Annotated in this window: 41 protein-coding genes and 1 pseudogene (1 of these 42 running past the window's edge); 15 read left to right on the plus strand and 27 right to left on the minus strand. The window is 69.5% G+C overall.

Translation table 11 applies throughout. The annotated features are described in order from the left end of the window. The first annotated feature begins 160 nt into the window (after nt 1–160). The 4 genes from IEY86_RS27930 to IEY86_RS27945 all read left to right on the plus strand — a co-directional run bounded on the left by IEY86_RS27930 (nt 161) and on the right by IEY86_RS27945 (nt 4,230). Complete coding sequence (locus IEY86_RS27930; protein ID WP_189134658.1) at nt 161–643, plus strand: poly-gamma-glutamate biosynthesis protein PgsC/CapC; 483 nt, start codon at nt 161–163, stop codon at nt 641–643. Between the two features lie 52 nt (nt 644–695). Then, nucleotides 696–1,781, plus strand: a complete 1,086-nt coding sequence (locus IEY86_RS27935; RefSeq protein WP_189134659.1) for an NlpC/P60 family protein — start codon at nt 696–698, stop codon at nt 1,779–1,781. A gap of 290 nt (nt 1,782–2,071) precedes the next feature. Further along, entirely contained in the window at nt 2,072–2,278 is a 207-nt protein-coding gene (locus IEY86_RS27940) for a hypothetical protein (RefSeq protein ID WP_189134660.1), read from the plus strand. Between the two features lie 389 nt (nt 2,279–2,667). Next, on the plus strand, nt 2,668–4,230 hold the full coding sequence (locus IEY86_RS27945; RefSeq protein ID WP_189134661.1) for an acyl-CoA synthetase: 1,563 nt from the start codon (nt 2,668–2,670) through the stop codon (nt 4,228–4,230). Between the two features lie 128 nt (nt 4,231–4,358). On the opposite strand, the gene IEY86_RS27950 is transcribed toward IEY86_RS27945, so the two are convergent. The 8 genes from IEY86_RS27950 to IEY86_RS27985 all read right to left on the minus strand — a co-directional run bounded on the left by IEY86_RS27950 (nt 4,359) and on the right by IEY86_RS27985 (nt 15,005). After that, a complete protein-coding gene (locus IEY86_RS27950) occupies nt 4,359–5,603 on the minus strand; it encodes a peptide synthetase (protein WP_189134662.1) in 1,245 nt (414 codons plus the stop codon). Nucleotides 5,604–5,605: 2 nt separating this feature from the next. Continuing rightward, the gene (locus IEY86_RS27955) at nt 5,606–5,830 is read right to left on the minus strand and encodes a hypothetical protein (RefSeq protein ID WP_189134663.1); all 225 of its coding nucleotides are present in this window, start codon (nt 5,828–5,830) and stop codon (nt 5,606–5,608) included. 89 nt (nt 5,831–5,919) lie between these two features. Beyond that, the gene (locus tag IEY86_RS27960) at nt 5,920–6,369 is read right to left on the minus strand and encodes an SRPBCC family protein (RefSeq protein ID WP_189134664.1); all 450 of its coding nucleotides are present in this window, start codon (nt 6,367–6,369) and stop codon (nt 5,920–5,922) included. 127 nt (nt 6,370–6,496) lie between these two features. Further along, on the minus strand, nt 6,497–7,483 hold the full coding sequence (locus tag IEY86_RS27965; protein ID WP_189134665.1) for a TauD/TfdA family dioxygenase: 987 nt from the start codon (nt 7,481–7,483) through the stop codon (nt 6,497–6,499). Nucleotides 7,484–7,532: 49 nt separating this feature from the next. Continuing rightward, entirely contained in the window at nt 7,533–11,897 is a 4,365-nt protein-coding gene (locus tag IEY86_RS27970) for a non-ribosomal peptide synthetase (RefSeq protein ID WP_189134666.1), read from the minus strand. Nucleotides 11,898–12,806: 909 nt separating this feature from the next. Then, entirely contained in the window at nt 12,807–13,355 is a 549-nt protein-coding gene (locus tag IEY86_RS27975; protein ID WP_189134667.1) for a DUF1062 domain-containing protein, read from the minus strand. Nucleotides 13,356–13,724: 369 nt separating this feature from the next. Continuing rightward, a complete protein-coding gene (locus IEY86_RS27980; protein ID WP_189134668.1) occupies nt 13,725–13,952 on the minus strand; it encodes a hypothetical protein in 228 nt (75 codons plus the stop codon). Between the two features lie 30 nt (nt 13,953–13,982). Beyond that, nucleotides 13,983–15,005: a trypsin-like serine peptidase gene (locus tag IEY86_RS27985; protein WP_189134669.1), complete on the minus strand. Its 1,023-nt coding sequence runs from the start codon at nt 15,003–15,005 to the stop codon at nt 13,983–13,985. Nucleotides 15,006–15,660: 655 nt separating this feature from the next. Here IEY86_RS27985 and IEY86_RS27990 point away from each other — a divergent pair. Further along, nucleotides 15,661–15,798 carry a hypothetical protein gene (locus IEY86_RS27990; RefSeq protein ID WP_189134725.1) on the plus strand — a complete coding sequence of 46 codons (138 nt, stop codon included), beginning with the start codon at nt 15,661–15,663 and terminating at the stop codon, nt 15,796–15,798. Nucleotides 15,799–15,953: 155 nt separating this feature from the next. On the opposite strand, the gene IEY86_RS27995 is transcribed toward IEY86_RS27990, so the two are convergent. From IEY86_RS27995 to IEY86_RS28010, 4 genes are all read right to left on the minus strand, one after another. Further along, the gene (locus IEY86_RS27995) at nt 15,954–16,520 is read right to left on the minus strand and encodes a DinB family protein (RefSeq protein ID WP_189134670.1); all 567 of its coding nucleotides are present in this window, start codon (nt 16,518–16,520) and stop codon (nt 15,954–15,956) included. Between the two features lie 297 nt (nt 16,521–16,817). After that, nucleotides 16,818–17,243 (minus strand): DUF1003 domain-containing protein, encoded by a 426-nt coding sequence (locus IEY86_RS28000; protein WP_229698818.1) that lies wholly within the window; start codon nt 17,241–17,243, stop codon nt 16,818–16,820. A 373-nt stretch (nt 17,244–17,616) separates the two neighbouring features. Beyond that, nucleotides 17,617–18,645, minus strand: a complete 1,029-nt coding sequence (gene gap / locus IEY86_RS28005; RefSeq protein ID WP_189134672.1) for a type I glyceraldehyde-3-phosphate dehydrogenase — start codon at nt 18,643–18,645, stop codon at nt 17,617–17,619. A gap of 134 nt (nt 18,646–18,779) precedes the next feature. Next, nucleotides 18,780–19,472, minus strand: a complete 693-nt coding sequence (locus IEY86_RS28010) for a response regulator (protein WP_189134673.1) — start codon at nt 19,470–19,472, stop codon at nt 18,780–18,782. A 217-nt stretch (nt 19,473–19,689) separates the two neighbouring features. Between IEY86_RS28010 and IEY86_RS28015 the strand changes: the two genes are divergently transcribed. The 5 genes and pseudogenes from IEY86_RS28015 to adhE all read left to right on the plus strand — a co-directional run bounded on the left by IEY86_RS28015 (nt 19,690) and on the right by adhE (nt 27,025). Next, nucleotides 19,690–19,890 carry a hypothetical protein gene (locus tag IEY86_RS28015; RefSeq protein ID WP_189134674.1) on the plus strand — a complete coding sequence of 67 codons (201 nt, stop codon included), beginning with the start codon at nt 19,690–19,692 and terminating at the stop codon, nt 19,888–19,890. Nucleotides 19,891–20,071: 181 nt separating this feature from the next. Then, nucleotides 20,072–22,759, plus strand: a complete 2,688-nt coding sequence (gene ppdK / locus IEY86_RS28020) for a pyruvate, phosphate dikinase (protein WP_189134675.1) — start codon at nt 20,072–20,074, stop codon at nt 22,757–22,759. 57 nt (nt 22,760–22,816) lie between these two features. Continuing rightward, nucleotides 22,817–23,407: pseudogene (locus tag IEY86_RS28025) on the plus strand (putative PEP-binding protein); the annotation flags it as partial. A 203-nt stretch (nt 23,408–23,610) separates the two neighbouring features. Further along, a complete protein-coding gene (locus IEY86_RS28030) occupies nt 23,611–24,039 on the plus strand; it encodes a hypothetical protein (protein ID WP_189134676.1) in 429 nt (142 codons plus the stop codon). A gap of 250 nt (nt 24,040–24,289) precedes the next feature. Further along, complete coding sequence (adhE, locus tag IEY86_RS28035) at nt 24,290–27,025, plus strand: bifunctional acetaldehyde-CoA/alcohol dehydrogenase (protein ID WP_189134677.1); 2,736 nt, start codon at nt 24,290–24,292, stop codon at nt 27,023–27,025. Nucleotides 27,026–27,233: 208 nt separating this feature from the next. Here adhE and pflA read toward each other — a convergent pair whose 3' ends face one another. Further along, nucleotides 27,234–27,980 (minus strand): pyruvate formate-lyase-activating protein, encoded by a 747-nt coding sequence (pflA, locus tag IEY86_RS28040; protein ID WP_189134678.1) that lies wholly within the window; start codon nt 27,978–27,980, stop codon nt 27,234–27,236. Next, nucleotides 27,977–30,235, minus strand: a complete 2,259-nt coding sequence (gene pflB / locus IEY86_RS28045; RefSeq protein WP_189134679.1) for a formate C-acetyltransferase — start codon at nt 30,233–30,235, stop codon at nt 27,977–27,979. The genes pflA and pflB overlap by 4 nt, the downstream gene beginning before the upstream one ends. Nucleotides 30,236–30,516: 281 nt before the next feature. On the opposite strand from pflB, the gene IEY86_RS28050 reads away from it, so the two are divergent. Together IEY86_RS28050 and IEY86_RS28055 are read left to right on the plus strand one after the other, a co-directional pair. Then, nucleotides 30,517–31,221: a CBS domain-containing protein gene (locus tag IEY86_RS28050; protein ID WP_189134716.1), complete on the plus strand. Its 705-nt coding sequence runs from the start codon at nt 30,517–30,519 to the stop codon at nt 31,219–31,221. A gap of 232 nt (nt 31,222–31,453) precedes the next feature. Continuing rightward, nucleotides 31,454–31,939, plus strand: a complete 486-nt coding sequence (locus IEY86_RS28055) for a carboxymuconolactone decarboxylase family protein (RefSeq protein ID WP_189134680.1) — start codon at nt 31,454–31,456, stop codon at nt 31,937–31,939. 97 nt (nt 31,940–32,036) lie between these two features. Here the strand turns inward: IEY86_RS28055 and IEY86_RS28060 are convergent, their stop codons facing one another. From IEY86_RS28060 to IEY86_RS28085, 6 genes are all read right to left on the minus strand, one after another. Then, the gene (locus IEY86_RS28060) at nt 32,037–32,879 is read right to left on the minus strand and encodes an aminotransferase class IV (protein ID WP_189134681.1); all 843 of its coding nucleotides are present in this window, start codon (nt 32,877–32,879) and stop codon (nt 32,037–32,039) included. A gap of 47 nt (nt 32,880–32,926) precedes the next feature. Continuing rightward, nucleotides 32,927–34,168, minus strand: coding sequence for an FAD-dependent monooxygenase (locus IEY86_RS28065; RefSeq protein ID WP_189134682.1), 1,242 nt, complete (start codon nt 34,166–34,168; stop codon nt 32,927–32,929). Between the two features lie 10 nt (nt 34,169–34,178). Next, nucleotides 34,179–35,813 carry a class I adenylate-forming enzyme family protein gene (locus IEY86_RS28070; RefSeq protein ID WP_189134683.1) on the minus strand — a complete coding sequence of 545 codons (1,635 nt, stop codon included), beginning with the start codon at nt 35,811–35,813 and terminating at the stop codon, nt 34,179–34,181. A 23-nt stretch (nt 35,814–35,836) separates the two neighbouring features. Further along, nucleotides 35,837–37,324 carry an AMP-binding protein gene (locus IEY86_RS28075; RefSeq protein WP_229698832.1) on the minus strand — a complete coding sequence of 496 codons (1,488 nt, stop codon included), beginning with the start codon at nt 37,322–37,324 and terminating at the stop codon, nt 35,837–35,839. 101 nt (nt 37,325–37,425) lie between these two features. Further along, nucleotides 37,426–39,603 (minus strand): aminodeoxychorismate synthase component I, encoded by a 2,178-nt coding sequence (pabB, locus tag IEY86_RS28080; protein ID WP_189134685.1) that lies wholly within the window; start codon nt 39,601–39,603, stop codon nt 37,426–37,428. A gap of 56 nt (nt 39,604–39,659) precedes the next feature. Continuing rightward, entirely contained in the window at nt 39,660–40,328 is a 669-nt protein-coding gene (locus IEY86_RS28085) for a putative antibiotic biosynthesis monooxygenase (protein ID WP_189134686.1), read from the minus strand. A gap of 363 nt (nt 40,329–40,691) precedes the next feature. Between IEY86_RS28085 and IEY86_RS28090 the strand changes: the two genes are divergently transcribed. Then, nucleotides 40,692–41,474 (plus strand): DUF3050 domain-containing protein, encoded by a 783-nt coding sequence (locus tag IEY86_RS28090; RefSeq protein ID WP_189134687.1) that lies wholly within the window; start codon nt 40,692–40,694, stop codon nt 41,472–41,474. A gap of 789 nt (nt 41,475–42,263) precedes the next feature. Here IEY86_RS28090 and IEY86_RS28095 read toward each other — a convergent pair. The 3 genes from IEY86_RS28095 to IEY86_RS28105 all read right to left on the minus strand — a co-directional run bounded on the left by IEY86_RS28095 (nt 42,264) and on the right by IEY86_RS28105 (nt 44,524). After that, entirely contained in the window at nt 42,264–43,655 is a 1,392-nt protein-coding gene (locus tag IEY86_RS28095) for a glycosyltransferase family 4 protein (RefSeq protein ID WP_189134688.1), read from the minus strand. Nucleotides 43,656–43,712: 57 nt separating this feature from the next. Further along, nucleotides 43,713–44,120 (minus strand): DUF4913 domain-containing protein, encoded by a 408-nt coding sequence (locus IEY86_RS28100; RefSeq protein WP_189134689.1) that lies wholly within the window; start codon nt 44,118–44,120, stop codon nt 43,713–43,715. A gap of 98 nt (nt 44,121–44,218) precedes the next feature. Further along, complete coding sequence (locus tag IEY86_RS28105) at nt 44,219–44,524, minus strand: hypothetical protein (RefSeq protein WP_189134690.1); 306 nt, start codon at nt 44,522–44,524, stop codon at nt 44,219–44,221. Nucleotides 44,525–45,215: 691 nt separating this feature from the next. Between IEY86_RS28105 and IEY86_RS28110 the strand changes: the two genes are divergently transcribed. Then, on the plus strand, nt 45,216–45,596 hold the full coding sequence (locus tag IEY86_RS28110) for a VOC family protein (protein WP_189134717.1): 381 nt from the start codon (nt 45,216–45,218) through the stop codon (nt 45,594–45,596). 632 nt (nt 45,597–46,228) lie between these two features. Here IEY86_RS28110 and IEY86_RS28115 read toward each other — a convergent pair. The 4 genes from IEY86_RS28115 to IEY86_RS28130 form a co-directional block, all read right to left on the minus strand. Continuing rightward, a complete protein-coding gene (locus IEY86_RS28115) occupies nt 46,229–49,339 on the minus strand; it encodes an alpha-N-acetylglucosaminidase TIM-barrel domain-containing protein (RefSeq protein ID WP_189134691.1) in 3,111 nt (1,036 codons plus the stop codon). Nucleotides 49,340–49,443: 104 nt separating this feature from the next. Then, nucleotides 49,444–51,303, minus strand: coding sequence for a DUF4091 domain-containing protein (locus tag IEY86_RS28120; RefSeq protein WP_189134692.1), 1,860 nt, complete (start codon nt 51,301–51,303; stop codon nt 49,444–49,446). 189 nt (nt 51,304–51,492) lie between these two features. Continuing rightward, nucleotides 51,493–54,486, minus strand: coding sequence for a TIM-barrel domain-containing protein (locus IEY86_RS28125; RefSeq protein ID WP_189134693.1), 2,994 nt, complete (start codon nt 54,484–54,486; stop codon nt 51,493–51,495). Between the two features lie 739 nt (nt 54,487–55,225). Further along, nucleotides 55,226–56,236 carry a zinc metalloprotease gene (locus IEY86_RS28130; RefSeq protein WP_189134694.1) on the minus strand — a complete coding sequence of 337 codons (1,011 nt, stop codon included), beginning with the start codon at nt 56,234–56,236 and terminating at the stop codon, nt 55,226–55,228. 593 nt (nt 56,237–56,829) lie between these two features. Here IEY86_RS28130 and IEY86_RS28135 point away from each other — a divergent pair. After that, nucleotides 56,830–57,671 carry the 5' portion of a carboxylesterase/lipase family protein gene (locus IEY86_RS28135; RefSeq protein ID WP_189134695.1) on the plus strand. The gene runs 697 nt beyond the window's last position, so the window shows 842 of its 1,539 coding nt (coding positions 1–842); its start codon is at nt 56,830–56,832; its stop codon lies off the right edge, out of view.

A 57,671-nucleotide genomic window follows, 5' to 3' on the forward strand; every position in this document is an offset into this window, starting at 1 on the left:
CGGACGCCTCCCTCGTGGCCGTCGGCAACATCCACGGCCAGGGCGAACTCCTACTCGAACACCTCGCCGAACTACCCCCCGACAACTCCGAGGAGCCCTCCGAGGAGGCAAGCCGGACCGCCCTGGCCGACGGCTCGTGGTCCGGCTCGGGAGGCGGTCTGTGATCCCCGCCGTCCTCACCCCCGAGATCGCCGCGATCGGTATCGCCCTCGGGCTGGTCCTGTCCCTCGTCTGCTACCTGACGACCAATCTCTCGCCGGGAGGGATGATCACCCCTGGGTGGCTCGCCCTCACCATGGCCGACGACATGGACCGAGCGGCGATCGTCCTCGCGGTGACCGTGCTGACCTACCTGGCCACGGCACTCATGAACAAGGTTGTGATCCTTTACGGCAAGCGGTTGTTCTGCGCCGTGGTGCTCACCGGTGTGGTGATCCAGGCCGGCGTCTACTTGATCCTCCAGCGCGAGTTCCCGCTGCTGTACGCGAACCAGACCCTCGGCTTCATCGTTCCGGGCCTGATCGCCTATCAGATGCAGCGCCAGCCCAAGGGCGCCACGCTGCTGTCCGTCACCACCGTCACCCTCATCAACTATGTCGTTCTGGCAGCGGGCCTGCTGCTCGGTGTCATGCCGACCGCCTGAAGACTTGTGGAGTTCTCTTATGGACCGGAGCCGACGCAGGACGATGCGCAGCGTGGTTCACGCTCTCGTGGTCATCGCCCTGGTGAGTACCAGCGGTGTTCTCACGCAGGAGATCCAGCGCAAGGAGGAGGACCAGCGGGCGCCGCTCCGTTCCGCCACCTGGCTGAGCGGGGCCCAGGAGAGGAGAGCCTCAGCAGGCCGTTACCGGTTCGAGCGGCTGACTGCCCCTGCCCGCACCATCGTGCGTGACAGCGACGGGTCCATCGTGGCCGCCTTCACCGATGGAGCGCGCACAGCGGTGCTGACGGGCCCCAGCCGGACGATCGCCGGGCAGTGCATCGCCCGTGCGCCGATCACCACCGACAGCTGGGTGCGGTTACTGCCCCGGACCTGGACCAGGCACTCCGAGAAGAGCCCGTGGTTCCAGGGGTGGTTCAGCAAGCACCTTGGCGACACCCGGGCGGATGTCATAGGAGCGGCGCTGGAGTACGCGAACAAGCCCTCGGCTCAGCAGCCCAGGGTGGCCTGGCCATGGCCGGGAGTCGACCGTCCGGGTGCGGGTGCCCTTTGCTTCAGCCCCGCATGGTCGGCGGTCGCGAAAATCCCCCGGCCGAGGCCACGGCATTCGGACTTCAACGACTTCCTCGGGGTGTCGTGGCGCTTTGCCGACGGGGTGGTGCGACAGTCGGCGTCCCCCGGGCCGCGCGCACTGGACTCGGCCGGACTGGTCCGGCTTGTGCTGGGGTACCGCAACAGGTACCCCCTGAACAGCACCGACCGCAGCAGCGGCGCGGCATTGCCCAGGACCGCTGACGCCATGGCCGCGAGAGGGCCCGGTGTGAGGATTCTGCCTCCGAAGCCCGCGCGGGACGCGGGTCCGGCTCGGCCCTCGGCCGGACAGGCCTTCATCGGCAAGATGCAACCCGGCGACCTCGCCTTCTTCAAGAGCGATCGCAAGAACGGCCGCCGCAGTGGCAGTGGTGTGGGCTGCGTCGCCATCTATCTCGGTCTCGACATCGAGGGCAACCCCCGCTTTCTGTCGAGCCGTGCCGAGACGGGCCCCTTCCTGGGAGGCCTCTCCCACGCTGAGGGCATCCGTTTCCGCGGTCGGCCGCTACGAGCCGTCGTTCGACTGTAGGCCCCGCCGGGCCCGTGACGCCCGGCGCCCGGCCCACCCGCAGGCCCCCGTCGTCGGGGACCGGGTCGGCTGATCATTTCAGGCGGCAGTCTGCGGTGGTCAGGGTCTTGCGATCGCCGGCGGCCTTGCCGCAGACGGGTGTGAACGAAGGGCTTGTACTGCGACTGTGCCCGGTGCTCCCACGGGTGCTCACTGAGCTCGCGCACCATGGAGATGGCGCAGGCGTAGGGATCCTCGCCGACTCCGCCCTCCAGTAACTTGGCCGGCAGTCGTCGTGGATAGTGCGCCTGGTGAACGAAGTCCACGATCGCCTTGACCTGCCGGTCCAGGGCGCCGGAATCGTCTGCTTCGGCCGCCTGCAGCACGACCACCGGCATCAGCGGCGGATTGTCGCCGAACCGGTTGATCAGCCGCTCCAACAGGTCGAAGACCGGGTCTGCCGCCTCGATCTCCGCCGTACCACGCCAGACCTCCGGTGCCATACGACCCCCCGATGACAAGAACTTGAGGAATATTCAATAACCGAGGCCCGAGGACAGGCGCAGCGGATTCGCGACATTGTCATGGAATCGAGCGGCGGCCCGGGCGGCCGTCAACCGGCATCAGGAGGCGGCCACCAGCGTTGCCCGAACTGCAATGACGGGCGTTGAGCGCAGTGCTCGACCCTGCTGTGCGAGAGGTGACCGCACAAGGGGGGACATCCGTATGCCTGCCGCCCAGGCAGGGGAGCGGGCCCACCTGACTGCTGGGACTGCCCGCGCTCTCCTTCGACCGCCCCGGCCACTACCGGGTCGGCCATGGTGGCCGTATGACGATGCTTCGGATCATCCTCCTGGCCCGGTGAATGATCTACTGATACGGACGGAGTCCGACGATTGGAGATGCCATGGGGAATCTGGGTTTCTGGACACTGGCACAGAACGAGCCCGACTGGGTTGCCCTGGTCGAGGCCGACGGCAAGGAGCACCGGGCGGGCGAACTGCGAGCCGCCGCCGATCGGCTGGTACACGGGTTACGCGCCCGAGGCCTGGTCCCAGGTGATGTGATAGCCACCGTGCTGCCGAACGGCCGCGCCTGGGTGGAGGTCTTCCTCGCCGTCAGCCAGGCCGGCTGGTATCTGACCCCGATCAATGCGCACCTCGCTGCGCCCGAGATCGCGCATATCGTGCGGGACTGCGAGGCCAGGGCGTTCGTGGTTCACGCACGCCACCGGGGGTCCGTCATGGGAGCCGCGGCTGACATTCCGGTGCCCGAGCAGATGCGGTTCGCCGTCGGCGGCGGCATACCCGGCTTCCGCCCCTACGCCGAACTGGGCGAGGGGCAGCCGGACTCGCAGCCGCGGGACCGCAGGTCCGGCACGACCATGCACTACACCTCGGGCACCACCGGACGGCCGAAGGGGGTGCGCCGCCAACTCCCCGCGTATGATCCGGACACCTACGGCGAGCTGCAGACGATGCTGCTCAACGGCCTGTTCGGCATCCCGCCGCGCGAGGGCAACGTGCACCTGGTCGCCGCACCGCTCAACCACACGGCGGTCGCCCAGTTCGGAGGCGCCGCGCTGCACAGCGGTCACACCCTGGTGCTCATGGACGCCTGGGATCCCGAGGAGGCGCTCGGCAAGATCGAGCGGTATCGATGCACGTACACCCATATGGTACCGACCATGTTCCGCCGACTGCTGGGACTGCCGGAGGATGTCAGGAAGGCCCATGACATCTCCTCGATGCGCTGGGCCATCCACGGTGCGGCGCCGTGTCCGACCGATGTCAAGCAGGCGATGCTCGACTGGTGGGGCCCTGTCGTCTACGAGTACTACGGGTCCACCGAGGGGGGCGGCGCCGTGGCCACACCCGAGGACTGGCTGGCCCGCCCGGGCACCGTCGGCAAACCGTGGCCGGTCACCGAGCTTCGCATCCTCGACGATGCGGGTGAACAGGTGCCCACCGGTGCCCCCGGCACGGTCTATATGCGGATGGCCACCGCTGACTTCGACTTCGAGTACAAGGACGACGCGGAGAAGACGCGGGCCGGTCGCCGGGACGGCTTCTTCACCGTGGGCGACATCGGTTACCTCGATGCCGACGGGTACCTGTACCTGTGCGACCGCAAGGCGGACGTGATCATCTCGGGTGGGGTGAACATCTACCCAGCCGAGATCGAAAGCGAGATCCTCCGCCACCCGGGGGTGAGCGACGTCGCGGTCTTCGGCGTCCCGGACGACGACTGGGGCGAGCAGATCAAAGCCGTGGTGGAGCCGGTGCCGGGCGCCGAGGCGGGCGAGGAGCTGGCTGAGGGGATTCTGGCCTCACTCGACGGGCGACTGGCCAAACTCAAGTGGCCCAAGGCCATCGACTTCATCGATGTGATTCCGCGTGATCCCTATGGCAAGCTGATCAAGCGTGAGCTCCGCGACCGGTACTGGGCGGGGCGGGATCGGGCCATCTAGGACGTCGGCGCCTGGTGCCGCTCCCCCTGCCCGGTTTCGGACGGGGGAGCGGCACCAGGCGCTGTTGAGTGCCTCGACCGCCCACTTCTGTGCGGAGTTTCAGTTCGGCGACGGCAAGGGCGAGACGGTCATCGGGTCCGGGTACGCCCACTGTGTGATGTCCTGGGGCCGGACCGGGGCGGGACGCGGCACAGCTCGTCGCTGATGCGGTTGAACAGCGCGTCGGCCCGCGCGCCCATCCCGGGCCCGTCCGGATACGACATGGTCAGCTCCGTGCGCCCTTGGGCCTGCACGGTGACGATCGAGGCGGGCGTGAGCGGTGCCCGCACGGCCAAGGAGTACACGGTGCTCGCCTTGAACCCCGCGGTGGACAAGCCGCAGAGATCGACCCGGCCGAGATTGGAGATGAGCGTCGAGCACACGTACCTGCGCCGTCTCGTGACGACCGCGTTCGCGGCTGCCAGAGCCGTGCCGAGGGCGCGCAACGGAAGGCGGGCGGCTGCCTGCTCCGTGCCGCGGCTGAGCTCCCGCCGTTCGTCCAGTGCCCTGCGCAGCCGCTTGTGGAAGTCTTCCGCCGCGTCGCAGGTCCGTCCATCGACGAACACGGGCAGGGTCAGGTTGGCGGTCGACGCCAGGCCCGCGTCGTGTCGGCGCAGGTCGACCGGCACCATGAACCGGACCTCCTCGGCGTCCTCAACGTTGGCGATCGCCGCGGCCACCCTGGCCACCAGGCCGGGGAAGTTGCCGTCGAGCGTGCGGCGCCTCCAGCGGAAGGAGGGGCGGGCCACCCGCTCGGCGGACACCCCGGCGCGGTCGAGCGGCGAGCGGAAGTTCAGGCCCAACCGCGGCCTCGCGCCCGTCGTGCCGAGTTCGGACAGCAGCGAGCGCTCGGTCGCCCCGGACCGCGCACCCACTGGCTCCTCGCCGCGCAGAGCACGGAAGACCTCGGCCATCCAGGTCAGCACGCCCCTGCCGTCCATGACGCCGTGGAACGCCCGGAAGACGACGGTGCAGGGCTCTCCCGCCAGTACCAGCACCTCGCAGGTGGGCCCGTTCACCGGATCGAGCGGGCTGCGGAGCGGTTCGGCGTTCTCGAAACGCGTGCGGTCGATCGCCGTACCGTCGACCACCCGCACCGCGGGTGCCTGGCCGCTGTCCACCCAGATCCGGCCCCTTCTCACCAGTCGCGCACCTGGACAGGCGGCTGATGCCACGGCCACGGCGCGGCTGAGCTCCGAGCGATCCATCCGGCCGTGCCCCTCGACGACGAGCTGGATGGCGAACGGCGGCGCCAGGCCCATTGCGCCGAGATAGAACCACTCGGTCGGTGAGATCGGCCGCTGGTAGGGGCCGCCGGTCTTGGAAGCGCCCATGGTCACCGCACCCTCCGGAGGTACTCGCCGACGCCGTGGATCTCGTCCGCCCACCGCTGCCACCGGCCAGGACCGGTGGCCCGGCCGACCGCATGCCGGGAGCCGAGGTCCCTCCGGGGGCTGGACGCCGAGATGATGACGTCGGGTTGATCCGCGCAGCATTGGGAGCGTCCCAGGCTGTCCTTTGCGGCGCGCAGGCCGATGGACTCGGATCGGGTATGGGGCATGGCTTCTCCTCATCGAACAAGGTGCATCGGCTCCGGGTTCGATGAACCAGCGGAGGTGATCGGTGGAGCACGCACGATGAGAAGTCCTGTTACCGAGCGGCCGCGTACTCCGACAGGCCCTTTATGCATTTCTCGACGAAGTTGCCGAGAAGTCGGCGGGCCAGCCGACCGGTCCAGGGCACCGTGGGAAGGAAGGAGCAGCGCCAACGGATGACCGTACCGTCGTCGGTCGCTTCCAGTTCGATCTCGCCCCGGTAATCGCGGACCGCGGGGAGCCCGGACAGCGTCCGGTAGCCGAGACGGCGGTCGGGCACGAGTTCTGCGATCTGCACCCTGCTGGCGACCTCGCCCGTCGGGAAATCACTGCGGAAGACACGAATGGCTCCCACGCCTTCCTTCTCCTCGTCACCCGGCCGCTCCAGTTCGAACGATCCGACAGGGGACCAGGTCGGCCAGCTCGCGCCGTCCCGCAGCAGTTCGTACACAGCGGCTGGCGCCGCGCTTGTCCGTGCCTCGTGGTAGATGAGTTGACGACCCATGACCAAGTCCTCCGGTGGGGGTAGCGAGCGCCGTTGATGCTTTTCGAAGGGCGGGCGACAGGAGGCGGGAAAAGCTGGTCCTGTCGATCCCAGGAATCCGCAGAGCCGAATGTGCGCTGTTCTTGGCTCAGCTCAGGACGCAGCCGTTGCCCGGCCGCGAAGGCCGGGACCTGCGATGGTCCCGGTGTGTGAAAGTGCGGTGCAGCCACCGGTCACGGCCGTCGTAGCGGGGTGTGAAGTGCGTCCGGCCGTGGATGGCGATTCGATTGTCCAGCACGGCGAGGTCGCCGGAGTGCAGCACGACGTTTCTCTTCACCTCGGAGAAAGCGTTCTTGAGGTGTTCAAGGGCCTGCCGGGCTTCGTCGTCACACGGTTGTGTCGTGTGGAAGTCCACACGCACGTCCGGATCTTCGATGTCTCCTTCGAGCACGCGGCACAAGGCGGCCTGACCGTTCCCACGGCCGAAAGAAGGCGGCGCCTTTGTGGTGAATCTTGATTCGAACAGCACTCGCTTGGCCGATTCGGGCAGCAGCGGGAGAGCGCGACGGATGGATGACACCACAGTGCCCGCGCTCCCCTCGTGATCACCGCGCAGGCAAAGCAGCGCAACGTAGTCGGGCCGGTGCGGGTGGAAGGCGTTCTCCGTGTGCATTTCCAGATTTCGCGAACCCATGTTGCTCTGTGCTCTCTCCCTGCCCCGGACCGGTACCACGTCCTGGACCAGGGCGCCCTGCTTCTCGCTGCGGAAGGCCAGCATCTCCCCCAATTGCAGGGAGACGAGCGCTGCCACGGAGGCCTCGGTCGTGGACGTCCGCTGGACGGACTCCGGCGCCGAGGGAGTCGGCGGCAGAGCGGACTCGTCCACCGGCAGGTTTCGAAGGACAAGCAACCCGTCCTGACCCGGATCGTGGCTGTAGGCCCGGATCAGTTCACGCAACCGAAGTGGCAGCCGGCCGGACAGGATCCGCGCCGCGTGCAGCCACTTGGAGTCGTCCACGAGCTGCGGCGCTGTATCAGCCAGCTCGATGGCGACAAGGCCGAGCTCCTCTCGCTCTTCGTCGGTGAGGGTCAGGTGGGACTCACGGGGAGTCTGGGCGACCACTGTGTCGATCATGGTGTTTCTTGATTCCTTCCGGTGAAGGATCTACCGCTTCAACGACTGTTCAGGCGCCGGGGGCAAGGAATCCGGAATCGGCGAAATACTGGAAGTAGCGTTCAAGCACGGAACCGTCCACCTTTGGACACTCGATGCCTGACCCGCCGAGCCCGCGAATGGTCGCGCTCCGGTCGAACCGGAAGTCCCCCATGAGCTCTCCTGCCGCCCCGTCGGCGATGAGCAGTGCGACGTGGTGCAGCGAGCTGTCCTCCGTTGCGGTCGCCACCGCGTGTGCCTGCTGTAGCCTTCTCGCCCACTCCCGCTGGGGCACGGCGTCGATCCGATGACCGAGCGATTTGAGGTGGTCCACTATGACGTCGACTCGTGTCGGCTCGGGGTTGGTGAGGTTGTAGGCGGCACCGTTCGGCTCCGCGCCGAGCCCGAGATGCACGACCGCCCTGGCGACGTAGTCGACGGGCACGAGATCGACGCTGGTCACCGAGCCGGGGCCGCCATCAGGAATCGGCATGGCACCGAGCTCGATGCCGGCCCTGACGTAGTGCCAGAACGCGTCATCCGCTCCGACCACTCCCGTGCCGGTGGCCCCGCTGATGCGGCCCGGACGGTAGACGGCTGTGGGAACTCCCCGCCGCCCGGCGGCCCGTACGAGTTCCTCGGCCGTCCACTTGCTGCGTACGTACCCGTTGGACGGCACCAGTTCCGGCGCGACTCTGCGATCCTCGAGCAGGAGCTCCGGGTTGTCGGCAGCGGACACCAGAACGCTGATGGTGGAGATGTGGTGCACGGGCTTCACCCGGTGTGTGGTGGCCAGCCTGAGGATCTCATGGGTTCCCCCCACATTGGCCGCCTTGACCCGGCTGTAGGGATCGGCCAGGTTCACCCGTGCCCCGTTGTGGTAGATGACGTCCACCTGCTTGGCCAGTGCGTCGAATCCGTCGGTACGCAGGCCGAGCAGAGGCTTCTCCAGATCCCCCGCGAGCACGGTGACGCGCGTGCCCACTGCCTGGTCCGAGAGCCGGTACTTCGCCAGGGTCCGACGAAGCCGCGACTGCGCCTCGTCCCCGTCCGCGGCCCGTACCAGGCACACCACCTCCGCCTGCGTCCGGCGCACGAGCTCATCGAGCAGGAACGCGCCCAGGAAGCCGGTCGCACCTGTGAGCAGGACGCACCCGGGTTCGCTGTTGCGCAGGGGTTCCGACGGCTTGGCGTTCGCGGCGGTGATCGATGGATCCAACACGGCCTCGGTGGCCAGGTCAGCCGCTTCGGCCGGGCCGTCGCCGTTCGCTTCCGCCGCCAGCGCGGCACGTACGACTCCCGAAACCGTGGGTGCCTCCAAGAACGCGTGGAGCGGCAGTTGAGCACCCAGAACCGGGCGGATCCGGTCCACCAGGCGCAGCGCCAGCAGCGAGTGCCCGCCCAGATCGAAGAAGCTGTCGTCAACGCCCACCCGGGGCACGCCGAGCACATCGGCGAAGATCGCGCAAAGGAGCTCTTCGCGTGGCGTCCGCGGGTCTCGGCCGGTTGCCGCCGCCCGGAAGTCGGGCGACGGCAACCCCTTGCGGTTCAGTTTGCCGTTGCCGGTCAGCGGCAGGGCGTCCATCATCACGAAGGCGCTCGGCACCATGTAGTCGGGCAGGCTGTCGGCGGCATGCTGTCGCAGGGCGGCCGCGGGTACACCGCGGCCGTCGGGGACCGCATACGCCACAAGGCGCCTGTCCCCGGGATGGTCCTCCCGCAGGATCACCGCCACTTGGCCGACGCCCGGGTGGGTTTGCAGCACTGCCTCGATCTCACCGAGTTCGACGCGGAACCCACGGAGCTTGACCTGGTCGTCGACGCGGCCGATGATCATCAAGGTGCCATCGCTGTTCCACTTGGCCAGGTCCCCGCTGCGGTACATCCGAGAGCCGGACGGGCCGAACGGGTCGTCAAGGAACCGTTCCGCGGTCAGTCCCGGCTGGTTCACGTAGCCGTCAGCGAGGCCGGCACCGCAGATGTAGAGCTCGCCCACCCTGCCGGGGGGCAGCAGACGCCGGTCGGAGTCGAGGACGTAGAACCGGGTGTTCCATGACGCGCGTCCGATCGTCACGGGCCCGGCTGGGACGCGGTCGCCGGGCGCGATCCGGAACTCGGCGCATCCGACCGTGGTTTCCGTGGGGCCGTATTCGTTGACGACCGTGGTAGCGGGATGGGCCCTGCGCCACTGGTCCAGCACATCACCCACCAGCATCTCGCCCCCCAGCACCAGCTCCCCGGTGGGCGAGAAGTGGTCGGGCAGGGCGCTGAGCACCGGCAGATGGCTGGGCGTTGCCTTGACGAACGTGGGCGGGTGGCGGCGTACCGCGGCAGCTGCGCGAGAACCGTCGTCGCTGAGGCCCGCCAGCACGACCTTGCCGCCGCAGATGAGCGGCACAAAGAGCCCGGTCGCCGTCAGGTCGAACGACAGCGGCGAATGCAGCAACGCGGTGCCGGCGGCACTGGGGTAGGCGTGCTGGGCCCATGACAGATAGTTCGTCAGCGCCCGATGCCCGATCACCACACCCTTGGGCCGGCCTGTCGAGCCGGAGGTGTAGATCACAAGAGCCGGGCTGTCCATGGTGAGCGGCCGGATCCGCTCGGCATCGCGCGGGTCGGCCGCGGAAGAGCCGGTCACCTCTTCCACCGTCCTGGCGTCATCGACGATCAGCACGGCTGCGGATGCGGGGAGCCTGTCGACCAGCGCCGACGTGGTGAGCACACACGCCGCGTCGGCCTGCTCCACCATATGGGCGATCCGTCGTGCGGGGTGTTCCACGTCGATCGGCAGATATGCCGCCCCGGCCTTGAGTACGGCGAGCACCGCCACGACCATGTCCACCGAACGCGGCAGCGCGACCACCACCACCTGTCCGGAACCGATGGACCGCGAGATCAGCAGACGCGCCAGCCGGTTCGCCCGGGCGTTCAGCTCCGCATAGCTGATCTCGGAGTCCTCGTGTACGAGCGCCGTGTCCTGGGGCGTCTGCCCGGCCTGCATCTCGAACAGCGCGGGCACAGGCTTGTCCGGCACCTCGTGGGCGGTGTCGTTCCACTCGATCAGCAGTCGGTCCCGCTCCTGCGGTTCCAGAATGTCGAACTCGCCGATGCGGTGATACGGATCCGCGGTGGTGATCTTCTCCAGCAGTCCGGTGAGTCGTCGATGGTGCATAGCGACATCGCCGCTGGTGTAGAGCTCCGAATTCGCGTTGAAGTCGATGCGGATGCCACCGGACGCAGAATCCTCGTAGACGGCGACGGACAGGTCGTTGACCGGGCCCGTCGTCAGTGGTCGAAGCTCGGACCGGAGTCCGGCGAAAGCCGGTGGCTGAAAGAAGGATATGTAGTTGACCGATACACCGAAAGGACTCTCTTCGGCGTGCAGTTCGAGGTCGAGCCGCATGTCCTCATACCGGTACCGCTGATGCCGCAGGGCCTGCCTGACCTCCTCCGAGGTCTGATTCAGCAGTTCGGAGAGCGTCATGTCCCGATTTACCGTCAAACGTAACGGCAGGAGGTTCACCATCATGCCGGGGGTGATACTCGCCGCGGGGCTCTTGCGGTTCGCGGCGGGGAACTCCAGGACGATATCCGTCGCCCCTGTCATTCGATGCAGGTAGGCCGCGGTCGCGGCGAGGAAGATGTTCGACAGCCGGGCTCCTGTGCGTTGCGCCATGTCGCGCAGGTTGTCCACGGTTGAGGGCGGAAGGTACCGCGTCCGGCGCACGAACGTCCTGGACGTCGCAGCCGCCCGACCTGCCAGACTGGTGGGCTCGGGTCGGTCGGCCAGGCGCTCCGTCCAGTATCGGCGGTCCTGGAGGAACTGCTCCGACGCACGGTAGCCCTCTTCTTCGTCGAGCAGCCGGCGAAGTGGGCCGAAGGGATTCGCGGTGCAGGGCCGGCCCTCGACCAGGGAGCCGTAGACATCCGTCATCCGCCAGGTGATGAGGGCGCTGGCGAAGGCGTCCAACAGGATGTGATGGATCCGGACGTACCAGTAGAACCGCTCGGGTCCCACCTTGAAAACGGCCGTGGTGAACAGCTCATCACTGTGCAGATCGGCCGGTGTGGCCAGATCGTTCTTCATCCATCGCTCGGCCGCCTCATGCGGGACGGTCGTCTCACTCACGTCGATGACGGGCAAGAGGACATCGGCGCGGGGTCGTACGATCTGCTTCGGTCCCGGCCCGTCCATGACGAAGCGGAGCCGAAGCGCATCGACCTCCGCAACCACTTTCCGCAGCGCCGCCTGGAACAGATCCAGGTCCAGTGAGCCGTTTATCTCGACGTAGTGGCTGACGTTGAATACTGGATTATCGGGGTCGAACTGCTGCGCCAACCAGATTCCGAGCTGGCCGGGCAATAAAGGTAAGCGGGTATCCTGGCGCTCAGACACGTGAATTTTGCTCCCAATCGCGGATTCGCCAAGGTTCATAAACATGCTCAGAAGTCGGCATGTCTCTCGTGAAGGCATCCCCATAAGATCAGAGCCGCGTGCGAGCATGCAACTTTATGCAGCCCATGTGGTCCAGACCACATCACCGGACCTCAAGATCGCGCCAGCTTTCGCCCATGTCAGAGGTGGGCGGGCCGGGCCGAGAGTCGTCCCGTGGGAGGCCGTGTCCAGAGTGTGACGCGGATAGATATGGCATAAGCCATATACTTCTTCGCCGGGTTTTGGCCGGCCACCGTTCGCGTGCCGGGCCCGGCGCGCGCTTTTGGTGGTTGTGCCACCCTTTCGGCGAAGTGCGAGGACGTCCTCGTCCGTCGGCGCGATATCGAAGTCGCCGAGAACGCATCCCCGCGCCGCTCGGGCGCGGCGCCTGCGGGGCTCTGCCTGCGGATGGTTCGCCTGCCGAGTCAATGCCGCCGACCGCGAAGCGCGCCCGCCCTCCGGTGCGGGCGCCTGCCCCCAAACGCGTCTCCCACCTCCAGCGCTGAATCCGCGCGGCAGCCGTCGGGGAAGACTGCGACAGCGGTGGGACCGTCTCCCACCGCGCAGCCGCCCGTCGACGACGCCATCCTGATCGGCATCGAGCGCAACGGAGGGACCGGCACCGGCGCGGGCCTGCGGATGCGTGCCGACGCCGTGGACCTCACTGCCTGTGCGACCCGGGCCGGGCGCCTCCTGGACCTCGACAACCCGGCAGCTGCCGATCAACCACGCCCAGGACGAAGAGGAAGACCTCCCCCGGACCGACCGGCTTCGCCTGCACCCCGCTCGACAAGACCGACCTCGCCGCCGAGAGCAGCAAGGGCCTGTCCGGCGGATCCTGCCGGACAGGCCCCTGCTCCCGGGGAGGGCTCAGCGCTTGAGCGTGAAGGTGAAGTCGCCTGAGAGCTTGCCGCTCAGCCGGACTGCCGAAACGAGCTTCCCCTCCGTGACCAGTCTGTCGACCTCGGCCCGCGAAAGACCGCAACCTTCAGCGATCAGTCGCACCGGCCGGACAGGGATCCGCGCCGCGAAGCGGACCGAGACGTCGATCACCTCACGGTCCAGGTGATCCGATCCGCCGGTGTCGAGGCGCCAGGCGTCGTCCCAGTCGAGGGCGATGCGATTACGGCGCTGCACGACCGGATCCTGGAGCAACTCACCTGTCAGGCCAGGGTCGTTGTCATGCAGCCGGTCCAGCAGCTCAGGTCGTACGGAGCGCACGTTCATCCGCTCCAGGACCGTGAGCTTTGCGGTCTCCCCGCAAGCGGTACAGAGCGCGAGGAGCCAGGCGTCGATGAGCTTGTGGTTGGCGTTGACGCGAAATCTGCCGCTCGCCCGGAAGCGCTCGGACGCGCACGCGTGGCAACGGCGGAGAACCAGCGGCAGGCAGGTGGGCACGACCACCCAGTTTTTGAGCACAGAAGTACACCGGTTTCAGTGAGAAGTCCGCAGCAAGAAGCAGCGCGGCGCGCATGCGCGCCGCGCGACGAATCAGCGCTCGGGAGGTCTCACAGGGTGTACAACGGCACGTCCTTGACTGGAGGACTTGGTTCGGCAGCACGGTAATGGCGCACAGCGGCGCTGTTCCACTGGTTTTCGAGCACCTCGACCGCCGGGTTCCATCCGGCGCGGTTCCGGGTGGAGGCCGAGGCCGGTTCTCCGGCGGTTGCGGCGCGTCGGCCTGACGGGGCTTCGGGGTCGGTGCACGGCACCCGGGAGCGCGGGGGAGAGGGTGGCCTCGTCTGCCGGCGCCTCGGGGTGCCGTGCTTGCGGTGGACTCGCCCGCTTTCAGTCGCGCTTCGGCATGGGGGCGTTTCCGGCTTCCTTCATGCGCTCGGGCGTCCAATAGTCCAGGACCTTGTCCGGGTCCTGCCGTACATCGTTCATCGTGGTCCCCGAGTCCGGCTGCGGCTCGGGTTCCGGGTCGGTGGCCGCGGTACGCCGGGCGGCCATCGCCGCCACAGCGGAGACGAGGGCGGCGGCCGCTGCCCAGCGGGTCGGACTACTGCGACGCATGAGCTGTCTCCTTCTCCGGTGTCCGGTCTGTCAGGTGACGCCGCCCTGGGCGTCGTACATCGCTTTGACCGCGTCATCGAAGTAGGCGGCCTCGTTCCAGCCGCCCGAGGTGACGGTGCTCATCACTCCGTTGACGGATCCGAGACCGTTGGAGTCGTTGAAAGTACGCAGCCACGGCCCACCGCTGGAGCCGCCGCCGAAGTTGCACTGAAGCTCGAGGCCGCCGTCACTGGCTGCCCGTGTCGTACCGATGCACGCCCACTGGATCTCCCCGCCGCCGAAGTTCCCGGGGTAGGCCAGGATGGTGATGGGCTGCGTGCGCGAGAAGTTCCAGCTCATCCCGTGACCGCCCGTGACATTGACGAGCTTGTTCCCGTTGAGCGGCCAGGTGGTCACCATGGCCACGTCCCGCCTGAGGTCGCTGCTGTTGATCCAGGCGTTGAACGTGCGCAGCTGCTTGGCGGCGAAGGTGCCGAATGGACGGGCCCCGGAACGGTAACGCGGCACATAGACCCAGTTTGTCATCCACGTGCCGCCTCTGCCGCCGTGTACGCAGTGCCCGGCCGTGACCACCATCTGCTTTGAGTCACTGTTGAGAGCACTCGCCGAACAGGTGTAGGTGCCGCCGTTGCTGGGGTTGGTGAAGAACACCTTGCCCACCGCGGCGGATTCATTGATGAGCGGCGCCACGGTGTGGGAGCGGGCGGGGGCGGCCGGGATCATTCCCGGCTTCCCGGTGGGTCCGGCCTTCTTGGCGGCGTTCGGCCGCGACGGGGCGGCCAGGTTGTCGAGCGGGACGGCCTTCGCCATCCGCTCCGGCGTCCAGTAGCGCGCCAGCGCGGCGGCGTCCTGCGCGGAGTCGACCGGTGCCCCGCTCGACAGCCGCGCGGTGTGAACGCTGGTCGCGCCGTTCCCGGCGGTGGTGAGAGCACCGGTGATGGGGCCGGTTTTGGTTTCGGCCGGGGCGGGCGCCGCCTCGGCCGTTCCCGCGCCGATCAGTGCCAGTACGGTGGCCGCGGCCAGCGGGAGTATCGCGTATCTGAGACTGCGCACGAACTTCTCCTTCGATTGCTCTTGGAGTGCATATTTCTGATGGCATGGCCGATCAGTGTGCGGAGCACAGCGAACCTAGGCGTGGCGGGAACGTGCGAAACAGCATCAGATCAGCCGCTCTGTTTTTCGCTTTGGGGAGCCCTTCTTTTCGGCCGGTCCGGATTACCGCTTGTTTTCACGGGTCGCTGTGTCATGGGCACGGTCGTGGCGTCAGTCGCGTCTTCTCTCGGATGAGCGGGCAGGCGGAGGGCCCCGAGGCGCACCCCGGGCCCCGGCCGATACCGGTGAACGACACTGCCGACGCACGTCGGGCTGCCGTGAACCGGCCGGACAAAGGGGTGCACCAGGACAGCTACGGCGGGCTTTTTGGCGCGTACATGTCCTTGGTGAAGGGATCGGGAGGGCCGGGGGTACAGGCTTGTGCGCGGCCGCAGGACGGGGAACCAGCCGGGAGGAGGGAGCGGCGTGCGGCCTGCCCCTCCTGGCGCTTCAGCATCGTCTTGCTATTTCTGCTGGTCAGGGACCTGTTTCTGAATGTCGATGAGCTGCCGTCCCGTCAGATACGCGCCTCCGGACTTGTGGTGGGTGCGGGTTCGGCGCAGGTATTCGCGGTGACTGGCGACGGCTTGGTGCCGACGTTGCCGACGGGAGTTGTGTGGCAGTCGTGGCGGCCCGGGACGCGAACCACCATGCCGGGCCGGCCTGCGAGGGGCGGGCGGCCAAGCTGCTCGCCCACGTGGTGCGCGGCACCCGGGTGCGCGGCGAGGCGGCGCAGGCGTCGGAGTTTGCCTGACATCGGCAGACGCGGTTCCAGCCGGGCCCATTCCTCATGCGTCGGATCGCCCCGGCCCACGCCCGAGTCAACGATGCGAGCAGGGGCCCGTCGCTTCTGAGGGTGTCACTTGGCGGTGCCGGGCTGGTGGGGGCGCGTGTGGAGTCCGGCCCTCGTCACTGGCCCACCCTCCCGTCGATGCACTCGCGCAGCAGGTCGGCGTGCCCGCAGTGACGGGCATACTCCTCGATCCTGTGCACCATCAGCTCCCGGATTGCGATCTCGTCCTTGCCCACACGCTCGCCCAGATCCGGGTGCTCGGCCAGCGCGGCGTCGGTCGCCGCCTGCTCACGCTCCAGATCGGCGTACGCGGCGTCGACCATGGCCTGCTCGGCGGCAGCTCCCTCGAAGTCCGCGTCACGCCGGCCGTACAGCTTCGGCAGGGGGTCACCGCCGCTGATCCAGTTGCGCCAGTCCCGTTCCACCTCGGCGAGGTGCCGGACCAGGCCGAGCAGCGACATCGTCGACGGCGGAACCGACCGACGGGCCAGCTGCTCCGCATCCAGGCCCTCGCACTTCATCCGCAGGGTCAGGCGGTAGCCCGTCAGGAAGTCCTGCAGCGTCGCAAGCTCACCGTCCGGACTGACACCCTTGTCGCGGGGGTCGTCGTCCGGGTCGGCCCACATGTCGGGATAGACGGTTGCCTGGGTCCATCGTGCGGGCTGATCACTCATACATTGCATCTTGATCCGCGACGGCCCAAGTCCGCCACTGAATTCCTCATCGCGAGGTGACGCCGTGGTGGCATCAGGAAGGCGCCGCTCTCGGCGACTCGGCTCTCCAAAGGAGACAGGCCGCATGGGCAGGTCCGGCGGCCTGCTCGACCGCCGCAGCGGTGGGCTGCTGGGGAAGAGCGTGACGATCATGGCGCTCAGCGGTGTCCGGTCGGCACGTCGGTGCCCGCGCAGCCTGTCAGGCTCGTGGTGGCCCAGCAGGCCGGGAAGGGAAGAGCCGTCCGCCGTGTCGTGGGCGACGAGGGATCAGAGGTCTTTGGGGTCGACCGGGATCCCTCGCGTTGTGCCGTCGATGCCCGCTCTGCTCTGCGCGATGATCTCCTGGACGTGCTGCTCGATCCGCTGCGGGTCCAGGCCCAGTGCCTTGCCAATGTGGACCGACCACACCTCGGAGCGCAGGTTGGTCTCGAAGTCCAGATCCGCCCGGACGTTCTCCCGCGCCGCCTGCCGGTTCTGACTGACCATGACGAATGTGGACAGGAAGATCGCCTCCAGGCTGACGATCATGGTGAGCAGCCCGAACGGGTACGGATCGAAGACGCCCGCCTTCCCCAGCAGGCCCTCGTTCAGCACGATCCACGCGGTGAACCAGACGGCGTGGATGCAGACGAACCCCATCGTCCCCGCGAACGCGGTGATCGCGTCGGCGACCCGGTCCTGCGAACCGCGCATCCGGGCGAACTGGACCCGCTCGTGGCGAAGGCGGACGACGGGCTGCCCATCGGTGCTCCCGCCCGCACACGCAGTGCGGTCGCGACCGGCAGGGTCCCCTCGTCCGCGTGGTCGGACAGATCCGCGAAGCGGGGACCGGCTGCCCGCCGGGCTCTGGGCGTCAGACATTCACGACTCCATGTTCGAGACCGCCCGGACTGTGGCGGTGGGACCGGGAACGGGACGAGCAGGCAAGCTCCATGGGCGGCGGTACGCGCCGACGCGGCGCGGGAGTTGAGTCGGCCGGGAGCCTGCATACGGTGCGGCAGCGTGGCCGCCGACCCGGCCGAACTCTGCGACGGCGGCCACGCTGCGGCGCTTGAGTCCTCGCCGGTCAGCTCTGCGGGAGCCGGGTGGCGACGTGGTCGGTGAGGTCGAGGAGCCGGTTGGTGTAGCCCCACTCGTTGTCGTACCAGCCGAACACCTTGACCAGGTCGCCGTGCGCCTGGGTCAGCGGGGCATCGAACACGCAGGAGGCCGGGTCGCCCACGATGTCTCGGGAGACGATCGGGGCTTCGGACACCCGCAGCACGCCCTTGAGCGGCCCGTCCGCCGCCTCCCGGAAGGCGGCGTTGACCTCGTCGACGCTCACCGGACGGTCCAGGACCACGGTCAGGTCGGTCAGCGACCCGTCCTCCACCGGGACCCGTACGGCGCTGCCGTCCAGGGTGCCGGCCAGTCCGGGCAGGACGAGGCCGACAGCGCGGGCGGCGCCGGTGGACGTGGGGATGATGTTGACGGCGGCGCTGCGGCCGCGGCGCAGGTCCTTGTGCGGGCCGTCGAGGACGACCTGGTCGTTGGTGTAGCCGTGGATGGTGGTCATCAGGCCCTTGACCAGGCCGAAGTGCTCGTCGAGGACCTTGACCATGGGCGCCACGCAGTTGGTGGTGCAGGAGGCGTTGGAGATGACATGGTCGTTCTCGGGGTCGTAAGTGTCCTCGTTGACGCCCATCACGATCGTGGCGTCGACGCCCTTGCCCGGCACGGACAGCAGCACCTTGCGCGCCCCGCCCTTCAGGTGCGCTCCGGCCGTCTCGCGGGTCCGGAAGCGGCCGGTGGACTCGACGACGATGTCCACACCGAGATCCGCCCAGGCCAGCGCGGCCGGGTCGCGTTCGGCGGTCACGGCGATGCGCTGCCCGGCCACGGTGATGGAGGTGTCGTCGTGCTCGACGCTGCGGCCGAGGCGGCCGAACGTGGAGTCGTACTCCAGCAGGTGGGCCAGCGCCTCCGGTGAGGTGATGTCGTTGATGGCGACGACCTCGACCGGCGTGCCGTGCCCGGTCTCCGCGCGCTTCAGCACCAGGCGCAGGTAGTTGCGTCCGATGCGGCCGAATCCGTTGATGCCCACGCGCACGCTCATGTCCCTCGTCCTCCCGATCGCCTCACGTCTGGTGTGCGCTGCCAGCCTGCGGGCCGGGGAGGGGATCGGGCTTGGGCCGTACGGGGGCGAGCCGGGGGACGTTCGGTCCCGCGCGGCCCGTCCCTGTCCCGGGTTCAGTGACCGTCGTGCTTGAGCCGGTCCTGGGCCTGGGTGGCGATGACCGCGGCCTGGATGCGCCGCTCCACGCCCAGCTTGGCCAGCAGCCGGGAGATGTGGTTTTTCACCGTCTTCTCGGCGAGGTAGAGCCGCTGGCCGATCTGGCGGTTGGTCAGGCCGTCGCCGATCAGGGCGAGGATCTCGCGTTCCCGGTCGGTCAGGCCGGGCAGCGCGTCCGGTTCTTCTTCCTTCTGCTGGTCGTGGCGCAGGCGGGCCATCAGCCGGGTGGTGGCGCTCGGGTCGAGCAGGGACTGGCCCGCGGCGACCGTGCGGACGGCGGAGACCAGATCGGAGCCCTGGATCTGCTTCAGTACGTAGCCGGCCGCGCCGGCCATGATCGAGTCGAGCAGGGCCTCCTCGTCGTCGAAGGAGGTCAGCATCAGGCAGGCCAGCTCCGGTAGGCGGGAGCGCAGTTCCCGGCACACGGTGATGCCGTCGCCGTCGGGCAGGCGGACGTCGAGCACCGCGACCTGGGGGCGCAGCGCGGGTACGCGCGCCAGGGCCTGTTCGACGGTGGCGGCCTCGCCGACCACGGTAATGTCCGGTTCGTCGTTGAGGAGGTCGTGCACCCCGCGTCGTACCACCTCGTGGTCGTCCAGCAGGAAGACCCGGATCGGGTTGTCGGGTCCGGGCCGTGTGCCGTCCGCCATGAGAAGCTCCTTCGTCCGCGCCGTGTGACTCCGCACCGGGATGCGCACCCTGGGCGCACCGGTTCCTGCCTACCGGAGATCTTGCGCGATCCCGGTTCGTACGGCCAGGGCCTTCGTCAGCTTGCTTGCGGAGGTCCCGCCCTCCCGGCCGGGCCATGTGCTGCGGAGGAGGACCATCGGACCCTGGAGCCGCAGCCCCTGCGCCGTATGTCCCGGGATGCAGGCCGCCGCACAGGCCGGGCTTGTGGTGGTCGGCCCGCGGGTCCACCGGCCGACGCTCGGCATGCGGATCGGGCCGGTCACCCACGCCGTGCCGCACCACGCGGCCGCCCCGTCGCGGTCGTCCCGCACGACCGAGGGCCGCATTCCGCACGTACCGGGGGCCGAGCCGCGCAGGCCGTTGGTGGCGGCCACGTAGAGGCCGCGTTCCGCACGTACCGAGGGCCGACCGGCCCCCACATCGGGACGTCCGGTCGGGGGTCGCGCGCCGGGGCCCGTTCGACACTGGAGTGCCGGGTGGCGTCGCCGAGCGCAGTCGCCACCCGGCGCACGGCCGAACCTTTTCGAACTTCCCCCGACGTCGGAAGAAGAGCACCGTCATGGACCGCTTTGTGTACGCGTTCACCGAGGGCGGCCGCGACATGGCCGCCCTGCTCGGCGGCAAGGGCGCCAACCTGGCCGAGATGACCCTGCTGGGCCTGCCGGTGCCGCCCGGGTTCACCGTCACCACCGAAGCCTGCCGCGTCTTCCTCGACACCGGCGCCGAGCCGGACGGCCTGGCCCGCGAGATCTCCGATCACCTCACCGCCCTGGAGCAGACCGCCGGGCGGCGGCTGGGGCAGCCGGACGACCCGCTGCTGCTGTCCGTCCGCTCAGGGGCCCGTTTCTCCATGCCGGGCATGATGGAGACGATCCTCGACATCGGCCTCAACGACGCATCGGTCCTCGGCCTGGCGAAGTCCTCCGGGAACGAACGCTTCGCCTGGGACTCGTACCGCCGCCTTGTGCAGATGTTCGGCTCCACCGTCATGGGCGTGGACACCGCGCGCTTCGAGCACGTCATGGGCGACATCAAGCGGGCCCGTGGCGCAGCGAGCGACCTGGACCTGGACGCGGCGGACCTGGCCGGGCTCGTCGAGGCGTACAAGGAGCTGATCCGCCAGGAGACCGGCGACGACTTCCCGCAGTCCCCGGCCGAGCAGCTGCGCCGGGCGGTGCTGGCCGTGTTCGAGTCCTGGAACGGCGAGCGCGCCCGCCTCTACCGCCGCCGCGAACACATCCCCGAGGACCTGGGCACCGCCGTCAACGTGCAGACCATGGTCTTCGGCAACCTCGGCCCCGACTCCGGCAGCGGTGTCGCCTTCACCCGCGACCCGGCCACCGGACAACCCGGCCTGTACGGCGATTACCTGCCCAACGCGCAGGGCGAGGATGTCGTCGCGGGTATCCGCAACACCGTCCCGATCCGCGAGCTGGAGGAGCGGTACCCGACGTCGTACGCCCAACTGCGTGATCACATGCGGACGTTGGAGACCCACTACCGGGACCTGTGCGACATCGAGTTCACCGTCGAGCACGGCCGGCTGTGGATGCTGCAGACCCGGGTCGGCAAGCGCGCCGCCGAGGCCGCGTTCGCCATCGCCGCCGAGCTCGTCGACGAGGGCCTCATCAGCCCCGACGAGGGCCTGGCCCGCGTCAGCGGCGACGGCCTGGCCCGGCTGATGTTCCCCCGCTTCGACACCTCTGCTGTCGGCGACGCCCTGGCGCACGGCCTTCCGGCCTCACCGGGTGCGGCCGTGGGCGCCGCGGTGTTCGACTCCGCCGAGGCCGTCCGCCGAGCCGCCGCAGGCGAGAAGGTCGTCCTCGTGCGCCAGGAGACCACCCCCGACGACCTGCCCGGCATGATCGCCGCCCAGGCGGTGCTGACCAGCCGCGGCGGCAAGACCAGCCACGCGGCCGTGGTCGCCCGTGGCATGGGCAAGGTGTGCGTGTGCGGTGCCGAGGAGCTCCTGGTGGACACCGAGGCCCGGCGCTTCACGACCCGTGACGGCACGGTCGTCGAGGAGGGCACCGTCGTCTCCGCCGACGGATTCGACGGCAGCGTGTACCTGGGCGCGGCACCGCTGGTCGACTCCACGGTGATGCGCTACTTCGAGACGGGCGAGCGATCGGCCGGCCTGGTCGAGTCCGTGGCCCGCGCCATGGAGCGGGCCGACGGCGTACGACGGCTGGAGGTACGGGCGAACGCCGACACCCCCGAGGACGCCGCCCTGGCCCGCCGGTTCGGCGCGCAGGGCGTCGGACTGTGCCGCACCGAGCACATGTTCCTCGGCGAGCGCCGCAAGCTGGTCGAGGCCATGATCCTGGCCCGGAACGACACCGAGCGCGAGGAGGCGCTGAACGCCCTGCTGCCGCTGCAGCGGCAGGACTTCGTCGGCATCCTGGAGGCGATGGACGGCCTGCCGGTCACCGTCCGGCTCATCGACCCGCCGCTGCACGAGTTCCTGCCGGACCGCACCGACCTCGCCGTGCGCATCGCCACCGCCGAAGCGCGGGGCGACGTGCCGGACCCGCACGACACCGAGCTGCTCGAGGCCGTGAACCGCATGCACGAGGAGAACCCGATGCTGGGCCTGCGCGGCGTGCGCCTGGGCCTGGTGGTCCCGGGACTGGTCGCCATGCAGGTGCGGGCCATCGCCGAGGCGGTCGTGGAGCGCACGAGGGCCGGGGGCTTCCCCGAGGCGGAGATCATGGTGCCGCTGGTCGGCGCCGTCGAGGAGCTGCGGATCGAGCGGGAAGAGGTGGAACGGGTCCTGGCCGAGGTCTCCGCGGAGTCCGGCATCCCCGTCCACTGCCCGGTCGGCACGATGATCGAGCTGCCCCGGGCCGCCCTGACCGCGGGCCGGATCGCCGAGGAGGCGGAGTTCTTCTCCTTCGGCACCAACGACCTCACCCAGACCACCTGGGGCTTCTCCCGTGACGACGTGGAGGCGGCGTTCTTCTCCGCCTACCTCGACAAGGGCATCTTCGCCACCTCGCCGTTCGAGGCGATCGACCGGGCGGGCGTGGGCCGGCTGGTCCAGATCGCCGTTGCCGAAGGCCGCGCGGCACGGCCCGAGCTGAAGATCGGCGTCTGTGGCGAGCACGGCGGGGATCCGGACTCGGTGCACTTCTTCCACGCCGCGGGGCTCGACTACGTCTCCTGCTCACCCTTCCGCGTCCCGGTCGCACGCCTGGAGGCCGGACGGGCCGCCCTGGAGGGGACGGAGGACAGCGACAGCCGGTGACACCCCCCGGAGAGGCCTGGAGGGGAAAACCCCGTCCACCGCCCGCAGGGCGCGGCCGTCGTCGCGGTGGACGGCACCACCGGCGAGGTGTTCCGTCAGCCGGACGCCCGCACGCGGGCGGAGCAGGAGGCGTCAGATGGCCGCCCACGCGGCGGCCCTGGCCTCCGCCTCCGGCCCCGGAGCCACCGCGGACGGACACCGGGCCCCGCTGCCGTCGAACGTCGGCGTTGCCCGGCGGACGTGCCCGCCGCCGTCGTGGCGGGAGCCGAGGGCGTCGGCCTGTTCCGCACCGTGTTCCTCTCTCCTCGACGACGGCGGGCAGGCGCCGTCCGAGGAGCGCCAAGTGGCGGCGTACCGGAAGGTGTCCGAGACGTTTCCGGAAGTCCGCGTGGTGGTGCGGGCGCTGGAGGCGGGCGCGGACAAGCCGCTGGACTTCCTCACCCCGGCCGACGAGCCGAACCCGGCGCTGGGCGTGCGCGGGTTGCGCACGCTGGTGACCACCCCGGCGTGCTCCACTCGCGGCTGCGGGCTCCGGCCACGGCGGCCTCGGGCCGGCCGGTACGGCTCGAGGCGATGGCACCGATGGTCGCGGACCCTGCGGACCCTGCGGACGCCAAGGCGTTCGCCGACGCCCGCCGCCAGGCGGGTCCGCCGTCCGTACTGTGCTGCGCCCGGCCACGGCGAACGCGCCGGGGCACCCGGACCCGGTGCCGGGCCCGCCCCTGACGGGGGCCGTGATCACGAAAGGCCCTCATGGCCCTGTCGCCGGGCCCGATCGGCCCTGGGGGCTCGGTCGTTCTCGGCGAAAGGCTGGAGCCGGCACACAGCGACAACACGAAGGAGTGGTCGGCATGACCGGCAGGAACGCTGGAGCTCGCGGCATTGCCGCCGTTGTCCAGGTGCGGGCGGAAGGCGAGGTGAGTGAGGGGGCCCTGGCGTACGCCCGTTCCAAGATCGACGCCGTCGTGAACCGGCCGGGGCTGCCGGTTGTCACCGGCGAGGTGAGGATCGCCAAGGCGGCGGCCCATCACGCCGAGCACCCGTGGTCGGCCGTGGCGGACCTTCGGGTGGGCACCCGCGTCGTGGTCGTTCACGCTGAGGAGGCCACCAGCCAGGAGGTCACCGACCGGTTGCAGGACCGGCTGCGCCGTCAGGTGGAACGCGCGGCCCACGGGGGGAGCGCCGCCCACCGGCTGGTCACCCCGCCCTGGCGCGGCGGGCAGTCGCCCGAAGCCCCGGTCGGCCGCAACACGCCCACGGACACGCCGACATCCGGATGAGCGGGACACTCGGCCGCTCACCGGTGCTGTCGGACACCCGCACCGGCGACCTCGCCGTCGGGCGCCCGACCGGCCCCGGTGACCCAGGGCCGGTCGGGCGAAGGCAGGGACCTTTGGCGCCTGCATGGCGGCCTTGGCGTGCGAGACGGTGGTGGCAGGAGCGGTACCGATCACCCCGCGCTGCCGCTCCTCGCACGGCACGCCGCCGGTCTTCCGGCTCACGACCTCGACGACGGAGGCGCACTCTCCCATGACCCGACACGACGTCCGAACCCGCGCCGCCACCCCGGGCAGCCCGCCGTCCCAGACCGCCATCGCGGTGGACCGACTGGTCACGAACGGGCTCAAGGCGCTCGCCGACTACGAAGCCCTCCACCAGGAGCAGGTCGACCACATCGTCAAGAAGGCCTCGGTTGCCGCTCTGGACCAGCACACCGCGCTGGCCCGCCTGGCGGTGGACGAGACCGGACGCGGGGTCTTCGAGGACAAGGCGGCCAAGAACATGTTCGCGTGCGAGCACGTCACGGACAGCATGGGCCGAATGAAGACCGTCGGCGTCATCGCCCGTGACGACATCGACGACATGGTCGAGATAGCCGAACCGGTGGGGGTGGTGTGCGCGATCACCCCGGTCACCAACCCGACCTCCACCACCATCTTCAAGGCGCTGATGGCGCTGAAGACCCGCAACCCGGTCGTGTTCGCCTTCCACCCCTCCGCTCAGCGCTGCAGCGTCGAGGCGGCCCGGATCGTGCGCGACGCCGCCGTCGCCGCGGGAGCCCCGCAGCACTGCGTCCAATGGATCGAGACCCCGTCCATCGAGGCGACCGACGCGCTCATGCGCCACCCGGGCGTCTCGCTGATCCTCGCCACCGGCGGCAACGCCATGGTCAAGGCCGCCTACTCGGCGGGCAAGCCCGCGCTCGGTGTCGGCGCCGGCAACGTCCCCGCCTACGTCCACAAGAGCGCGAAGCTGCGCCGGGCCGTCAACGACCTGGTGCTGTCCAAGTCGTTCGACAACGGCATGATCTGCGCCTCCGAGCAGGCCGTCATCCTCGACTCCGAGATCTACGACGCCGCTCTCGCCGAATTCCGCACCCTGCACGCCCACTTGGCCACCGCCGAGGAGAAGGCCAAGCTGGAGGCACTCCTCTTCCCCGCGGACATGTCCAACAAGGGCTGCGAACCCAAGGTCAACGCGGCGGCCGTCGGCCAGAGCCCCGCCTGGATCGCCGAGCAGGCCGGGTTCACCGTGCCGGCCGAGACCTCGCTCATCCTGGTCGAGGCCGACCGGGTCGGCCCGGACGAGCCGCTGACCCGCGAGAAGCTCTGCCCGGTCCTCGCCGTACTGCGCGCCGACTCCGAACAGCAGGGCTTCGACCTGGCCGCCGACATGGTCGCCTTCCACGGCCAGGGCCACAGCGCCGTCGTCCACACCGAGGACCGCGAGCTCGCCGAGGCGTACGGGATGCGGATGAAGACCGTACGGGTCATCGTCAACTCCCCCTCCTCGCAAGGTGCGATCGGCGGCATCTACAACGGCCTGCTGCCCTCGCTCACCCTGGGCTGCGGCTCCTGGGGCAGCACCTCGGTGTCCAACAACGTCTCCGCCGCCCAGCTGCTGAACGTCAAGCGGGTCTCCACCCGGCGCAACAACCTGCAGTGGTTCAAGGTCCCGCCGAAGATCTACTTCGAGCCGCAGGCCATCCGCTACCTCGCCTACATGCCGGACGTCCACCGCGTCACGATCGTCACCGACGCGACCATGACCCGCCTCGGCTTCGTCGACCGCGTCTCCCGCGTCCTGCAACGCCGCCCCCAGCCGGTGACACTGCAGATCATCGACAACGTCGAGCCCGAGCCCAGCATCGACTCCGTGCAGCGCGGCGCCCGCCTCATGCGGGACTTCCGCCCGGACACCATCATCGCGCTGGGTGGCGGCTCGCCGATGGACGCGGCCAAGGTGATGTGGCTGCTGTACGAGCAGGAGGCCGCCGGCAACAACCTGGACTTCGCGGACATGCGGCAGAAGTTCTCCGACATCCGCAAGCGCGCTTTCCGCTTCCCCGTCCTGGGCAAGCTGGCCCGGCTCGTGTGCATCCCCACCACCTCCGGCACCGGAGCCGAGGTCACCCCGTTCGCGGTCATCTCCGACCCCGCCACCGGGAAGAAGTACCCGCTCGCGGACTACGCGCTCACCCCCAGCGTGGCCATCGTCGACCCGCTGCTGACCGCCGATCTGCCGTCGGCGCTGGCCGCCGACAGCGGCTTCGACGCCCTCACCCACGCCATCGAGGCGTACGTCTCCGTCTACGCCAACGACTTCACCGACGGCCTCGCCCTTCACGCGATCCGCCTGACCTTCGAGAACATCGAGGCGGCGGCGAACGACCGTGCGGGCAGCGCCGAGGCGCGGGCGAAGATGCACAACGCCGGCACCATCGCGGGCATGGCCTTCGGCAACGCCTTCCTCGGCATCGTCCACGCCATGTCCCACACCCTCGGCGCCACCTTCCACATCGCGCACGGCCGCACCAACGCCGTGCTGCTGGCACACGTCATCCGCTACAACGGCACGGTCCCGAGCAAGCTGACGGGCTGGCCCAAGTACGAGGACTACCGCGCCCCGGAACGCTTCCAGGACATCGCCCGCACCCTGGGCCTGCCCGCCGCCACCCCGGCCGAGGGCGTCGAGTCCCTCGCCCGCGCCGTGGAACGGCTGCGCGACGCCGTGGGCATCGAGCCGTCGTTCCAGGCCCTCGGCATCGACGAGCGTGCGTTCCTCCACGCCCTGCCCCAGCAGGCCCTCAACGCCTACGAGGACCAGTGCGCACCCGCCAACCCGCGCATGCCCATGCTCGACGACATGGAGGAGATCATGCGCACGGCGTACTACGGCCGTGCGGGCACCCGGGGAAAGCAGGGCGAAGTCGCCGCGGCAGAGAACGCGGCGGCCGAGAAGGCGAAGGGCGGTCGGCAGACGTAGCGCAGTGTCCTACCCCGAGGGGGCGGCCCCGACCTCCCGCACCGGACGCGACGCCGCGTCCGGTGCGGTCGCCGCCCTACGGCGCCGACGCCATCGACGCAGGCAACTCCCCGTCGTCATGGCGGCCGAGCCAGGGAGCCGTCCACGCGCACGGACATGACGATCGGTCATGTCCGTGCCCTCCCGCGTTCGGCTGCGTATGTCCTGGTCAGTACGCCCGCAGGCCGTGATGGCGGAACTGCTCGCGTACCCGCTCGACCAGATCCGGGGCCGGCGTGGGGGTGTCGCGCAGGGGGAAGGGGACTCCCAGCGCGTCGTACTTGTGGGCGCCGAGCTTGTGGAACGGCAGAACGTCCACCCGGTCGACGTTGCCCAGCCCGGCGAGGAACGCGCCGAGCCCGTCGACGGACGCCGGGTCGTCGGTCCAGCCGGGCACCAGGACGTAGCGGATCCACACCGGGAGGCCGAGCCGGTCCAGGCGGGTGGCGAAGTTGAGGGTCGGGGAGAGTCCGCCGCCGGTCAGTTTCCGGTAGGTGCGGACGTCGAAGGACTTGATGTCGAGCAGCACCAGGTCGGTGTCGGCGAGCAGTTCGTCGCTCGCGCGGGGGCCGAGGAAGCCGGAGGTGTCCAGGGCGGTGTGCAGGCCGAGTTCCTTGCAGCGGCGGAGGACGGCGGCCGTGAAGGCGGGCTGCAGCAGGGCTTCGCCGCCGGTGAGCGTCACCCCTCCGCCGGCGGTGGAGATGAAGGCCCGGTACTTGGCGATCTCGGCCATCACCTCGTCGACGGTGGCCCGCTTGCCGTCACGCATGTGCCAGGTGTCGGGGTTGGCGCAGTACAGGCAGCGCAGGGGGCAGCCGCTGAGGAAGAGCACGAACCGGGTCCCGGGGCCGTCCACTCCCGTGGACAGGTCCCAGGAGTGGATGCGGCCCGTGACCGGCTCGACAGCGGTGTTCACAGCGATCCGTGGAAGGTGCGGCTGATCACGTCGAGCTGCTGCTCGCGGGTCAGGCGGACGAAGTTGACCGCGTATCCGGACACCCGGATCGTCAGCTCGGGGTACTTCTCCGGGTGTTCCATGGCGTCCTCGAGCGTCGCCCGGTCCAGGACGTTGACGTTCATGTGGAAGCCGCCGGAGGCCATGTACGCGTCCAGGATGCCGACCAGGTGGCCCGCGCGCTCGGCCGGGTCGTGCCCCAAGCCCTCGGGGGTGATCGTCGTGGTGAGCGAGATGCCGTCGCGGGCCTGCTCGTAGGGGAGCTTGGCCACCGAGAGGGCCGACGCGGCCACGCCGTGCCGGTCGCGGCCGTTCATCGGGTTGGCACCGGGCGCGAACGGGGCGCCCGCGCGGCGGCCGTCGGGGGTGTTGCCCGTGTGCTTGCCGTACACGACGTTGGAGGTGATGGTCAGCACCGACTGGGTGTGCTCGGCATCCCGGTGGGCGGGGTGCTTGCGCACCTTCGCCATGAACGACTCCACCAGGTGGGCGGCGAGCGCGTCGGCGCGGTCGTCGTTGTTGCCGTACGCCGGGAACCCGCCCTCGACCTCGTAGTCGACGGCCAGCCCGGTTTCGTCCCGGACGACCTTCACGCGGGCGTACTTGACGGCCGAGAGGCTGTCGGCCGCGACCGAGAGGCCGGCGATGCCGCAGGCCATGAAGCGGTGCACGGGGTGGTCGTGCAGGGCCATCTCGATGCGCTCGTAGGCGTACTTGTCGTGCATGTAGTGGATGACGTTGAGCGCGTTGACGTACGTGGCCGCCAGCCAGTCCAGCATGCGGTCGTACGCCGCCGACAGTTCCTCGTAATGCAGGTACTCGCCGGTCAGGGCGGGCATCTCGGGTGCGATCTGCTCGCCGGACATCTCGTCCCGGCCGCCGTTGATCGCGTACAGCAGCGCCTTGGCCAGGTTGACGCGGGCGCCGAAGAACTGCATCTGCCTGCCCACCGCCATGGCGGAGACGCAGCAGGCGATGGCGGTGTCGTCGCCGGTGCGCGGGCGCATCAGGTCGTCGGACTCGTACTGGATGGCGCTGGTGTCGATGGAGGCCTGGGCGCAGAACTCCTTGAAGCCCTCGGGCAGCCGCGGCGACCACAGCACGGTCAGGTTGGGCTCGGGGGCCGGGCCGAGGTTGTACAGGGTCTGGAGGAAGCGGAAGGAGGTGCGGGTGACCAGGGGCCGGCCGTCCGTTCCGATGCCGCCGATGGATTCGGTCACCCAGGTCGGGTCGCCGGAGAACAGGGCGTCGTACTCGGGTGTGCGCAGGAACCGGACGATCCGCAGCTTGATGACGAAGTCGTCGACCAGCTCCTGGGCGTGCGTCTCGTCGATGAGCCCTTCGTCCAGGTCGCGCTGGAGGTAGACGTCCAGGAAGGTGGAGGTGCGGCCCAGCGACATCGCGGCGCCGTTCTGCTCCTTCACAGCGGCCAGGAAGCCGAGGTAGAGCCACTGCACCGCCTCGTGCGCGGTGGCAGCGGGGCGGGAGACGTCGCAGCCGTAGGAGGCCGCCATCTCGGTCAGCTCGCCCAACGCCCGGATCTGCTCGGCCAGTTCCTCGCGGTCGCGGATGACGTCCGGGCTGGAGGGCCGCGCGTCCAGCCGGGCCCGTTCGGCCTGCTTGGCCTCGACGAGCCGGTCGGTGCCGTACAGCGCGACGCGCCGGTAGTCGCCGATGATCCGGCCGCGGCCGTAGGCATCGGGCAGTCCGGTGATGATGCCGGCCTTGCGCGCGGCCCGCATCTCGGGGGTGTAGGCGTCGAAGACGCCGTCGTTGTGGGTCTTGCGGTAGGTGCTGAAGACGCGGGTGACGAAGGGGTCGGCCTGGTAGCCGTACGCCTTCAGCCCGTTCTCGACCATCCGCAGCCCGCCGTTGGGCATGATCGCGCGCTTGAGCGGGGCGTCGGTCTGCAGGCCGACGATCAGCTCGCGGTCGCGGTCGATGAAGCCCGGCCGGTGCGAGGTGATGGTGGACGGCAGTTCCGGGTCGACGTCGAGGATGCCGCGGCGCCGCTCCTGGGGGAACAGACGGGCGACCTTGCCCCAGACGGCGAGCGTGCGCTCGGTCGGCCCGGCCAGGAACGACGCGTCACCCACGTATGGCGTGTAGTTGGCCTGGATGAAGTCGCGCACGTCGATGTGGTCGCGCCAGTGCGTGCCGGCGAAGCCTCGCCAGGCCTCGGTCGCCGCCCGGGGTCCAGTCATGGTTGCGGTCATCGCCGGTTGTCCTCTCCTGTTGTCGCGCGTGCGTTTCACTTCAGATGCTCGTCGTCCGCTGTGTGCGCGGGCAGTGTCCGACAGGTACATCAACGGTGCCGTCCGTCCCTGATGGCATGGGGCCGTTGGGCCCGTCGGCCCCGGGCGGGCGCGGCCATGGGCCGGGTGGCCCATGGCCGAGGGCAGGGGAGGGGGAGACACTGGGGGCGGCAGGTTCACGCCCGGACGGCAGCGGCAGCCTGCGGTGAACGAGCCCGTAACCGGACTTTCAGGGAGGCATGATGCACGGCACGCCGCACATCGTCAGTGACGTGATGACTCAGACCGTCGCCGCCATCGGCCGCGGCGCGGCCTTCAAGGAGATCGTGCGGATGATGAACGACTGGAAGGTCAGCGCCCTGCCCGTCCTGGAGGGCGAGGGACGGGTCGTCGGCGTCGTCTCCGAGGCGGACCTGCTGCACAAGGAGGAGTTCCGCGACAGCGACGGCGACCGGTCCACGCAGTCTCGGCCCTTGTCCGACCTGGCGAAGGCCGGGGCGGTCACCGCCGACGAGCTGATGACCTCTCCGGCCCTCACCGTCCACGCCGACGCGACGCTCGCCCAGGCCGCGCGGACCATGGCACACGCCAAGGTCAAACGGCTCCCCGTCGTCGACGAGGTGGGCATGCTGCAGGGCATCATCAGCCGCGCCGACCTGCTGAAGGTGTTCCTGCGCGACGATGAGGAGATCGCCGAGGAAGTCCGCCGGGAGGTGGTGGCCCCACTCTTCCCCTCGTCGGCGTCAGCTGTGCGCGTGGCGGTGCGGGACGGAGTCGTGACGCTCAGCGGCCGCATCCGGGACACGTCCCTGGTCCCCGTGGCCGCGCGCCTGGTCCGGGCCGTCGAGGGTGTTGTGGACGTGGGCTTCGATCTCACCGGGCACCGCGGTTCCTCCGAGCCGACCGCCGCCCCTTCGGTTCGCGGCGAGGACGCCTCGCCGTCCTGACCCACCACGGGTGAGCGAGCGTCCTGGCCCGGCCTGCTGCGGCCCGGGAACGCCGACTCCAAAACCGCCGCCGACCATGTCGAGGCCGCGAGGTTTGCCCTGGCCTGCCGAAGAGGTGCCGGCGCGGTGGCGGACGCGGATCGACAGGCATGATGATTGACAGGGTGTCAAAGAAGACCCAATTTCTTTGTTCCGTCCTGTCGCGCGCTTTTTTTGCAAGTAGAGTCGATGCATGAACAGTGATGAAAGCCCGCCTCGCGTGGCTCTCAAGGAAATCACCCCTCAAGTCTCCGCGGCAATGGGTGCCCTGCACGCCGCGGCTGTTTCGGCGGCGGGTGAAGCCAAGGTCGAGCCGGAATTGCTGGAGCTGATCAGGATCCGCGCCTCACAGATCAACGGCTGTGCGTTCTGCCTCGACATGCATACGAAGGACGCCCGCGCCAAGGGCGAGACCGAGCAGCGCGTCCATGCGCTGAACGCCTGGCGCGAGACTCCGTTCTTCACGGAACGGGAGCGTGCCGCACTCGCGTTGGCCGAGGCGGTGACCCAGGTGCACGACGGGCATGTGCCGGACGCGGTGTACCGGGAGGTCGCCGGTGTCTTCGACGAGGCTCAGGTCGCGGCACTGATCTGGGCGGCGACCGTCATCAATGCGTACAACCGCATCGCGATAGCGACCCGTATGAAACCCGGCAATTATCAGCCGGTTCAGAAATAGGCGGAAACGAGGATGTCGCGCCGGGCCGATGTCCGTCGGATCGGCGCGATCTCTTGCGCGTCGGATCAATGACCGATCGCGCGGACCAGGGCGGCGTTCAGCCGGTCTGCAGCGGCTCGGCGATGTCGTCCAGCCATTTCTGCCATTCGGCGGCGTGCGGCGCTGGGCCCGCGCGCATCGGTCGTCCCGCCCGAATCTCCTCCCCTGTCCGTGTCCCGGTCCAGCCGGTGACCGGGCGGATTCCGTGCAGGGCGTTGACCAGCCACACCTCGCGACCGTCCAACTCCTCCAGGAACCGCGCACGGTGGACGATCCGGATCCCGGACCGCCCCGCCCGCTCCAGGATGAACCCTGCGGTGACCCCGGCCAGCACCGGCAGTTGCGGCGAGGGCAGGCACAAGGTCTCCTCTTCCCACCACAACACGCTGGAGTTCGCCGCCTCCAGCACCACGCCGGACGGGGTGGTCAGCACCGCTTCCTCCGCCCCCTGGCCGGACACCGACGCCCGGCGGCGGATTCCGGCAAGGGCGTCCAGGTCAGGGCCCTTGCGGCGGGGGACGGTTCGCGGGTCGAGCTGCCCCGCCGCCCATACCCGTACCCGCGATGCGAGCGCAGGCGCCACCCGCAGCCGCAGCCGCAACCGTGGCGCGGCGGGCGCGGGAACGAGTTCGACACGCGGGAACCAGGCTCCGGTGCGGGGCAGCGCGTCTGTCATGCTCCGCCAGAACTCGTCCAGTTGCCCGGCGGACGGCCCGCCCAGCACTGCGCAGGCACACCGGAAGCGTTCCCGGTGCCGGGCCAGCCCGCGCACCCGGCCGTCGCGGACCAGCCAGGAGTCGGCTGCCAGCAGCCTGTCGCCTCCTGGTGGTTCGCCCTCCACGGCGGTCAGGCCACGGCCGGGCCGCCAGATCAGGATGCGTTCCGCTGTCGTCTCAGTCATCTTGGTCCCCTCCGTCCTCCCTTGTCGTCCCCGTCGTCCCCGTCGTCTCAGTACTTCCGGCCCGCGCTCGCGGGCGATCCGTGCCGGGGCCCGTAGGGGGCACGCTCCAGCCACTGCCCGCACCAGGGCAGTACGGGGGCGAGTGCCGCCGCCGCACGCTGCTTGGCCCGTACGATGCGACGCCGCGGCCGCAGATGCTCCAGGGCCGCGCCGGCCGCGGCGCTGTTGAACAGCGCCGCCGTACGCCTGGCGGCGGCGAATCGGCCGACTGCCTCCGGCGTGCCGGTGGCCACGGCCTCCGCCGCCGCCGCGGCGTCCGCGATACCGCTGTTCATGCCTCGGGCGCCGAACGGCGGGAAGAGGTGGGCGGCTTCGCCGACGAGCAGCACCCGGCGCCGGGGGTCCGTGAACTCGGCCGCGACCTTGCGCACGAAGCGGTACGTCGACACCCAAAGGATCCGGTCGACGTGGCCGTCACCGTCGACGACACGTGGCAGCCACTCGTGTACCGCATCCCTGGTCCCAAAGGACGCGTGTGGGTCGTCGTCCCTGCACTGGAGGTCCACCTGGAAGCCCCCGGTGAATGGCACCCGCATCACGCTGCGTCCGCCGACACCGGGGTGCTCGTAGTGGAACACCCGCTCGACCGGCAGTTCGGCGCCGGGGGTTTCGGCGACGTCCACCACGACATGGAACCCGCGCGAACGGGTGCCCTCCATACGGATGCCCAGCTCCCTCCGCACCGCCGAGCGGGCGCCGTCGGCCGCTATGACCCGGCTGCTGGTCCAGCTGCGGCCGTCCTCGCTGGTCAGTACGGCATCGGTATCGGTGACCCGCACGCCGTTCACCTTCGCGCCCCACACGAAGTCCACTCCGGCGGACTGGCAGGCGGCGAGCAGGAAACGCTCGGTGTCGACCTGCCGCAGGCTGGTGAAGGGCGGCAGGCCACCCGTCGATTCGGTGGTTTCCGCCGACGGCGACGCCGCCGAAGACTCCGGGGGTCGCAACGGCGTGGCGAAGGACCGCGCGTACACCTCGCGGCCGCGGTACAGGGTGCGCTTGGTGTGCCAGGTCTGCCCGTGCGAGGTGATCTCTGCCGCGAGGCCCGGCCGCATCCCGTCGAGCAGCCGAAGGGTCTCCCGGTGCACGAACAGCGCCCGGCTCCCCGGCCGTTCCCGGTCTGCCCGGTCCGTCTCCAGTACGGTGACCGGCAGCCCGTGTGCCCGTACCGCCAGCGCCGCCGCCATGCCCACCGGCCCGGCGCCCACCACGATGACGGGGAGGCACATACCGGACACCTCAGCCCCCGGCCGGGATCGTCGGGCCGCTGGGGTCGGCGGTGACCGGGAGCGTCGCGCCCTCGGTGAGCATGCGGGTGATCTCCACCCGCTTGACCTTCCAGGTGGAGGTCATCGGCAGCTCCTCGAACCGCCACTGCAACGGGGGGGCCATCGGGGGCAGATCGGCCGTGGCCTCTTCCCACCGCCGGGGGTTGAGGGGCCGGTCGCCCCGTACGCACACCACCGGCACCGGCTCGAGGTCGGAGCCGGGCACGATGACGACCTCGCGCAGTTCCTCAAGGCGCGACATCAGCTTGTCCTCGACCTCCAGATTGCTGTTCACGGAGTCGATCCGGTCGATCTCCCGATCGATCAGATACAGGCGGCCCCACCGGTCCTTGTAGCCAATGTCGCCCATCTGCCACCAGCCGCGGCGGAGTTGACCGTCGTACTGCTTCTGGGCGTCGAAATAGGTGAGGATCCGGCCCCTGGTGCGGGCCTCGATACGGCCGGACACCCCTGGCCTGGCGCGTCCGGGCCCTCCGGCGCTGTCGTCGACGATCCGGATCCGGGTGAAGCCGGGTATCGCGGTGCCCACCCGGCGGCCGTCCGCCCGTGCCGCGCCGCGGCGCGTGAACCACTGGAAGGCGACAGGTCCGGTCTCGCTCTGCCCGTAGAGCTGGACCAACCACGGAGCGCGCCTGCGCGAAGCGCCGAGTAACCGCCGCACGGTGCGCGGGTGGATGGCGTCGAAGGTGCTGCCGTACGAGCGGACCCGGGACAGCGGCTCGCCGGGTGCGTCGGCCAGTTCCTCCCACAGGACGAAGGTGTTGGGGTGGGTCTCGACGATACCGGGGCGGTGCCTGGCGAGCAGCGGTCCCACGTCGGCCGGGGTTGGATCGACGATCATCACCAGGGGGCTGCCGAAGTGCAGCAGCACGCCCAGCAGATGGTAGAAGCGGGAGTGGACGAAGGACATGTGCAGGGCCGCGGTCTCCCCGCGGGCCGGCCAGCCCATCGCCTTCTGGGGGATGAGGCGGTTCCACATCGTGTTCGCGCAGTGCACGGCCAGTTTGGGGATGCCGGTGGTGCCTGAGCTGTGAGTGATGAGCGAGGGCTCGCGAGGGTGCAGCCGTACCGGTCCGTGGGGCGGGGCGGCGTCGTACATGTCCAGGGGCACGCTGCCCGCGGTGGCAGCGGGGGCGGGGCCGACGGACAACACCTCTCGTACGAGATGTGGCAGGTCGACGTTGTGCAGCGGCCCATCCAGTTTGGCCCGGTCGGTGATCAGCCACGGCTGCCGCAGCCGATCGAGCAGTTCACCGGCGACCCCGCCCTCCAGAGCGGGCGAGAGGAGGGCCGGGACCGCGCCGATACGGGACACGGCGCAGGTCAGCAGCACGATGTCGAGGTTGTCGGATTTGTGGATGGCCACGCGCTCGGTCGGCCGTATCCCTGCTGCCCACAGCCGGGCGGACAGATCGTCGATCAGATCGGCGAGTACGGGGTAGCTGAGGGCGACCCCGGCTTCGGGTTGCACGTCCAGTGGCCGGTCGAGGGTGACGGGGACGTTGCCGTGCCGGGAGGCGGCTCGCCGGAGCATCAGCCCCGGATAGAAGCCCCGATCCGAGAGCGGGGGCAGGGTCTGCCGCATGTGGCTGTTCCTTTCCGAGGTGGTCACCACGTGCCCTGGCGGACCAGGTGGCGGCGGAGTTTGCCGGTCGGTGTCCGCGGGAGCGACCGGACGACGGTGACGGTCCGGGGGACCTTGAAGGGGGCGAGGTGCTTGCGCGCCAGGGTGAGGAGTTCGTCCTCGAGGTCGGCGGCGTCCGTGTTCGCGTTCGGGTTGGTGACGACGAACGCCTGCAGCCGGGTGGCGCCGCGCTCGTCGGCGATGGATGCCGCGGCCACCTCCCTTACCGCCGGATGGGCCCGCAGCACATCCTCCACTTCGAGCGGTGACATGGTGATCCCCCCGACCATTTCCATGTCGTCCACCCTGCCCAGGTGGCGGTAGCTGCCGTCCGGCTCGCGGCGGGCGCGGTCCCGGGTGGCCAGCCAACCGTCGACCACGGTGCGGGCGGTCTCCTCGGGCAGGTTCAGGTAGCCGGGGGTCACCGTCGGTCCGCGTACCCAGAGTTCGCCTTCCGCCCCGTCGTGCGTGACGGGGCGTCCCGTGGGGTCCCGCAGTTCCACGTCGTAGCCGGGCACCGGGCGGCCGACCGTGCCCGGGATGTTGTGGTCCAGGTGGTTGGCGCAGAAGGCGTGGCCGGCCTCGGTGGAGCCGATCTGTTCCAGGACGGGCGCGCCCAGGAGTTCGGTGACCCGCTGCCCGAGGCCGGCGGGCATCCTTTCCCCTGCCGAGACGGCGGCGCGCACCGAGGCGAAGCAGGCCGCGTGCCCGCTTCCCCGGTCGGCCACAAGAGCGGCGTACGCCGACGGTACGGAGTACAGCAGAGTGACCCGGTGCCGGGCGGTCAGTTCGTCGATGACCGCGGGGGTGGGCCGCCGGTCCACCAGTACGGCGGAGGAGCCGGAGAAGAGCGGGAAGGCGAACGCGTTGCCGAAGCCGTAGGCGAAGTAGAGCTTGGACACCGACAGGGTGACATCGGCGGGGGTGATGCGGAGCAGCCGCTGCCCGATGAAGGCGTGATAGTTCTCGGGGTCGCCGTGGCAGTGCACGACTGCTTTGGGGCGGCCGGTGGTTCCGGAGGTGTACTGGATGTAGAGCGGGGTGCGCGGCCCGGTCGGATGGGGGGCGGTGGCGGGCGGCGTGGCGGTGGTGGCGAGCGCGAGCAACTGGTAGGCGCAGAGCTGGTGCCGTCCGGCGAAGCGGTCCTCCAGGCCGGGGCCGGTCACACAGAGCACGGCATCGGTGTCGTCCGCCATGAAATCGTGCTCGGCGGGGAGGAGTTCGGGGTTGGCCAGTGCCGCCACCGCTCCGAGGCGGGCGGTGGCGAGGAAGGCGGCCACCCATGCGAGGGAGTCGGGCAGCGCGAGCAGGATGCGGTCGCCGGGCCGGACACCGTGATCGGCGAGGACGGTGGCGGCACGGGCGGCGAGATCGTGCACCTGGCCGTGGGTCCAGACCTGGTGGCCCTCGTGGAAGGCCGGCAGGTCGGTCCAGCCGTGATGCTCTGCCAGGGCGGCGAGACGGCCCGCCATATTGCTCGCGCTGACGATCGGTTCGCCGTGCGTGCCGGTCACAGTGTCGACCTGGGGGGAGTGGTCGGGGGAGTGGGACGTGGACCAGGGCGGGGTCGTCGTCATCGGACCGGCTCCTCTGCCAGGGGTGCCGCGGGCACGGCGTCCGGGACGGCCGTGCGGTCCATGTGGTCGCGGTAGGCGCGCATCGGGGCGGCGGTCTTGAGCAGCATCTCGTCGTACTCGGCAGCGGGGTCCGAGCCGAGGACGATCGCACCGCCCGCCCCGAGGCGCATCCCGCCGTCACCGCGGCCGCTGATCACGGCGGTGCGGATGACGATGTTGAGGTCCGCGGCTCCGTTGCAGCTGAGATAGCCGATGGCGCCGGAGTAGACGCCGCGCGCCTCGGTCTCCAGCGAGTCGATGATCTCCAGCGTCCGCAGCTTCGGTGCTCCCGTCATCGAACCGCCGGGGAAGCAGGCGCGAACACAGTCCACCGCGTCCGTGTCCTCGCGCAGCCGTCCTTCGACGGTGGAGACCAACTGGTGCACGGTGGCATAGGCCTCGGTCGCCATCAGCCGGGGAACCCGTACCGTCCCCGTCTCGCAGACCCTGCCCAGGTCATTGCGGAGCAGATCGACGATGATCAGATTTTCGGCCCGGGTCTTGGCGTCGGTGGTGAGCGACGCCCGAAGGAGCGCGTCCTCCTCCGGCCGCGCGCCGCGCGGCGCGGTGCCCTTGATGGGCTTGGCCTGGGCGATGCCGTCCCGGGTGATGCGGAGGAAGCGCTCGGGGGACGAGCAGGCCACTTCGACGTCATCCCGGAACTTCAGATAGGCCGCGTAGGGCGCCGGGTTGCAGCGGCGCAGCAACCGGTAGAAGTCGAATGCGTCGCGCGGCGCGGGCAGCCGGGCGGTGTTGGTGAGACAGATCTCGTAGCTGACGCCGGCCGTCAGCTCACGCTTGCAGGCTTCGACGTCGGCCAGATACGTCGTACGGTCGCGGACCAGCCAGGGTTCGGCGGCGTCGATGTCCCCTGCGCCGACCGGCGGCGGTGGCGCGGCCTCGGTAGCGGGCGGTATGAACCTCAGCTGGGTGATCGCGCTGTCGAGCCAGTCGGTGGCCTCCCGCAACCCCCGCGGGGTGTCCTCGGCGACGCAGACGGCATAGGTGGCCCCCTCCTGGTGGTCCACAGCGATCAGCCGGTCGGCGAAGAGCCAGCAGGCGTCAGGGGTTTCGGCCCGGTGGCGGTTGGGCGAGCCGCAGTCGGCCTTCAGTTCGTAGCCGAAGTAGCCGACATAGCCCCCGGTGAAGTCGAAGGGCAGCTCGGAGGCGTCCACCTCGCGCTGGGCCAACTGCCGCTTCAGATAGTCGAAGACGCTGCCCCGGACCCGCCGGACGGGCTGCCCGGTCCGCTCGACCTCGCAGCCTCCCGCCTGGACGTCGTAACGTACGAACTCGGCCAGCGGGCCGGTACCGTCCCCGAAGAAGGAGAAACGGGACTGGCCGGACTCGACCCGGGAACTGTCCAGCCAGAACGCCCGGGGCGCGTCGGCGCACATCCAGGTGAAGGCCGCTTCGGTGTCGACGTGGGTGTCGATCACCCTGGTGTGCAGCCGGTAGCCGCGTCGGCGGGGCCCCGGATCGGCCGTACTCCGCGCCCTGCCCGTCGTGCTCCGCCGTGCCCCGTCCCCTGTACGGTCCCGGCTGCCGGACCGTATCCGGTCCCGAGTAAGGTCCCGGAAGTTCGAGAGCATCAGCGGGCCGTACTCGGTGAGGACGGACTCGGGATGGAATTGCACCCCCCACAGCGGGCGGCTGCGGTGCCGCAGGCCCATCAGCACGCCGTCCTCGGCCCAGGCGGTCCCCTCCAGACCCGGCGGCAGCGGACCCTGCACGGACAGTGAGTGGTAGCGGACCGCGGTGAAGTTCTGGGGCAGCCCGCGGAACAGATCCCGGCCGTCGTGGGTGATCGTGGAGAGATACCCGTGCCGGGGCTGCGGCGCGGCCGCGACCCGGGCCTGCTCACCGACCGCGATGCCCTGATGCCCGAGACACACGCCCAGCACCGGGATGCCGGACCGGGCCAGCAGCGCGGTGCCGATGCCGAAATCGCGCGGTTCGGACGGATGGCCCGGCCCGGGGGACACCACGACGTTGTCGAAATTCCGGAGATCCAGGTCGGAGCCGGCCGGCGCGTCATTGAGGACCACCACCGGTTCCTCGCCGTTGACCTCGGCGATCAGCTGGAACAGGTTGTACGTGTACGAGTCGTAATTGTCGATGAGTAGAGTCTTCACCCGGCCCATCTCCCTTTCGTCTTTTCTGGCGCGTAGTGGTCTACCGGCCCTGGGCCTTATGTGGCGCGCCGCTTGTGCCGCCCCCGGAGCGCTTGGAGCGGCGGGTGGAGCCATGTCTTGAAAAAGCGTTGCAAACGCGGCATGAGTACCCATGTGACAAGAGCTGTCACGCACAGGCACAGCAACAGGGTGCGGATGAGGGCGTTCAGTCCCCCGATATAGGGGATTACTGCCAGATTGAATACGAGCACCGATGGGAAGACGGCGCTCATATTCACGAACCATAGCTTCCATTTCGGTGGTGGCGATGGAGCTGAAGGCCGCGCGGGCGGAGGCTGTGACGGCTGCCGATCCGGTGTCTCCGTCCGCTCCGGTGCGCCTGCCGGAACGGGCGGCGACGGATGGTCGAACCAGTTGCTGGGGCCGCGTGTCATCCGCCGCCCGGCGTCCCGCGCGAACCGATTCGCATGTGCCTCCCACCGCAGCCGGGCGAGGGAGTACTCCCAGGCCAGTGCGGACTCCTCACTGTCGAAGAGGTGGACGACACGCCATTCCGATCCGGTCTCTCCGGGGGCTCGGGTGGTGAGGATGCCGCCGCCGAGTGATCCCGGCGGCCGGCCTGCCGCACCGAGCACCGCCATGGCCCAGGAGCGAAAATCGTTCTCGCGACCGGGCTCCACACGGTAGGTGGCAGTGACCGCAACGGTGACGGATTCCTCATGCACTCGGTCTGCGACCTCCTCCGTTCCAGCCCTGTTCCACGAAGCGGGATGTCGGTGAGTACGACGGGGTCGTATCGGCCGTTCAAGCGGTGCTGAGACTTTTTTGCGCTTCCCTGAGGCTGGCTTGGATTCAGCCCTCTGGCCTGCGCAGAGACTGGAACGAGGGGCTCTCGCGTCACACTTCCGTAAGAATTTGAGGAGATCCATTGGATGTCCGCTGTGCGCACTTTGGGGGAATTAGGACTTTTCTTCGGGGTGGAATCCTTGGAATGGGTTGTCGAATGTGCCGAGGGCGTTGCAGTATCGACCCGAGCACCTCGTGAATAGCTGGATCAGTAGGATCGGGAAAATGAAAGAAGGGCAGCCATGTCCAGGTATGACTGGGGCCTGGCCCATGAGGGCATCGAGCGTACGCATGCCGCCATTGCATCGGTCCGGACGGCAGTGACCGCCCACCCGATTTACCGCCGGATAGGCACCCGGGCGGAGATGGCGACGTTCATGGAGCACCATGTCTTCGCCGTGTGGGACTTCATGTCGCTGTTGAAGTCCCTTCAGCGGAACCTGACCTGCGTGGACGTTCCCTGGGTGCCGCGCGGGTCTGCCGTGAGCCGGCGGTTGATCAACGACATCGTGCTGGTGGAGGAGAGCGACGAATTGGCCGGCGGTTTCACCAGCCATTTCGAGCTCTACCGGGCCGGTATGACCGAGGCGGGAGCAGACACCACGCGGATCGACGCCTTCCTCGCCCTCCTCACCGAGGGGAAGGATGTCCCGGAGGCGCTGCGCGCCGCCCAAGTGGCGGCGCCTGCGGCCGAGTTCGTCCACACGACGTTCGGGATCATCGCCGACGGCCCGCCGCACTGCCGGGCGGCAGCCTTCGCCTTCGCCCGCGAGGACCTCATCCCCGAGATGTTCGACCAGGTGATCAAGGGGGAGGGAAACGCCGACCGGTTCCCCGTCTTCTGCGACTACTTGGCGCGTCACATCGAGGTGGACGGCGAGGAGCACACCCCCATGGCCATGCAGATGGTCACGGACCTCTGCGGCGACGACGCCACACGGTGGGAGCAGGCCGCCGACACGGTGATACTCGCGCTGGAGGCGCGGGCACGCCTCTGGGACGGCATCATGTCAGCCATGGTCTGACCGCGGTCCTGCCCCGCCCTTCCTCGGGCTGCGGCATCGGCTTCGGCTTCGGGTCCGCCTCCGCCTGTCGACTCCGGCGCCTCGCGCAGTGGGCGAATGCCCGTCAGTACGCCGGCACGAAGGCGTCCCGCTTCCACCGGGCCGTCGTCACCGGACGATCCCGGGCGGTGGCCCGCCGGACGCAGACCGGCTCGTCCTGGGCAAGGGCGGTGGTGACACGGGTGCGCGGGTGGTGCTGTTCTGCCCGCAAAGGGCGGGCGTCGCGATCCTCGAGTGCCGCGTCGCCGACGAGCCGCGGCCCCGACCGGTGCTGGAGTGAAGGCAGGGGGTGGCGGCCGGATCCAGCCCACGCAGGAAATCCGCAAGCATCCGGTCGGCGGGCAATCTCGAACCCGTGCTGCGGATCCACCGCTTGTCGGGGCAACGGTGCCCCGAGGTTTCCGCCGGCCGGGCGACCCGGTCGGCACACTCGGCCGCCGAGCGCACGCGCTCCCCGCAGATCGTCACAGGGCGTCGCCCGTCCTGCTGCCCGGCTCGGTGCAGCGCCTGAGTCAGGTACATCCGATGTGTCCCTTGATCGGCGGCCGGACCGGCCGGGTGGGACGGGGAGGGGCCGTGCCAGCCGGAGGCTTCACCGAGGGCGGTGAGCTGGTCGGCGTGGGGCGCGCGCTGCGCGGACTGCTGCCGGACACCGGGCCGGGTACGCCTGCGCGCCGCTGCTGCTCCCGCGCACCCGGACCGGTGCCCGCGTCGGCCGGACCGGCCCACACTCCCGTCGGGCCGTTCCGCTCAGAGCACCGACGGTTTGGCAGTGGACTGGGGGGATCCCTGCACGGGGGCCGCCGGCGGCTGGTTGTTCACCGACTGCCCCGTGGTGAGGTTCGGCGCGGTGAGGCTCGCGGCATCGGCTATGAACTTCACCTGGCCGGACTGCAGTTGCTTCGAGCCGCGCACGTTGCCGTCCTTGGCCGCCATTCCCGCTTCGACCAGGGCCGTCCCGGCGTTCTCCCAGGTGTAGTTCTTCAGCACGTTGTGCAGTTCATAGGCGCCGACCTTGCGGTCCGCCCAGTTGTCCGCGACCTTCCCGATGGCGTCCGCCCAAGCGATGTGCCGCTGCGAGGCATCCTCGGGTGTCATGACCACGCTGTCCCTGCCGAGGTGGGCCGCACCGCGGTCGGGGTCCTGGAGGAACTTGGCCGCGCCACTGTCCCGGTTCACCAGGATCGGAATGCAGTGCGCGGCGGCCTCGGTGGCGACCAGGCCGAAGCCCTCGGTCTTGGACGGCATGATCACCACATGGTTGGCGTGCATGTCGTTGACAAGGTCCTGCTTGTCCTTGGTGAAGGGCCTGACGGTGACCCTTCCCGCTCCGCCGGCGAGCTTGTCCGCTTCGGCCTGCGTCTCGTTCAGCTTGTCCGGGTTCGCGCCGCGGATGGTGAGATGCACGTTCCTGCCGCCGTCGTTGAGATGCTTCACCGCTGCCAGGGCGTCGCCGCCCCCCTTCATGTGGTCATCCATGCGCCCCATCAGCAGAACGTTGAGCTGTTCCTTCGGCGAGGGCGGGATGAAGGTCTGGACCGTTTCGCCACCGGGCATGAGATCGTGCCAGCTCTTGGCCTGCGCGGTCATCCGCTGAATCCGCCGGATGTCCTCGGTAAGTGCTCCGCCGACACCGACACCGACGGGGGCCTCGCTGAGAATTCGCTTCTCGATCTCCACCTTGGCCAGGCCTGCCTCCGTCCGCATCTGAACCATGGCCGAGTCCTTCGGATCGGTGATCTTGGCCTGCTCCAGCTTCTCGGGAGAGGTGTGGAGAAAGTTCATGTGCACGGCGTCCGGATACCAGGCGGCCTGCATGGCCGACGCCGCGGGTCCGGAGAACCGGCTGTGTCCGATGACGATGTCGTACTGGTCGTTTCCCCTGGCCGGGAGGCCGAATTCCTGCGGATCCTGCTTCGACGCGTTGAGTATCGTCTGTATCTTGTTCTCGCCCTCCACGGGGGGAACCGTGTGAACGTTCGCATCTCCGTGGCTTTGCGGGCTGTCCGTTACATAGAGCAGGTCCACTTTGTGGTTCGGGTTTGCCGCGAGCCCCTCGGTGAGGAGCTGGTTGAACACGGGAACTCCGCCGAGCCCCATGCCACTCTCGTTGGAGACAACGAGGATGCGTGTCGGTGCCATGCCGGTTTCTCTTCTCGTCTGTGCTCGGAAGGTATTCGGTGGGGCTCAGGACCCGGATCAGCCGTCGTACACCTCGACCCGTGGCGGGTGCTTCGGTCGGTGGCTTCCGGGCTTGCAGCCCGAGAAAGGTCCCGAGGGGTCGCGCAGAAACGTCATCGCCGGTCCCAGGAAGTCCCGGTGCCACATGGCGGGCCCGTTCATGCCGGCCTTGGCGGAGGTCATTTCCTGCCATGCCATCCACAGGCCGTAGAGGTGGGCCATCGCGTCGGGGTGCTCCCACCAGCGCGGGCACCACGGGGCGCGGGACGACTCCTCTGCGGCGTAGACCGGCACCAGGAGGTTGTGCACCCAGATGGCGAGGCCGCGTTGAGCCGCCGTCAGGTCGTCACCCTGCTGGTAGAGGATGAACGGGGGTGGGCCCTGTTCCGCTTCCGCTTCCTCGCCGCCGGTGTTGTCGTCGTTCATCCGGTACGCCTCTCCTCTGTCATCCCGTCGGCCCCGTCGGGTCTGCGAGCCGGCGGTTCTTCTCAGGTGCGGACGAGTGTGCCGATCGCCTCCCGCTTCTACATGGGGGTGTCGGCCTTGTCGGTCTCGGCGTGGTATTCGTCGAACATGTTCTTCGCGGACGTCTCGACGTCGCTCGTCGACGGCCTCGGCTCGGAGATCAGGAAATCGTCGCTGGACGGTTCGGCCTCGACGGGTCCCCCATGGCTCTCAGAGATGTGGGAACGAAGTTGGGCGTACCTCTGCGAGTCGAGGGACCAACTCGTCGGTCGCGGATCGTCGGACTCCGATGTGGAAGTGCCGACGCCGTTCTTCGGCAGCGGCAGTGCTGCCGCGTCGATGACAGTCCGTTCGGTATCGGGCATGGACGTCCTTTCCCTCGGCGCGATCCTTCGGGTTCGTATGCTGCCCCGTTGGCGCGGGGTGCCCTCGAAGGATCACCACGGGGCCGTGGTGCGGAGGGTTCAACGCCCGGAGGGGATTTCCTCGGCCCTCCCACAACCCGCGGAATATCGCTGAACCAACGTCCCGGCGGACGCGAACGGAGCGATCGGCAACCCATGGGCGGCTGCCACCCGGTGCAGGAACGACCACGTCGTTTCCCCCGGGCAAGGCACCGCACGCACGCAGGACTGCTCCCACTCCGCTGCCTCCGCCCACTTCCTAAGCCCATTGCCTGGCGACTGGTGTGCCGCCAGACTCCGTCGGCGGCACGCCAGGGCGCCTTCGGACCGGAAACCAGCCCACGCTGCCCGGCGCCGGCCGGCCCGGCCAGGGATCGCCGGTCCCTTCGCCCGTGGGAGTGAGAGGAGGACATCCCCATCGACATCCCCCCATTCGGGGCGGGGACGCGGATCGGACGACGACGAAAGCCGTCCCCTCGGAGCGGCAGCGCTCAGCGCGACACGCGGCTGCCCGGACAGGGGCGGCCCTGAAAACACTTCGCCCGTGCTCGACTCGTCCGGTACGGTCGCGGGATTGTTTTCACTCCTGGGAGCCCATGCGGTTCGCGTGTGGCCTCCCCGGCAGTTTCCCGGGCTGAGAGCAGGTTTCGTTATGGCATGTCGTATCAGCGAGCTCGTGCTCGGTTGCCGCGACCCTGAGGTGCTGGCGCGGTTCTGGTGCGAGGTCCTGGACTTCGTCGTGCTCGATCGCGAGGACGACGGCTCGTTGGAGATCGGGCCGCGCGAAGGGTTCGGTGGTCCGCAGCCGACGATCATCCTCAGTCGCAGGGATGAGCCGGAGAAGGGGAAATCCCGGCTGCACATCGACGTCAACGCCACGGACCGCGATCAGGACGCCGAGCTCGAACGCCTTCTGAAGCTTGGTGCGCGCCCGGCCGACATCGGACAGACAGGGGAGGAGCAGTGGCATGTCCTGACCGACCCCGAAGGCAATGAGTTCTGCCTGCTCAGGGCCCGCCTCGACCCACTCTGATGCTCATCGGTCACGCCTCGGCACCAGATGGTGCCCAGGGTCTGCCTCGAAGTCCGGTGTGACGGGCGTGTCGTGATCGTGAAGCAAGTGAGGTCTCCGGTGGAGGGTTCATCGACCGAGAAGGACCTGAACACCGGAGACCTCGGGGCCACCCAGCGGTGACGAGGCGGCTTGACCAAACCCGGGCGAACGCGGCCGGACTGATCACCTGGGACGTCAGCGTGGACTCAACGATCGCCCGGGCGCACGAGCACGCCGCCGGCGCCCGCCGACACCCTGGGCTGCGGCAGGAGCGCCCGGTGGCCTCTCGGCAGAACCCGACGAGCACGCGCTGGGACGTTCCCGCGGCGCGTCGGCCACCAAGAATCACCTGGCTTGTGAACTGAGCCGGAAGGTGCTGTCCCTGGTCGAACCGCCGGGCAGCGCGGCGACTCGCCCCGGTTCCAGACCGTCCTGGACGGCATCAACGTCCCGCGCATCCCGCGCATCCCGCATCCCGCGCATCGGCGCAGGCCGACCCCGCACACGGCTGATGGTGGCGGGCAAGCCGTACGCCGTCCCAGGAGGCGTGCGGTTCGGCGGGCAGCGACGAGGGCCGCCCCCATGGGTCGGCCCTCGTCGGGGGACAAGCCCTATGCGACGGTGAAGTCCTTGAACTCGGCGATGCCGCGGGTGCCCGTCCAGCCGTTGGCCGCCGTCATGAAGACACCGATGTCCTGGGTGTCGGCGGCGCCGGACGGGGTGGCCGTGCCGACCTCGGTCCAAGTGGTGCCGTCCGTGCTGAACTCGCCCGTGTAGCTGCCACCCGAGCGGGTAAGGCGCAGATGGATCGGCGCGGCCGAGGAGCCGTTCATCGCGATCGAGTCGAACGTCCCGTTGCCGTCGGAGTCCCAGGAGAGCACACAGCCGTTGGACGGGGTCACCGACAGGTTGACGTATCCGGCGTCCCCGCTCGCGGCGAGGCGGTTGCGGACGATCAGGCCCGCGCGGGCCCAGCCACCGGTGGTGTCCTGGGAGACGACCGCGACCGTCGCGGTCGAGGTGCCCCCGAACGCGCCGGGGCGGTAGATCGCCCCGAACTCGTTGGTTCCGCCCCACAGGTCGGCTCCGGCGCCCTCGATGGCGAGCGAGCTGCCGGCGCCGCCCGACTGGCCGAAGACCGCCTCGTTGAAGGACACGGTCCGGTAGGGGTCGCGCACCCCGGTACCGGCCATCAGCCGCACCGCCGCCACGACCGAGCCGGCCGAGCGGCCGAAGGTGTAGGAGGCGGCGACCGGCACCGCGGTGACCAGGGTGCGGGCGCCCCCGGTGATGCCGACCTCGAACGTCGCCGTGAAGGTGTCCCCCGGAGCCACCGAGGCCGCCTTCGTGGCGCCGACGGGCTCGGCGGTCATACCGTCCGGCGTCTCGACCGACAGTTCGACGCCCTTGGCCGGGGCGAAGCCGTTGCGGTTGGTGAACGACACGGCGACCTTGACCGGCTGGTCCGGCGTCACCGACACATGGTCGGCGGACGCGGTCAGCGCGACCTGGTGCGGGTCGGCGGCCAAGGCGGCCAGCACCTGCTCGGCCAGCTTGTGGATGTCGCCTTCGGCCTTCGTCGGATAGGTGTCGTGCCGGTGCGCCCAGCGGTCCTCGATCTCGAACCAGTCGATGCCCGCGGGCGGCCGGCCTGTCGCGAGCGCGTCGGCCAGCTCGTGGAAGTAGGTGTTCCAGCGGGTGCGGTAGAGGCCGCCGACGAGCCCGGCCCACTCCCGGTTGGCGTAGTCGTGCAGCCCCTGCTCGCTGCTGGTCCGCCCACCCCAGGTGGTGATGATGGACCGGGCGTCGTACTCCAGCCGGTCCTTCTCGACGGGGGTGGCGCCCCAGGAGCGGGCGTCCGCCAGCCAGCGCCCGAGCAGGTGCTGCTCGCTGGTGGCCAGCACCTTGTCCATCAGCGTCATCCAGCTCAGCCAGGTCCCGGTGAGCTCGGCGAACCGCTTGCGGTCACCGGCGTCGTAGGCCGACTTGATCTGCGGCAGCAGGATCCTGCCGCGGTTGGAGAGCACCTGGCGGGTGACGTCGGTGAGGTCGTACCGGTAGGCCGAGCTGCCGCGCAGCTCGGGCGCGACCCTGACCAGTTCGGCGAGCGCCCTGTCGAACGCCACGGTGTCGTAGCGCTCCGCCCCGGGGCTCCACGACGCGGCCTTCGTGGCGCTCAGGCTCGGCCGTGCCGCGAACAGCCCGTCCGCCGCCTCGCTCCACGAGTCCTCGCGGGTCGTTCCGTACGCGGTCTCCCGGATCACCTTCCAGGCCGCTGCGGCGTGCCGGTCCTTGCCGCCGTACCGTGAGGTCGCGTACGAGGTGAACCAGTCGTCGAGGCCGATGGTGCCGGGGGTCCAGGCCAGTTCGGTGAACAGGGCCATCGCGGCGGGGTTGTTGTCGGCTCCCTCGGGCATCATCGCGATGCCCGCCAGTGCGCTGTCCTTCTTGTCCCTCCAGCGCGGGTAGAGGCTGACCCAGTCGGGGGTGTTGGCGCCGATGGGGGTGTGCCCGCCGAAGTTCCAGATGCTGCCGAACGCGTACGGGGTGCCGCCCCAGTCGCTCTCCCGGTCCGTGACCGAGGGGTAGCGGTCCGAGAGCCCGTCGACTACGAGCATTCCGCTCTTGTCGACGGCGTCCAGGATCTCCTTGCGGGGGTTGCCCTGCCAGCCCAGGATCGCCCAGACCGCCCTCGGGTGGGCGGAGCGCAGGGCTGCCTCGACGGTCCTGGCGGCTTCGCCGACGGGCACGTCGCCGGGCTTGCCGCCCTCGTGGAGCAGGTCCATCTTGTACATCGTGCTGTCACCGAAACGCTCCCGCTGGTGCCGGTAGAAGGAGCGGGCGACCTTGGCGAAGACCGGGGTGCGCGGGTCGAGCCAGTCCGGGCGCTGGAAGGCGCCCCAGTCGCCCTGTTCGACCACCGAGGCGCCGGGGTTCTTGGCGGCGAAGCCGTCCGGCACCGTGCCGTAGTAGCCCGGCAGCACCGGGGTCATCCCGAGCTCCCGCACCCTGGTGACGATCTTCTCGGCGAGGGCGGCACGCCGGTCGATCAGCTGTTTGGACACCGGGCCGCCGAACCCGGACATGTTCTGCAGCAGCCACCACGGCTGGTGCGACGGGGCGGGGATCCACGACCTCATCTCGGCGTCGGAGTAGCCGAACTCGCGGAAGGTGTCGTAGTAGACGGCATCCGCGCCGATGTAGACGAGGACGGCGTTGATGCCGTGCAGCGCGAGCACGTCGATCTCGCGCTCCCAGGCCCGCCATCCCCGGTAGGCGCCGGTGTAGCCGTCGTTGGTGTCGTTGAGTGCGAACCGGTGGCGTACGTTCGCCGTTCCCTTGATCTCTCGGGTGGGGCCCGGGAGCAGCCCGGGCAGGTCGAGCTGTTCGCCGTTCCAGGAGATGTCGGCCTCGGCCACCTGGGTGAGGTAGGTGTTGAAGCCGGTGAGCAGCACGGCGGGGCTGGTGCCCTCCACCGTGATGTGCCCTCTGCGGCCGGTGACCCGGAAGCGGTCGCCGCCCTTGGGGCTGACGGCGCGCAGTTCGACCTGCCGGTGGTGGCCGGGCACCAGCCGCCGCAGGGCCGCGGCGGCGGGAGCCGTGTCGAAGGAGTCGGAGGTGTCTGCCCACGCGTCCTGCGGGGGAGCCAGGAGCACCGCGCCGCCGATGGCGCCCGCGCCGGTCAGCACCCGTCTGCGGGTGACGCCGTTGCTGTCGTGCATGAATTTCCTTTCCGAGCGGATGGCGCGGCCATGAGGACATGAGGACCTGGGCAGACATGTCGTCAGGTGGTCACGCGGGTCACGCGTTCAGGTGGTCCGGTGTGTCACCGGGTCAGCGCCTTGACGACGGCGGCGCGGGCGGTCTCGATGTCGGTGACGTCCTTCTTGCGGCCGTCGAGGTCCCGGGTGGCGGTGGTGAGTGCGTCGGTGAGCGCGGCGCTGTCGGTGCCGCCGTCCTTCTTCCTGAGCTGGGCGACGAGGTCGAAGTCCTCGATGCCCTCCTTCAGCTGCTCCCACCGGATGGAGGACATCGGGCCGTTCTCGCCCGGGTAGACGAGGTACTCGTCGCCCTGGCTGAAGATGTGCACCGGCTGTTTGAACGGGTCGGGCGTCCAGCTGTTGTAGGACCAGCGCAGGAAACCGTCCAGGTGCCGCCGCGCGGAGATCCAGGGCAGCATCCGGGCCTCGACCGCGGGCGAGTAGGTGAGGGTGTTGGGGTGCGCGGGCAGGCCGTATGTGTAGAAGGTGGTGATCTTCCCGGCCCTGCGCCGCTCCGCGGCCTTCTCCGGCGTCATGGCGTCGATGCCGCCCCAGTCCACGGACAGGTTGGAGGCGATGTTCTCGGTGTTGATCGATCCGGCGACGGAGATGCGCTCGTCGAAGGCCGGGACGGTCTCGTGGACGAAGTCCTTGACGACCTTCATGGTGTCGACCGGACGCTCGTCGAACGACAGCCAGGTGTGCGGCAGCCAGCCCTTCGCCTTCACGTGCGCCTCGAAGGCCGGGAGGAACGCCCCCCAGGCCTGCCGCCAGCGGGCACCGCCGAGGTCGACGTTCTCGTAGACGGTCTTGCCGGTGCGGGAGTCGGTGTAGGTCAGGTGCTCGCCGTCCTGGAAGGCCAGCATGGAGAAGGCACCGATCTCCGGGCCGACGCCGGCCCTTTTGGCGGTCGCGACATATCTGTCCCAGCGCGAGAAGTCGAAGGCGAACCTGCTGCCGTTCCATGTCCAGTCCACCATGCTCGAGTACGGCGTGGCCGTCTGCGACTGGCGGGTGCCCAGCGACCACTGGTGATGCCAGGGGTTGTCGACGATGGTGGTGTTGATGACCCGCTGGCCGCGGCCGGCCAGGTCCCGGTCGTATCGCTCGATGAGCTTCCAGTGCCGGTCGGACCAGAGCTCGACCCCGTGCGCCTGGGCGATCGTCTCCGGCTGGGCCCAAACATCGAGGAAGAACGAGGAGGTGGCGGCGTCGGGCACGGTGGCGTCCGAGACCTCGACGGTCAGCGGGTAGCTCGCCTCGGTCCTGCCGTCCGCGTCGACCTTGACGGTGCCGGTGTAGGTGCCGGGCTTGGCGTCCTTGGGGATGTGGAAGGTGAACCACAGCGGCTGCGCCGCGTACGCGGGCACATCGATGTAGGGGCGTTCTTCGAGCGGGTCGCCGACCACGTCGGGGTTGCGGTCTCCCGAGACCTCCTTGCCGGAGCTGACGTCGTCGATGGTGGCGGACCAGTCGACCTCGCTCTTGGACCGCTGGACCGGCACGTACTCGACGAACCGGACCTTCGCCGACCGGGAGGACAGCCGCGCCCCGCCCGGGCCCGTGAGATCGCCGACCCGGGCGCGGACGTTGCCGAGATCGTGGCCGGAGGCGATCGCCAGCTGTGCGGAGACCTGCTCGTTGCGCACGGCGGACAGGGACAGGGCCTTGGTGTCCTTGCCGTCGATGCTGAAGGGGTAGCGCGGGACCCGGACCTCGGCGGAGCTGCCGAACGATCCCGTGGGTACCCAGGTGATGGTGCCTCTGGTGCCCATGGCGTCGGCCACCTTGACGGTGAGCCAGGTGGTGGTGGGTTTGGAGTTGAGGTCGGTGGTGCCGGTGCCGTTGCGCGCGACCGCGACGGTGCTCGCGGCCACGACGGCCCCTGCGACGAAGGCGGCGACAACGGTGGACATACGTGCCATGGGCCGGTTCCTCGCTTCGGTACGGGGCCCGGCAGGCGGGTTGACCTGCCGGGGCCGAGGGGAGGTGCAAGGGGGCGGGCGCGGGTGTCGGCAGGCCGCTGCCGGCACGTGCGTCCAGGAGGTGGGTCCAGGACTCGGGAGCGGGGAGTCGGGTCCCGGGAGTCGGGAGGCTGGAGTCGGGACGCGTGATCAGGACGTGACCTCGAAGTCGCGGAAGTCCGCCTCCATGGTCTCGCCGGGGTAGAAGAGGTTGACCGCACTGGCCACCATCCCGGCATCACCGGTACCGGATGCCGACGGCACCTCGGCGGTGCCGACCTTCGTCCACGTCCGTCCGTCCTTACTGGCGTACGCCGTGTAGGTGGCGCCGTCGCGGGTCAGCCTCAGATGGGCCGGGTGGTAGGTGGCGCCGCCGCCGGCCCAGGTGTCGAGCCGTCCGTCGCCATTGCTGTCGGTCATGAACTCCAGGCCGTACTTGTTCGTCATGACCAGCACCGCGTAGCCGCCCTTCTCCGGTGCGGTGAGGTCGTTGGCCACGGCGATCCCGGCCTTGCCGGCGGGGGTGATGCCCTCCTGGGAGGCCACCTCGGCCTGCACGGTGGCCTTGGGACCGGCCACGTCGTCGAGGTAGACGGCGCCCTTCTCGTCCTGCCCGCCGGACAGGTCCCGCCCGCCGGCCCAGATAGCGATCTGGTCACCGGCCTGGCCGTACTTGGCGTCGGTGGTGGCTGTTGTCCTGTAGGGCGCCTTGACACTGCCCGGGACGGCCTTCACCTGCGCCTGGACAGTGTCCGAGACCTCCTTGCCGTAGTCGTACGTCACCTCGGCCGTGATGTCGTGGCTGCCCCACCGGGCCTGCTCCGCCGGAGTCACCGTCCAGTCGGTGGTCAGGGCTGCGCCGTTCTTGAGCCTGCGTGCGGTGGCCGCGGTGGTGGCCTCGGCGGTCCAGCCGTCGGGCACCTTCAGGGCCGCCTTGACGCCCAGGATCGGCCGGTCGCCCCAGTTGGCCGCCGTGGTGGTGACCTTGAACGGGGTACCGCTGCCGGTGGACGGGGAGTCCGGGCTTATCACGATGCCCGCGGCCGGCACGTCGTGGCGCTCGAGCGCCCGAACGGCCTTGCCGGCGCCCTTGGCCTTGAGGTTGACGAACGCCGGGGTGACGCCGAGCTGCGCCCCGTATCCGGTGAGCGTCGTGGGGCCGTGGATCACGGTTCCGTGGTTGACGTCGTACCAGGCGCCGGCGGGCAGGTAGACCGTGCGGGAGGCCTTGTCGGTGAGGTTGGGAGCGGCGAGCACGGCCGGGCCGAGCATCCACTCGTCGCCGACGGTGTAGCTCTTCCGGTCCTTCGGGTAGTCGAAGAACAGTGGGCGCATGATCGGGTCGCCGGTGGCCACCGTGTGCTGGACCTGGTCCCAGATGTAGGGGGCGAGCCGCTCGTGGGCCTTGATCGCCTTTTGGTAGAGGTCGATGGTCTCCTGGTCGTAGACGACTTTCTGGCCGGTGGTCACATCGTTGGTGTCCACCGGGGACGTCGAGGAGTACATCAGCGGCATCAGCGAGGCCGACTGGGCCCAGCGCACCAGCACACCCTTGGACGGGGCGGGGTGGCTGCCGGAGCCGCCGATCATGTCGGACTCGACGAACGGGTAGCCGATGGTGGAGATCGCGAGGTTCTGGGTAACGGAAGCGCGCAGGGACTCCCAGTTGGTGCCCTTGTCCACCTGCCGGGTGACGAAGCCGGCCCTGTGTCCCGTCTCGCCCCAGTGCACCCGGATGCCCGAGCCCTGAAGGTCGAACTCATCGGCGAGCTGCGCGCCGAGCCTCTGGTAGTCCGCGGCCTGGTGGCCGCTGTGCGGGGCGCAGGCGTCGTCGAAGAAGCGGGTGTCGAACTTCAGCCCGTCGATCTCGTTGTCGCTCATGAGCTTCTTGAGGTTGCCCACGTACCAGGCCTTGGCGTCCGGGTTCGCCAGGTCGATGATCCCGGCATCGCCGTTCCACCAGGTGACTTTGCACGGCTTGCTCGTGTCCTTGGCGTCCTTGAGCAGGTACCCGTGGTCGACCGCGTACTGGTAGTTGTCGGAGTCCAGGTTGATCCACAAGGTGACCCAGATGCCGAAGTCGAACCCCATCTTGTGGATCTTGGCGGACATGCCCTTGGGGTCGGGGAAGGTCTTCTTGTCGAAGGTCAGGTTCCCGTACCCGGACTCCCACTTGTCGTCGAGCTGGATGGTGTGCCCGTCCACGCCGTTCTTGTGGAGGTCGGTGGCGTAGTCGAGGAGCTTGTCCTGGTCGACATTGGTGTAGAACTGCGCCCACGAGTTCCACAGCGGCTTGGCGTACTGCTCGTAGGTGGCGTCGCTCTTGCCCGGCTTGCCGACGACGCCGACGTAGTCACGGTAGACCTCCAGCGGCGTGGACTCGACGAACACCGTCGCCTTGTAGGTGTCCGCGGACTCGACCGTGAAGCGGCCCAGGCCGTCCTTGTGCCCGTTGATGGAGACATCCATCGTCCTGCCGGTGTCGACGCGCAGACCGGTCGCGCTGGAGGTGTACCAGAACGGGTCGACCATGTGGTACGAGGACGGGCCGAACGCCTCGTCCTTGACCTCGCCGCTGTCGAGCGGCCACGGCTGGTCGGTACCGGGGCCTCCCTGCGGGGTCAGCGCCTCACCGTGCCCGTACCAGTGGCCCGCCGACGAGAGGTCGTAGGCGAGGCCGAGTCGGTCGGGGCTACCGCCTTCGACGTCCCAGTTCAGTTGGTAGCGGTCGGCCTTGGGCGTCAGGTGCGCGATGACGGTGGCACCGTCGAGCGTGGTGTCGGCGGTGAGGTTGAGGACACCCTTCTTCCATGACCAGTCGGTGACCTTTGCGGCGTGCTGCCAGCTCCCGCCGGACCTGAATCGCAGTCCGCCGGTGTCCCCAACGGCGGTGCCGAGCAGGGGCTTGCCGTCGCGAGAGGTGGTCAGTGCCAGCTTGTCGGTGGCGACATCGACCGTGTATCCGGGCGCCTCCTTCGTGGCGGGGACGGACACGGCGACGCCGTCCCCGCGCCGGGTCACCTTGATCCCGTCCGCCGAGTCGGCCTGGGCGGAGGGGGTGAGGACGGCGGAGACGGTGGGTACGAGCGCCAGGGCCAGCGCGGCGGCCAGGAGCCTGACGCGCCTGGGTGTGTGTGGGTGCACTGCTCGTCCTCTAGTCGACGGGGTTTGTGATCTACCTGTGACACTGCTGCAAGATTCTGCTCATATTCCGGCGGTAGAAGTCATGTGTCAACAGTTTAGATGCGCGAATTGGTGATCGAGCAAGAGGGCCGCGTCAGCCACCCCTGGCTGAATTGCCAACGCACATAGGGATATTGCGCCATCAGTCACCCTCGTTCTGGCCACTTCCGACGGCCGGGCAGCCGTGAGGGGCGCCTTGATAGCTGTTGCGCGCATCAAGCATCTTTCGCGCAGAACGATGCACCCCATGGATGTCGGTGTTGCCGCACGGCGACGGGAGCGACCCGGAACGTATCGGTACGGGCGAGGACGGTTGGCACACACCGCCCTCAGCGGCGCGCACTGGCAGGGGCGGGCGGGCAGTTCGTACACCGACCACGACCGCCGGATCCCGACCGTGGCCACCACCTTGGACCGCCTGCGGCGCCGAGTTCGCCGACGACCATTGAGTGCCAGGCACTCAGCGCGGGTCCCGGTCCCCGATCGGCTCGGCGCCGCCGGACAGCCTCGGGGGAACGGCCCACCAGCGGGGCACTGACACCCCTGGCGAACGCCCGAAGCGGGGTCGCCCGCAGCGGCCCCCGTCGAGGAGCCGCGCCACCGCGGCTGACGTGGACGGAGCGGGGGAGGTGATCGAGCCAGGCGGCGCCGGCCCCCGGGAGGGGACCGGCGCCGCTCGACGGACCGGGAGGCATCCGGGTCAACCGCGTCCGGCGGACTGCTTGCGGTAGGCCTTGAAGAACTTGTCCATGCGCTTGACCTGGTACTTGGTGAACTGCGTCATGCACGTGTCGTACGAGTAGTCCATGAAGTTGTGGATCGGGTCCTTGCCCGGCTCCGGGCAGGTGTCGCGGCCGGTCGGGCAGCCGGAGGCGGGGCTGGCCTCGCGGGGGGTGTCCCTGACGTAGTCGCCGATGGTGCAGCCGCCGTCGAAGGTGTGGAACAGGCCCATCCAGTGGCCGACCTCGTGCGTGGCGGTGTCGCCCTCGTTGAAGTTCGTCGACGTTCCGCCGGGCAGCGACTCGTCCAGCAGGACGACGCCGTCCATCTTCGGGTGGTCCTTGTAGTCGGTCGGGAAGGTCGCCCAGCCGAGGAGGCTGTCGAGCTTGGCGGTGTACACGTTGAGCGTGCCGGCGTTGCCCCTGTGGAGCTTGGTCTTCATGGCGCGCTCCTGCGGCGTCTCGTCGCGCAGTCCGTTGTACCAGGAGGCGTTGTCGGTGTAGTCGATCGCCTTGAGGACGAACGTGTACCGGGACTCGTAGTTGCCGGCGCCCTTGCCGCCGTAGCCGCCGTTGAGCACGGCCATCTGCTTCTCGACCTTGGCCTTGCTGAGCTTGCCCTTGTCCCCGTCGTGGATGACGTGGAAGTAGACCGGTATGGTCTCGCGGGCGTTGAGCCCCCCTGCCGCGGTGCCTGGGGCGCCGGAGCGGGTGAGCCGGCCCAGGTCCGCCTGGATGGCTCTGGTCTGCTTCGCGTTGAGCGTGTCCGGGTCGGCCTGGGGGCTGACTCCCGTCTTCACCCGGGCGTTGGCGTGCACCTGGCCGCCCGTCGGGCACAGGTGCGAACCCTTGGCGGCAACCTTGGCGAACGAGCCGGAGGTGCCGCCGAATGGGCTGCCGAGGACCGGAGTCAGCGTCAGGGCCCCGGCAACGAACGCCACGGAGAGGTACCTGCTGCGATAGCGCGGACTGTGGACGGCGCGATGTCTCATCTGCTCTCCTTGATCGGACCGACGGGCCACGGGAGGCACGCGCGCACAGCCGCGGCGGAGCCGTTCCCGTGGGCCGGACCGCCGCCGCTCCTGATGGGCCCGCTGCACGCCCACGCGAGGGAATACGCAGAAATCGCGGACTCGGTTGTCATGACCCTGAAAAATTTGCCACTGGCTGAGCGCATGAGCCTCCACCTGGCGGAGCCTCAGTTGACGCGTTCGGCGCTCCCGCCCCCTGCCGGGCGCGGCAGACCGCCGCCGCTCCTTGCCGAGGGGGTGGGCAAGTCGCACGCGAAAGGCTTCACCTCGTTCGCCGGACTGATCCTGGTGATCCTCGATGGGTGCCTTCCTCCGTCTGCTCGACCGGAACGGCGCCGGCAGGACGCCGGCCCGCGACGCTGGTGATGGCGTGGCCGGAACCCTCCCCGGTCGATGGCAATCGCTGCGCTCGTGCGCACCGCCACCCCTTCCTGCCGACTCCAGTAGCCCGGGTCAGCCGTAAATCGCTGGCGCGGCATCCAGCCGCGGTGGATGATCCGCATGGGGTCCGGGGCCGCCGCGAGCCTTCTCCTCCTGTTTGAGAGGGAGTTGTGATGACTGTTGCCGAGTCCGAGCCGTCCGGGTCCCGGCCCGAAGTCCGCGCGGCGGCCGGGAGGCTGCGCGGCGGCTGGGAGGCGGGTGTGGCGGTCTTCCGCGGCATCCCGTTCGCCGAACCCCCGGTCGGCGAGCTGCGCTTCGCCGCGCCGCGACCGGTACGGGGCTGGAGCGGCGTGCGGCAGGCCCTCTCGTTCGGCCCGCCGCCCCCGCAGGGCGGGCATTTCGGCATGGACGCGCTGTCGCAGGACGCGGCGGGCGACGACTGGCTGACGGTCAACGTCTGGTCGCCCGAGCCCGACCCGGGCGCGGGGCTGCCGGTGATGGTGTGGATCCAGGGCGGCGCCTACGTGATCGGCATGTCCGGCCTGCCCGAGTACGACGGTGGTCGGCTCGCGCGGGACGGTGGCGTGGTCGTGGTGACGTTCAACTACCGCGTGGGTATCGAGGGCTTCGCGCAGATCGAGGGGGCTCCTGCCAACCGGGGTCTGCTCGACCAGGTGGCCGCGCTCGAGTGGGTGCGCGAGAACATCCGGGCCTTCGGCGGCGACCCTGGGCGGGTCGCGGTTTTCGGCCAGTCGGCGGGTGGGGGATCGGTCGCCGCGCTGCTGGCGATGGAGCGTACGGCCGGGCTCTTCCGCCGGGCCGTCGCGCAGAGTGCGCCGGGCACCTTCTTCTCGCCGGAGCTTGCCGCGGACATCGCTGCCGCCTGCGCCGCCGAGCTGGGGCTGCGGCCCACGGTGGCCGACCTGTCCAGCGTTGCCCCGCGCCGGCTGTCCGCCGCCGCTGACAGGGTCGGCGCCGAGATGGAGCAGTGGGCGCAACGCTGGGGCCTGCCCGC

The organism is Wenjunlia tyrosinilytica, from assembly GCF_014646055.1.
Classification (GTDB): Bacteria; Actinomycetota; Actinomycetes; order Streptomycetales; family Streptomycetaceae; genus Wenjunlia; species Wenjunlia tyrosinilytica.

What these genes read in the sequence shown, in the direction of transcription:
- IEY86_RS28015 (WP_189134674.1), top strand. Translation starts at nt 19,690, where the DNA reads ATGCAGGCCGCCGCACAGGCCGGGCTTGTGGTGGTCGGCCCGCGGGTC.
- ppdK (WP_189134675.1), top strand. Translation starts at nt 20,072, where the DNA reads ATGGACCGCTTTGTGTACGCGTTCACCGAGGGCGGCCGCGACATGGCC.
- IEY86_RS28110 (WP_189134717.1), top strand. Translation starts at nt 45,216, where the DNA reads ATGGCATGTCGTATCAGCGAGCTCGTGCTCGGTTGCCGCGACCCTGAG.
- IEY86_RS27965 (WP_189134665.1), bottom strand. Translation starts at nt 7,483, where the DNA reads ATGATCGACACAGTGGTCGCCCAGACTCCCCGTGAGTCCCACCTGACC.
- IEY86_RS28130 (WP_189134694.1), bottom strand. Translation starts at nt 56,236, where the DNA reads ATGAGACATCGCGCCGTCCACAGTCCGCGCTATCGCAGCAGGTACCTC.
- IEY86_RS27995 (WP_189134670.1), bottom strand. Translation starts at nt 16,520, where the DNA reads ATGCAATGTATGAGTGATCAGCCCGCACGATGGACCCAGGCAACCGTC.
- IEY86_RS28100 (WP_189134689.1), bottom strand. Translation starts at nt 44,120, where the DNA reads ATGAACGACGACAACACCGGCGGCGAGGAAGCGGAAGCGGAACAGGGC.
- IEY86_RS28120 (WP_189134692.1), bottom strand. Translation starts at nt 51,303, where the DNA reads ATGGCACGTATGTCCACCGTTGTCGCCGCCTTCGTCGCAGGGGCCGTC.
- IEY86_RS27950 (WP_189134662.1), bottom strand. Translation starts at nt 5,603, where the DNA reads ATGGGCGCTTCCAAGACCGGCGGCCCCTACCAGCGGCCGATCTCACCG.
- IEY86_RS28090 (WP_189134687.1), top strand. Translation starts at nt 40,692, where the DNA reads ATGTCCAGGTATGACTGGGGCCTGGCCCATGAGGGCATCGAGCGTACG.
- IEY86_RS28055 (WP_189134680.1), top strand. Translation starts at nt 31,454, where the DNA reads ATGAACAGTGATGAAAGCCCGCCTCGCGTGGCTCTCAAGGAAATCACC.
- IEY86_RS27960 (WP_189134664.1), bottom strand. Translation starts at nt 6,369, where the DNA reads ATGGGTCGTCAACTCATCTACCACGAGGCACGGACAAGCGCGGCGCCA.
- pflB (WP_189134679.1), bottom strand. Translation starts at nt 30,235, where the DNA reads ATGACCGCAACCATGACTGGACCCCGGGCGGCGACCGAGGCCTGGCGA.
- IEY86_RS28010 (WP_189134673.1), bottom strand. Translation starts at nt 19,472, where the DNA reads ATGGCGGACGGCACACGGCCCGGACCCGACAACCCGATCCGGGTCTTC.
- IEY86_RS28095 (WP_189134688.1), bottom strand. Translation starts at nt 43,655, where the DNA reads ATGGCACCGACACGCATCCTCGTTGTCTCCAACGAGAGTGGCATGGGG.
- IEY86_RS28075 (WP_229698832.1), bottom strand. Translation starts at nt 37,324, where the DNA reads ATGGCGGGCCGTCTCGCCGCCCTGGCAGAGCATCACGGCTGGACCGAC.
- IEY86_RS28060 (WP_189134681.1), bottom strand. Translation starts at nt 32,879, where the DNA reads ATGACTGAGACGACAGCGGAACGCATCCTGATCTGGCGGCCCGGCCGT.
- IEY86_RS28000 (WP_229698818.1), bottom strand. Translation starts at nt 17,243, where the DNA reads ATGCGCGGTTCGCAGGACCGGGTCGCCGACGCGATCACCGCGTTCGCG.
- gap (WP_189134672.1), bottom strand. Translation starts at nt 18,645, where the DNA reads ATGAGCGTGCGCGTGGGCATCAACGGATTCGGCCGCATCGGACGCAAC.
- IEY86_RS28115 (WP_189134691.1), bottom strand. Translation starts at nt 49,339, where the DNA reads ATGCACGACAGCAACGGCGTCACCCGCAGACGGGTGCTGACCGGCGCG.
- IEY86_RS28050 (WP_189134716.1), top strand. Translation starts at nt 30,517, where the DNA reads ATGCACGGCACGCCGCACATCGTCAGTGACGTGATGACTCAGACCGTC.
- IEY86_RS28105 (WP_189134690.1), bottom strand. Translation starts at nt 44,524, where the DNA reads ATGCCCGATACCGAACGGACTGTCATCGACGCGGCAGCACTGCCGCTG.
- IEY86_RS27955 (WP_189134663.1), bottom strand. Translation starts at nt 5,830, where the DNA reads ATGCCCCATACCCGATCCGAGTCCATCGGCCTGCGCGCCGCAAAGGAC.
- IEY86_RS27945 (WP_189134661.1), top strand. Translation starts at nt 2,668, where the DNA reads ATGGGGAATCTGGGTTTCTGGACACTGGCACAGAACGAGCCCGACTGG.
- IEY86_RS28065 (WP_189134682.1), bottom strand. Translation starts at nt 34,168, where the DNA reads ATGTGCCTCCCCGTCATCGTGGTGGGCGCCGGGCCGGTGGGCATGGCG.
- IEY86_RS27980 (WP_189134668.1), bottom strand. Translation starts at nt 13,952, where the DNA reads ATGCGTCGCAGTAGTCCGACCCGCTGGGCAGCGGCCGCCGCCCTCGTC.
- IEY86_RS28070 (WP_189134683.1), bottom strand. Translation starts at nt 35,813, where the DNA reads ATGCGGCAGACCCTGCCCCCGCTCTCGGATCGGGGCTTCTATCCGGGG.
- IEY86_RS28030 (WP_189134676.1), top strand. Translation starts at nt 23,611, where the DNA reads ATGACCGGCAGGAACGCTGGAGCTCGCGGCATTGCCGCCGTTGTCCAG.
- adhE (WP_189134677.1), top strand. Translation starts at nt 24,290, where the DNA reads ATGACCCGACACGACGTCCGAACCCGCGCCGCCACCCCGGGCAGCCCG.